This window comes from Mycobacterium sp. NGS50, from assembly GCF_059812545.1.
In genome coordinates, this window is the sequence record NZ_JCALCW010000013.1 from 1 (window position 1) to 57,671 (window position 57,671).

Below are 57,671 nucleotides of genomic sequence, written 5' to 3' on the forward strand. Positions count from 1 at the left end.
CGGCTGGGGCCGTCCCGGCGGTGTCTTAAAACCGATTCTCCGCCGCGACGGTGTCACGCAGGAGCCGCGAATCGACGGCGCCGTCATGAATTCTGCGCCGGCTGTCGATTTCGGCGGCGGTGCCGCGTCGGGATCTGTGCGAGGCTCGACAGGCGAGCCGCCAAACGAGGAGTACATGATGGCTGACTATCTGGTGATGATCTTCGCGCCGGAGGACGAAGCGCAGGCGGACTACGCCGAAGTGTCGACTGCGCATAGGGAGTTCATGCAGCGCAACGAATCGGCGCTGCGCGGCGGCAGCCGGCTGCGCCCGGCGCACACCGCCACCTCGATCCGCAGGGACAGCTCCGATGCGGTGACGGTGACCGACGGGCCGTTCTACGAGACCAAAGAGGTGCTCGGCGGCTACTACCTGATCGAGGCAGAGGATCTGGACGCCGCGATCGCGATCGCCAAGCAGGTGCCGACCCGAGGGGGCGTGGAGGTGCGGCCGATCTGGCCGGTCGGCGAGGAATGACCGGCGGCCACGCGCCGGTGGCAGCGACGCTGGCCGACGCGCATCGGCGCGAGTGGGCATTCGTGCTCGCCGCGACGGTGCGCGTCACCCGCGATCTCGACCTGGCCGAGGAGTGCGTGCAGGAGGCCTACGCCAGCGCCCTGTCGAGCTGGGAGACGTCGGGAGTGCCGCGCAATCCGGCCGCATGGCTGACCACCGCGGCCCGTAATCGCGCACTCGATCTCTTACGGCGCACACAGACGGCGCGGCGGGCGCTGCCGCTGCTGGTGATCGACCGGGACCCGGAAGAACCGCCCGAGCCGGACGCGATCGGAGACGACCGGCTGCGGTTGATCTTCACCTGCTGCCACCCGGCGCTGGCCGAGCCGTTGCAGGTGGCGCTCACACTGCGCCTGGTGTGCGGATTGACCACCGACGAGGTGGCCCGGGCGTTTCTGGTCAGCACCTCCACCATGGCCGCCCGGATCACCCGGGCGAAGAAAAAGATCGCGCAGGCGCGTATTCCCTATCGGGTGCCGTCGGTGGATCAGCTCCCGGAGCGGATCGACGCCGTGATCAACGTCGTGCACCTGCTGTTCACGACGGGGCACACCGCGCAGTCGGGCGACCGGTTGGTGCGGCACGACCTGCTGGAGCGCTCGCTGGACTTGGCCAGGATGCTGCACGCGTTGCTGCCGCAGGACGCTGCGGTCGCCGGGCTGCTGGCGTTGGTCCTGTTCGGGCATGCGCGTCGCGATACCCGGGTCGGCGCCGACGGCCGCCTGGTTCTGCTGCACGAGCAGGACCGCGACGCCTGGGACCGGCAAGCGATCGATGAGGGGATGCTGCTGGTTCGCGACGCGCTGCGGAACCGGCCCCCGCCCAGGTTCGCGCTGATGGCGGCCATCGCCGCAGTGCACGTGTCCGCCCCGAGCCGGGCAGCCACCGACTGGCGTGAGCTGGTCGGGTTATACGACCTGCTGGTCGAGATCTGGCCGTCGCCGGTGGTGGCGCTGAACCGCGCGGTCGCGGTCGGCGAGGCGTACGGGCCGCGGGCCGGCCTGGCCGAACTGGAACCGCTTGCCGACGAGCCGCAGCTGGCCGGCTATCACTACCTGCCGATGGCCCGGGCGGAGATGTCGCGCCGGCTGGGCCGCATCGCAGACGCCCGCCTGGCCTACCAGGAGGCCGCGCTGCTGGCACAGAATTCGGTCGAACGCGAATTCATCGTGGGCAAGCTCCGCGAACTCGACGCCCCTGATGGCAGCTGAGCGCTCGCGCCCCCGGGCCGCGCGGCTGAAAGGTGAACTGATAGAAAACTATAACGGTTTTACTTCTTCGTTAACTTACGACCGCGTAAGGTGCTGGCGGTATCAGAGTGAGACGCGTGACGGCCGGGGTCCATCGGGGGTCGCCGGGGATGAGGAGAGTATTGATGACGGCGCAGCCGATGAATCGTTCCCAGATGCGCATCGCGCTCACCGCGCTGTGCGCCGGAGTTTTGGCCGTCGCGCCGATGCACCCGGCCGCACCGGCGCTGCCCGAGGTGCACATCTCCGCGATCGACCTCACCGCTGCCCCGGTGCCGGACCCCGCCGATTTTCCGGCGTTCCCGGATCCGGTGAGCCTGAGCTACACCGACTACATCGACACCGTGAACCAGGCGTTCGCGGACTTCTCCGGCCATGTGCAGACCACCTTGAGCTGGCTCTACGACCAGTGGGGCAACGTCTGGACCGACTTCACCAGCACCATGGCCGGCGGGCTGGGCGCGTGGAATGACGCGTTCACCGACCTGGGCACCGACCTGAGTTACTGGACGACCGAGATCATGGACCCGACGATCCGGAATCTGCTCGAGACGATGAACCCGTCGGTGGGCGCGGTCAGCCTGTGCAACGTGCTGACCTTCGCCGTGGAAGGCCTGCAGGCCCAGTTCGACGCGCTGTCCCCCGAGTTGGCGGCCATGACCGCGTCCTACAGCCAGCAGATCATCGACGGCATGAACGACTTCTTCGATATGTGGACCGCGCTGTAGCGACCGCTTAGGCGAACGCCTCCACCGGCGGGCACGAGCAGACCAGGTTGCGGTCGCCGTAGGCGCCGTCGATGCGGCGCACCGGCGGCCACACCTTGGGCCGGTAGTCCCGGCCCAGCGGGTAGGCGGCCTGTTCCCGGGTGTAGGGGTGCTCCCACTTGTCGGCCAGCAGGCATTCGGCGGTGTGGGGGGCGCCGCGCAGCGGGTTGTCCTCGACCGGCCACTCCCCGGCCGCGACCCGGTCGATCTCGCCGCGGATCGCGATCATCGCCGCGCAGAACGCGTCGACCTCGGCCAGGCCTTCGCTTTCGGTGGGCTCCACCATCAGGGTGCCGGCCACCGGGAAGCTCATGGTGGGTGCGTGGAATCCGTAGTCGGCCAATCGCTTCGCCACGTCGTCGACACTCACCCCGGTGGCTTTGGTGATCGGTCGCAGGTCCAGGATGCACTCGTGGGCGACCATGCCGTTTTCGCCGGTGTAGAGCACCGGGTAGTGCTCGTCGAGCCGGCGGGCGATGTAGTTGGCCGACGCGATCGCGGTCAGTGACGCCGCGCGCAGCCCGGTCGCCCCCATCATCCGGATGTAGGCCCAGGTGATCGGCAGAATGGACGCCGAGCCGTAGGGCGCCGCCGACACCGGATGCCCGCCGGGCAGCTCGGCGGCCAGCGGATGGCCGGGCAGGAACTCGGCCAGGTGCGAGCGGACCGCCACCGGGCCGACGCCGGGGCCGCCGCCGCCGTGCGGGATGCAGAACGTCTTGTGCAGGTTGAGGTGGCTGACGTCGCCGCCGAACCGCCCCGGCCGGGCCAACCCGACCAGGGCGTTCAGGTTGGCGCCGTCGACGTAGACCTGGCCGCCGGCGTCGTGCACGGCCGCGCAGATCTCGGCGATGTCGTGCTCGTAGACCCCGTGCGTCGACGGATAGGTGATCATCAGCGACGACAGCTGTTCGGCGTGCTGAGCGACCTTGGCGCGCAGGTCGTCGAGATCGACGTCGCCGTTCTCGCGGCAGCCGACCACCACCACCCGCATCCCGGCCAGCGCCGCCGACGCGGCGTTGGTGCCGTGTGCGCTCGACGGGATCAGGCAGATGTCGCGGTGGGATTCACCGCGACTGGCGTGATAGTCGTGGATGGCCAGCAGGCCGGCATACTCGCCCTGCGATCCGGCGTTGGGCTGCAGCGACACCGCGTCATAGCCGGTGATGTGCGCCAGCCACGTCTCCAGGTCGGCGATCAGCCGGCGCAGGCCGGCGGCGTCAGCGGCCGGTGCGAACGGGTGCTGGCGGGCGAACTCCGGCCAGGTGATCGGTTCCATCTCGGCGGCGGCGTTGAGCTTCATCGTGCACGATCCCAGCGGAATCATGCTGCGGTCCAACGCGATGTCCTTGTCGGCCAACATCCGCAGATAGCGCATCATCGCGGTTTCGGTGCGGTAGCGGGTGAACGCCGGGTGGGTCAAGAACTCCGAGGTCCGGGTCGCCCACCGCTGGGTGGCCGTCGGCTGCGCGGCGGCCACCCCGACGGCCTGCAGCACCGCGGCAACATGGGCCTCGGTGGTGGCCTCGTCGCAGGCGATCGACACGTGATCGTCGTCGACCCGCCACAGGTTGATCCCGCCGGCCTTGGCGGCGGCGACGATCTCGTCGGCCCGGCCCGGCACCCGGGCCAGCACGGTGTCGAAGTAGGTGTCGTGCACCAACGCATCGCCGAGCGCGGCGGCGATCGCCGCGGCGCGGCCATGCACCCGGCGCGCGATCGCGGTCAGGCCGTCCGCACCGTGGTAGCTGGCGTACATAGCGGCCATCACCGCCAGCAGCACCTGTGCGGTGCAGATGTTCGATGTCGCCTTGTCGCGGCGGATGTGCTGTTCACGGGTCTGCAGCGCGAGGCGGAGACCCGGCCTACCATCTCTGTCCAGCGACACACCGACCAGCCGGCCGGGCAGCTGGCGGGCATGCTTGGCGTGCACGGCCAGGTACCCGGCGTGGGGTCCGCCGAACCCCATCGGCACCCCGAACCGCTGGGTGCTGCCGAACGCGACGTCGGCGCCGATCTCACCGGGCGGGGCGATCAAGGTGAGGGCGAGCAGGTCCGCGCCGAGGGCCACCAGTGCGCCGCGCTCGTGGGCCTGGGTGATCAGGTCCGCCCAGTCGCTGACCCGGCCACTGGCACCGGGCAGCTGGGCGATGACCCCGAAGAACTCGCCGTCGGGAAGCCCCGCACGCAGGTCGGCGGTGACGATCTCGATACCCAGCGGTTGGGCGCGGGTCGCCAGCACGGCCGCGGTCTGGGCGAACACGTCGACGTCGACGGCCAACCGGTTGGCCGTGTTTTTCGCGCGCGGCGCCGCACGAAGCATCAGGGTCATGGCCTCGGCGGCGGCGGTGCCCTCGTCGAGCATGGAGGCGTTGGCGATCTCCAGGCCGGTCAGGTCGGTGACCATGGTCTGGAAGTTCAGCAGCGCCTCGAGTCGGCCTTGGCTGATCTCCGGCTGGTACGGCGTGTAGGCGGTGTACCAGGCCGGGTTCTCCAGGATGTTGCGGCGCAGCACCGGCGGGGTGAGGGTGTCGTAGTAGCCCTGCCCGATCATCGACACCGCGACGGTGCTGGCGTCGGCCATCGCCCGCAGCTCGGCCAGCGCCTCGAACTCGGTGGCCGGCGCCGGCAACGCGTCCAGACCGGGGGCCGCACCCGCGGGAGTCAGGGCGTCGAGGATGCCGGCCGGCAGCGCCTTGGCGGCCAGTTCCTCGAGCGATGCGACACCGACGACGCCGAGCATGGTGGCGATCTCGGCGTTGTCCGGACCGATGTGGCGGTCGGCGAAGTCGTCGGACATGGGGACTCCTTGGCACTAGACGACAGAACTGCGGGTCCTCTCCCTCTGTCGTCTGCCCGGACCGGGCGCCTGAGAGATTCGGCACCGAACCCGGCGCCTTTCCCCATCGGCGGGTGGCCTGCCGCCACCGCTTTCCAGAGGCATCGATGCCCGCGCGGTCCGGGTGCCTGAGAGGTTGACGGAGAGGTGTTGCTCCTTCGGCGCCCGTGACTGGCTGTCACGAGACTCTCCCGCGCGAGGCGATGCGCGGACCAGTCTACCCAGGCACCGTTCCCCGGTGCGAACCTGCGCAGTTGCGCCACCCAAGGCGGGGTGGACGGTTCAACCCGGCACCCGCGGGGAGCGGTGCAGGGAACGTCAACCGATCTTGCGGTCGCGGTGCTTGCGGCGGGAGGCCAGTTCGTCCTCGGGCGCCGGGATCGCCTCGCCACCGTCGGCGCGCTCGCTGGGGAAGTCGGCGATCACCCCGGTCAGTTCGCGCATCGCACCGGAGACCGCGATACCGAACACGCCCTGCCCGCCCTGCAGCAAGTCGACGACCTCTTCGGCGGAGGTGCACTCATACACCGTGGTCCCGTCGGAGAACAGGGTGATGTTGGCCAGGTCGTGGACGCCGCGCTGACGCAGATGATCGACCGCAACCCGGATGTTGTGCAGCGAGATGCCGGTGTCGAGCAGCCGCTTGACGATCTTGAGGACCAGGATGTCCTTGAACGAGTACAGCCGTTGGCTGCCGGATCCCGCGGCACCCCGAATCGACGGCACGACCAGCGAGGTTCGCGCCCAGTAGTCGAGCTGACGGTAGGTGATGCCGGCGATCTGGCAGGCGCTGGGCCCGCGGTAGCCGACCAGCTCGTCGGGCACCGAGTCGTCGGGGAACAGCCCTGCCTGCACTGGCTCGCGCACTCCGGCGTCGGCGCCCTCGGAGCTGGATGCGTCACCTAGGTCCAGCTCTTCCTGGCGTGGCTGCTCGCCCACGGTGCTTCCTCTCGCCGATCGCGCTCTTGCAACTAGCAGTACCACTGGCTGGCCAGCGGCCGCGTGTGCTCAAGCCCGAGTGGTTGTGAGCATACGCTTTTCGACGGGGCCGTTGCGGCCGTTGACGCCGACTGGACCCGTCGAGTTCTGATCAAAGTATGGCCGTCGAAGCGGTCCGGCGACGCGACCGGCCGGGCGTGTCGAGGTTGTCGGACCAGTTGAGACGGATCCGTGATATTCAGGTTGCCTTGAAGTCATCCGGCGACACGCTGTCCAGGAACTCCTTGAACTTCTCCAGTTCGTCCTCGCGGACTTCGTCGTTCTTGTCCGGGATCAGCATGCCCGCCTCGGCCAGCACCGCTTCCTCCACATAGATCGGCACCCCCACCCGCAGCGCGATCGCCACCGAGTCCGAGGGCCGTGCCGACACGGTGATCTCCCGGTCGAAGATCAGGTCCGCGTAGTAGGTGCCCTCCCGCAGATCCACGATCCGGACCTCTTTGAGGGAATGCCCCAGTGCGCCAATCAGATCGCGGATCAAATCGTGGGTCAGCGGCCGCGGCGACTCGATGCCCTGCTGTTGCTGGGCGATCGCAGTGGCCTCGGTGGAGCCGATCCAGATAGGCAGGTACCGGTCGCCATCGGTCTCCTGGAGCAACAGCACTGGCTGATTCTGCGGTTGCTCGATCTGGATGCCGACCACACGAACTTCACCCATCTGTGCCCGCCCTCCGTATGTGACGCCCGTAGAAGAACCAGCCCGGCTGCAACACCAAGCCGTCGAGAAAAAAGTCTAGCCCTCAGCGGTGCAACACGTCGCGCACCGCCGACTTCACCAACGACGTGTGCAGGGTGAGCGCCAGGGCAGCGACTTCGCGGGCCAGGTCGTCGGCGCGGTCGCGGGCACCGGCCTTCCCGGCCTTGACCACCGGCCCGGCGATCTGCGCGATCAGATCGGATTGGCGGTCGGCGGCGGAACGAAACGCGCGAAGGTGGCGCGGTTCGACGCCGTATTCGGCCAGCGCCCGCGCGCATTGCAGGATGACCACCGCGTGCTCGTCGAAGAACCCGGCCGGTCCGGGGGTGATCACGCCCGCTTTGAGCAGCGCCGTCAACAGGTCGTCGTCCACACCGGAGCGGTCCAGCAGGTCCTCACGGGACAGCCGGACCCGGGTGGGCGCCACCGCCGCCGCGGTGTCGGATCCGGCGCCGGCGTCGGCCACCAGCCGGGGCACACCGTACGGCGATCCGGTCAGCGGCAGCTCCCCGTCGGGTTGGGCGTCCAGCTGCGCCTTGATCACCTTCAGCGGCAGGTACTGGTCCCGCTGCGCGGTGAGGATGAAACGCAATCGTGCACAGTCGTACGCGGTGAATCTGCGGTACCCCGAGGCAGCGCGCTGCGGCGTGACCAGTCCTTCGGCCTCCAGGAATCGAATCTTGGAGATCGTGACGTCGGGAAAATCCCCTCGGAGCAGATCCAGCACCGCCCCGATCGACATCCCGGCCAGCGCGGGCGTGTCGGGCGCAGTCACTAGCTGCCCGGCCCGCCCTCAGCGTCGCCGCCCTTGGGGCCGGTCAGGAAAACCAGGCGGAACTTGCCGATCTGGACTTCGTCACCGTTGGCCAGCACCGCGGAATCGACCGGCTCCCGGTTGACGTAGGTGCCGTTGAGGCTGCCCACGTCGACGACCTGGAACTCGCTGCCCTCCAGCCGGAACTCTGCGTGGCGACGGCTGACGGTGACATCGTCGAGGAAAATGTCGCTGTCGGGGTGCCGTCCGGCCGAGGTGGTGGGCTGGTCCAGCAGGAAGCGGGATCCGGCGTTCGGCCCCCGCTTGACGACCAGCAACGCCGAACCGGCCGGCAGCCCCTCGACCCCGGACACCGTGCTCTCGCCGCCCACCTGGGCCGGCGCGTCCAGTTCGTTGAGGAATTCCGCACGAAAGACCGATGTCGTCTCCACACTGACGTCGTCAGTGGTTTGGTCGTTGTCCTTCTCCGTCACCCGCTGCTCCTCACTGGCCGCTGTGGCGTTCTCTGATCAGGCCCGTTCGGGCCGTCCCGCCGACGATGCTGCTGCCGTATTGACCGTACCGCGCAACGGTCCACAATGTGCCCACGACCGGATGATCGTGAACCCGATGGGCCGCCGCGCGTTGGCAGGAACCTTAACAACTCTCACTCGCTGAGCGTTCCGCGGTAGGCATCGGCATCCAGCAGCGTCGCGATCGCCGTCTGCAACCCGGCGGCGTCGGCTTCCTCGACCTGCAAGTCCAGCAACCATCCCGCGCCGTAGGGGTCGGAGTTGACCAATTCCGGGTTGGTCGCCAGATCCTGGTTGACGGCAACTACTTTCGCGCTCACCGGGGCGAACAGGTCCGACACCGACTTGGTCGACTCCACCTCGCCGAAGGACTCCCCCGCCGTGACGGCGGCGCCGGCATCGGGCAACTGCACGAACACCACGTCGCCCAGCGCCGACTGGGCGAAGTCGGTGATGCCCACCCGCACCGTGTTCTCGCCGGTTCGGCGAACCCATTCATGATCGGCGGTGTAATGCAGGTCGGCTGGTACATCACTCACGGGGCTCACGGTTCCTTGTTCTCTCGGGTGTTCATTTGACGGGCTGAGCGTATTGCCGGGATTTCGGTTGCCGCAAGGCGGTCACCTCAACGTGGTCGTCCTGCTGGACCGACATGCTCCCGCCGACCCGCTTGACGCTGTCGACCGCGCCGCCGGGGATGTTCATCGCGGCGGCGAGTGTCGGTGAATCACCAATGGCCAAAACCGAATACGGTGGGCTGAAGGCGACCGCATCGATCTCCAGCGCGCCGGGAGCCCCGACCACCCAGGTGCTGACCCCGACACGCATCGTGTGGTGTCCGTCGCCGATCTCCATCGCCTCGGCGCCCGCTGCCCGCAGCTCGTTGATCACATCCAGCATGGTCTCGGGTGCCACCCCGCCCCGCGGATCCTCGATGCTGATGCGGACACCGGGCCCGCTGGCCGCCACGGTGCCGCTGAGAATGGCCAGTGCGGCCAGCCGCGCCTGCGCGTTCTCGATCGCGGCCTGGTCGTTGCTGCCGGATTGCTGCAGCGTGGCCAGGGTCTGTTGCAGATCGCTCACCTCGGTGTTCAGCGCGGCCTCGCGCTGGCGCAGCGAGTCCAGCAGCACCAGCAGGTCCGCGGGCCGGGCCGACTCCAGGGAGTCCCCGGAATCGTTCTGGCGCACCTGGGTCACGATGGCCACCCCGAGCACCAGACACAGCAGGATCGCCAGCACCGCGAACGCCGGGCGCGACCGGGTCCGACGCTGGCGCGGTCCCTCGTGGCGGCCGTGCGCGGGCTCTGGCTTCTCGGTCACCTCACGCCCCGAACAATCGGCGGCGCAGCGCGGCGGCATTGCCGAAGATGCGGATACCGAGCACCACGATGATCGCGGTGGACAGCTGCGTCCCCACCCCGAGCTGGTCACCGACGTAGACGATGAGCGCCGCGACCAGAACGTTGAACACGAACGACACCACGAACACCTTCGGGTCGAAGATCTTCTCCAGGTAGGCCCGCAGCCCGCCGAATACGGCGTCGAGCGCGGCGACCACCGCGATGGGCAGATACGGTTGCACCACCTCCGGCACGCTGGGATGCAGCACCAGCCCCAACACGATGCCGACGACAAGCGCCGCAATACCGATCATCGGTGTCTGCTCCCCATTCGGCTAGGCCCTCTGTTTGGCGAATTTGACGTCCCGGACCGCGCCTGCCGGCAACACCAGACCGTCTCCGGAGCTGACCGCCACGCCCACACCGTAGGACACCTCGAGCAGCCGCAGCCGGTACAGGCCGGCGCTGCGCTCGAAGGCGTCGCGCATGTCGTGCGGGACGCCGATCGCGACGATGTTGTAGGGGCTGCTGATCGGATTGTTGTCGACCAGGATCGCCCCACCGGCTTGGCGGATGGTGACGTTCGGACCGATGCGCACCCCGCCGACCGCGATCGCTTCGGCGTCGCTGGACCACAGCGAGTTGACGACCAGCTGCAGGTCACGGTCCAGAATGATCTGCTGGCTGCCGGCCACCCGCTGTTTGGAGACATCGGACAGGTTCCGGCTGACGCCGGGGTCGGTGATCGTCACCGTCAGCCCGGGCCCGATCACCTGGGTGTTGGCGGCGGCCAGACTGAGCTGGTCGAGGCCGGCCAGCAGCTTGCGGCCCTGGACGTCGTGGTTGAGCTGGCGCCGCTGCAGCTCGTCGACGTTCCGGCTGAGCGTGTCGCGGCGTGCGGCCAGGTCGTCGGTGGAGGCCTTGGCCGAGCGCACACTGCTGGCCAATACCTGTTGCGCGGCGTGCACACCGGGCTCCAGCGAACGCGCCTGCGCCACCGCCGCGGCGAACACGGTCGCCACCAGCAGGGCCGCAGCCGCCTGCCAACCCCAGCGGGACGGCCGGGACCGGCGGTCGCGTTGCGCCGCCGCGGCGTAGCCGGGGTCCAGGTGATCGGAGAGCAGCGAGCGCAGCAGCGAGGGCACCGGGATCAGCTCCGGCTGTCCGGCCGCGTGCGCCGGGCGCCCGGCGCCCGGCTCGTAGCCGCCCAACGCATAGCCGGGCAGCACCGGCTCCCGTTCAGCCATGCGCAGCCTTGGGCAACTGCTGGACCACCAGCACCACCTGCACCAGGTACACCACGAACGACCACAGATACATGGCCATGCCCCAGATCAGGAACGCCCAGCCCACCGCCAGCACCACCCGGCTCCACAGCGCGTCCCACTGGCCGAGCAGGATCAGCGGGAACGCCGACATCAGCGCGAACGTCGCCGCCTTGCCCAGATAGGTGACCGGCAGCGCCGACAGCCCGCGGCTGCGCAGCACCGGCAACGTCGCCGCCAGCAGCACGTCGCGCGCCAGCAGTACGGCGATCACCCACCACGCCACGATGCCGGCCAGTCCGAAGGAGATCGGGACCACCAGCATGTAGAGCCGGTCCACGGCCGGGTCGAGCAGCATGCCCAGCCGCGACGACTGGTTCATCAACCGGGCGATCTTGCCGTCCGCCCAGTCGGAGGCACCGCTGAACATCAGAATCGCCACCGCCCAGCCGTTCTGGTGGGCGACCAGCAGCACATAGAGGAACACCCCGATGAGGACCAGGCGGACCAGGCTCAACACGTTGGGCACGGTCAGCACCCGGTCGGTGGTGTCCCCGGGCTTCATGGGAGGGCTAACGGAAGACGCCGGGCAGGCTCAGCGCGGCAATGGTGTCGTCGGCGAGCGGGTTGTCGTGCACCATGTAGGTCCACGTCGATGTCGGCCGGGCCAGTTTGGACAGGTCGATGCCGGGTTCCTCCTCGATGGCGGCCGAGGTTTCGAACGTCTGCTGGGCGGCCTCGATGGCGTCGGCGGCCAGCGACGCGAACGCGTCGATCGCCATCCGGTGGAATTCGTCGAGCGGGTTCTGCCGGCCCAGGGCCCGCAGGTGGATGCTTTCCCGGACGTCGGCCAGGTAGGCCAGGTGATCGGCCCATCCGCGGTCGAGGTGGTACAGCATGATCAGCCGGCAGATCTTCTCCAGCTGGTCCTCGGAGAGTTTCTCGGAGTACTCCTGATAGCGCTTCGGGGCGAGCTCGGCCAGTTCCTGGCGGGCGGCGGACGTGGACAGCAAGGTGTTGCGGCGCTCGACGATGATCGCCCGCTGCTGGGCGGTCAATTCGTTGTAGCGCCAGGTATTGGCGTGGACGTCGAGCAGCCGGCCCTCGGCGACCCGCTGCGCGTGGTTGAGCAGCGGCCCGGCTTTGGCGCTGAGGATCTTGCCGTCTTCGTCGCAGGCCTCGGGCAGCTTGTCGGAATCCAGGTGCTCGCTGATCACGTCGTCTTCCCAGCTGGAGAAGAACACCGTCGATCCCGGGTCGCCCTGGCGGCCGGCGCGGCCGCGCAGCTGGTTGTCCAGCCGCTCGGTGCGGTGTCGACCGGTGCCGACCACGTGCAGCCCGCCGAGGTCGGCGACCGCCTGCTTCTCCGGCGCCGCATCCCCGATGTCGGAGCCGCCCAGCCGGATGTCGGTGCCGCGGCCGGCCATCTGGGTGGACACGGTCACCGCGCCCAGCTTGCCGGCCTCGGCGATGATCGATGCCTCTTCGGCGTCGTTCTTGGCGTTGAGCACCACCGCCGGCACACCGGCCTTGACCAGCCGCTCGTGCAGTTCCTCGGATTCGGCGACGTCGCGGGTGCCGACCAGGACCGGCTGGCCGCTGCGGTGCACCTCGGCGATGTGCTCGACGATCGCGTCGGCCTTGGCGGCTGCGGTGATGTACACCCGGTCGGCCTCGTCCTCGCGGATGTTCGGGGTGTTCGGCGGGATCTGCGACACGCCCAGCTGATAGAACTGCCGCAGCTGCTCGCCGGCGGCCAGCGCGGTGCCGGTCATGCCGCACACCGTCGGATACCGGTTCACCAGTGCCTGCACCGTGATGGTGTCCAGCACCTCCCCGGTCTCGGTGGTCTCGATACCCTCCTTGGCTTCGACGGCGGCCTGCAGACCGTCCGGCCAGCGCTGCAGCTGGGCGATCCGGCCGCGCGAGGAGTTGATCAGGTGCACCGCGTTGTCGCGGACGATGTAGTGCACGTCGCGCTGCAGCAGCACATGCGCGTGCAGGGCGACGTTGACCTCGGTGAGGGTGGTGCCGACGTGCTCTTCGGAGTACAGGTCGATGCCGCCGAGTTTTGCCTCCAGCTTCTTGGCGCCGGCCTCGGTCAAATGCACGTTGCGGCTGTCGCTGTCGGTGTCGAAATCGGTGCCGGCCCGCAGTTCACCGACCAGCCGGATGATCTCCACTCGGGGCTGCTCGCGGTGGGTGGTACCGGCCAGCACCAGCGGCACCAGGGCCTCGTCGACCAGCACGGAGTCCGCCTCATCGATGAGGGCTACGTCGGGATTCGGCGACACCAGATCGTCGACGTCGGTGACCAATTGGTCGCGCAGCACGTCGAAGCCGATCTCGTTGACCGACGCGTAGGTGACGTCGCATTTGTAGGCTGCCCGCCGCTCCTCGGCGCTGGCGTCGGCCGAGACCCAGCCGACTGTCAGGCCTAGCGCCTCCAACAGCGGACCCATCCACTCCGCGTCGCGGCGGGCCAGATAGTCGTTGATGGTGATCACGTGCACGTGCCGGCCGGCCAGTGCATAGCCGGCCGCCGCGATGGCACCGGACAGGGTTTTACCTTCGCCGGTGGCCATCTCGACCACATCGCCGGCCAGCATCCGCAACGCCCCGAGTAGCTGTACGTCGAACGGGCGCAGCCCGGTGGAGCGCTCGGCGGCTTCGCGGGCGATGGCGAGAAACTGGGGGATGTCGGCCGAATTGGCCAGATCCTCGAGGTTGAGCAGTTTGGCGGCCTGGCTGAGTTTCTCGTCGCTGAGACCGGACGCCTTGTCGGCGTATTCCGCCGATGTGCTCACCTCGGCCAGGGAACGACTCTGGTTCTTCTCGGCGCTGGCGCCGAGCAGCTTCCAGAACTTGCCGCTGAGCCGGCCCGGCTTGGTGCTGGTCGATTTGGCCACACGCTTACGGTACGCGACCCCGGCCACGCCTCTGGCGAGCGTGCGTGTCTCCGGCCGACGCGCCGAGGCACATCCCGGATCTGTGCCCATTCGCCGGTGGCGCGCGGTGCGGTAGCTTCGCCGCAGACAGCGCCGAGGCCGCGGCAGCGAGGAGGAGTCACCGGTGAAACCCTTCCAGCCGTCCAGGGACTGGGCGCATGAGCTGCCCGCGTCGCTGGTGTGGATCGGGCAGGCCTGGTCGATCAGCGCAGTGTGCCTATTGCTGGTGCTGGTCGTGCTGCGCTACACCACCCGGTGGGGCCGCCAGTACTGGCGGATCACCGGCGACTACTTCACCGGCCGCCACGGTATCCGGGCGTGGCTGATGTCGGGTGTGCTGCTGTTGTCGGTGGTGACCGCGGTGCGGCTGAACGTGCTGTTCAGCTACCAGGGCAAAGACCTGTACAACGGTCTGCAGAAGGCGCTGGAAGGTCTGGGCGCCCACAATGACGCGATCGCGCAGTCCGGCAAGCACGGGTTTTGGCTCTCGCTCGCCATCTTCAGCCTGATGGCGGTGCTGCACGTGGTGCGCACCATGCTCGACATCTATCTGACGCAGCACTTCATCATCGGCTGGCGGGTATGGCTCACCGACCGCCTCACCGGCGACTGGCTGGACGGTCGGGCCTACTACCGGGGGCGGTTCATCGACGCCACCATCGACAACCCGGATCAGCGCATCCAGCAGGACATCGACGTCTTCACCACCGGGGCCGGGGCGACACCCAACGTCCCGTCCAACGGCACCGTCGACATCCTGCTGCTCGGCGCGGTGCAAGCGGTGTTGTCGGTGGTGTCGTTCGCGGCGATCCTGTGGAATCTGTCGGGTCCGCTGACCCTGGCCGGCCTGACCCTGCCCCGCGCGATGTTCTGGATCGTCATCGTCTACGTGCTGGCCACCACGTTGATCGCGTTCTGGCTGGGACGGCCACTGATCCGGCTCAGCTTCCGCAACGAGCTCACCAACGCGGCCTTCCGTTACGCGCTGGTCCGATTGCGCGACGCCGCCGAAGCGGTCGGCTTCTACCGCGGCGAACGGGCCGAACGCCGCCAGTTGCGCCAGCGGTTCCGGGCGGTCATCGACAACTACCTACGGTTCGTGAACCGCACCGTCGTGTTCATGGGCTGGAATGTGTCGATGAATCAGGTCATCGTGCCGTTGCCCTGGGTGGTTCAGGCGCCGCGACTGTTCGCCGGGCAGATCGAGCTCGGCGACGTCGGGCAGACGGCGAGCGCGTTCGGCAGCATCCACGATTCGCTGTCCTTCTTCCGCAACCACTACGCCAATTTCACCAGCTACCGGGCCGCGATCATCCGCCTGTACGGCCTGGTCACGGCGGACGACGAAAGCCGGCGATTGCCAGAGCTATTGGCGGTCCCCAGCGAGGACGGCACGGTCGTCATCGAGGGCGTCGAGGTGCGTAGCCCGGCCGGCGAGCAGCTCATCGACGCCCTGGACCTTCAGCTGGTGCGCGGCGACGCCGTGGTGATCACCGGCGCGTCGGGCAGCGGAAAGACGACGCTGCTGCGCAGCCTGGCCCAGCTGTGGCCCTACGCGTCGGGCACATTTCGCCGCCCGGACGCCGACCACGAGACCATGTTCTTGTCCCAGCTGCCCTACGTGCCGCTGGGCGACCTGCGGGCGGTGGTGTGCTATCCCGCTTCCGCCGAAGACATTTCGGATCAGGCGCTGCGCGACGTGTTGGTCAAGGTCATGTTGCCGCATCTGGTTGACCGGCTCGATGAGCAGCAGGACTGGGCCAAGGTGCTCTCCCCGGGCGAACAACAACGGGTGGCGTTCGCCCGGGTGCTGTTGACCGGGCCGAAGGCGGTGTTCCTCGATGAGGCCAGCTCGGCTCTGGACGAGGGGCTGGAGCTGACGCTGTATAGCTTGCTGCGCAGCGAGTTACCCGACACCATCGTCGTCAGCGTCAGCCACCGTCCGACCGTGGAGCCCCACCACGATCAGCGCCTGGAGCTGCTGGGCGCCGGACGGTGGCGGCTCGGGCCGGTGGAGTCAGCATCCGTGTAGCCGCCTCGACCACGAGCGTGCACACAATGCCAGGTTTTGAGCCGTTTTGACGTACATTTGCGCACGCTCGCGCCGTTGGCTATCCGGCCCGCGCAGCCGCGTGGGCGCCGGCGCGGCGGCCGAAGAACGAGCCCTCCCCCAGCTGGGTGCCGCTGGCGTAGCCCTTACCGTCCTGGGCGATATTGGCCGCGCAGGCACCGGCGGCGTACAGCCCCGCGACGACGCTGCCGTCGCCGCGCATGACTTCACCGTCGACCGAGGTCCGCAGGCCGCCGATGGTGAACCCGGCGTACATCGCCTTGCCCAGCGACAGGTCGAAGGCACCCCACGGCCCGGTGTCCTGCGGTGCGAGGAATTCCGGTTGCTTGTGGAAGTCGGGGTCCTCACCGCGAGCGGCGTTCTCGTTGTAGCGATCCAAAGTGGCTACCAGGTTGCCGGCCGGAATCCCCAGCGCGGCTTCCATTTCGGCGACTGTCTCCCAGCCGTCGATCAACGGCACCAGCGGCACCTGTGGGTGCTTGAGGTGCTTCTCGTCGACGATCAGGAAGGCCGCGCTGTCCGCCTGATCCATCACGAAACCCGAAGTCCGGGAGTGATAGGAGTCCTCGGTGACGAACCGCTGCCCGTCCTTGTTGACGATGATGCCGGTCAGCAGAATCGACGGTGGGTACACCGGCGCGGTGATGAACACCTGGTCCATGTGTTTGGTCGCCCCGCCGGCGGAGATACCCAGCCGGATCCCGAGGCCGTCGTCGTAGGTGTTGCCCAGCACGAACGGCTTTTCGGCCAGCTTCGGGGTGTGCTCGGCGACCATCTCCGGGTTCATCACGAACCCGCCGGCGGCGACGATCACCGCCTTGGCCCGGATCGCGCCGGCTTCGGTGAACCGCTTCCACACCACGCCGCTCACCGCGCCGCCGGCGTCGAGCGCCAGGGCGCTCGCCCCGGTTTCGTAACGGATTTGCACGCCGAGTTGTTCGGCGCGCTTGAGCAGCAGGTCGATCACCAGCTTGGCACCCTCGGTGTCGCCGGGCACCGGAACCTTGTGTCCGCGCGGCGCCGGAATCGCCTGTTCCTTGAACGGCCAGACCTTCTCGTTGCCGGTGTACATCAGCCCCTCGGTGTTGGGCTGGATCACCGCCTTCTCCGGGTAATAGCTGCGTTCGAACTGGAAACCCAAGTCCTCCAACCAATTGAAGTGCTCGACGCTGCCGTCGCAGTAGGCCCGGATCTTGTCATGTTCGGGTTCGCGCGACACCGCCACCAGGTACTTGTACATCTCGTCGGCAGAGTCGTCGTGGCCGGTGGCCTGCTGGACGGCGGTTCCGCCGCCGAGGTAGAAGTGCCCGCCGGCCATGGCGGTGGTGCCGCCGGCCGCGGCAGCGCGTTCGAGCACCAGTACCCGGGCACCGGCGGCCGCCGCGCTGACTGCCGCGCAGCCGCCGGCGATGCCGAAACCGACCACCACCACGTCGACGTCGTCCGACCACTCGGACACGTCGTCAGCCGCGACTGTTGCTGGGATCTCGGTACTCATCGGTGCCACTCCTCCTCATCGCTGCGCTCTGCATCGTCGCCGGCACGGCTCATCGGTGCCACTCCTCCTCATCGCTGCGCTCTGCATCGTCGCCGGCACGGCTCATCGGTGCCGCATCGGCTATTGCTGCTGCTGTTTGATGTATTCGAAGAAGGCCCGGATTTCCGGGCCGATGCGGGCGAACTCCACGAACGGCACCGCGGCGTCGGCGGCGGAGACGTAGGCGAACTCCATGCCGCCGGTCATCACACCGCGCTGGACCTCCACGGCGCCCTGCGCGGCCGCCGCGTCGACCGCGGCGCCGACATCGTCGACCTCGATGCAGATGTGGTGCAGCCCCGAGCTGCCGTCGCGAAGAAAGTCACTATAGATATTCTCGCCGCGGACCGGCTGGATCAGCTCCAACTGCATGTCGCCGAGGTAGCTCAAGGAGATGCTGGCCACGAAGTCGGCGGGCGCGCCACGGTAGGTGCAGCTGTCCGGGTCGAAATGGACCTCCGGCATGCGCACCCACTTTTTGATGCCGAACAGACCGGTGAGAGCGTTTTCAGTGGCGTCCAGGTCAGGCGTGACCCACGCGATCTGGACAGGTGTCCGGGCAGAAGAACTCATTGCCTGGCAGGATAGCGCAGCCCGCGCTCGGGCAGAAGATGGTTGCCCGACTGATGGGACAATCGCAGTTCAGTAGCAGATGAACACGTTCTACTTTCAGTGCCCGAGCTCAGGCCACCGGCGCGGGATTGCTGACGTCTTCGCGCACCTGCTGGGTGATGGCCTGCCAGGACACCGCGGCCGGGTACGCCCCCCAGGTGCTGTTGAACAGGCCGACGATCCGGGCCGGCCCGCCGGCGCCGACCACATAGACCGGCCCGCCCGAGTCGCCCTTCTGGCTGGTGACACCGTGGCTCATGGTGAACCACCCGTTGTTGACGCTCTCGACGGTCCCGCAGCTCTCCCCGGTGACGACCCCGAAATGGCAGACCGCATCGCCGGGGTGCACCGCCAGCCCGGGTTCGGATTCCAGCGGCCGGCCACTGGGCAGGATGTTGTTGAGCGCCACATCATCGTCCAACACGATCGCCTCGTAGTCGGCGATCTGCTGGTCGGTGTTGACGGTGGCCCCGTTGGGGGTGTTGTCCCGAAACGTGGCCAGTTTGCCGATCACGCGGCGGTCTTTGTCGGTGACGGCTCCGCCCCCACGGCAGTGGCCGGCGGTGAAGGCCACCCGCAACATGGGGTCGACGTAGCCCAGCGTGCACAGATGGTTGTCCTGGTCGATCTGCATGCCCGGAAACACCAACACCGGGTCGGCGTGCACCCGCGGCGCCGGCAGCACGACCGCCGGGACGGCAGCGGCCACCACCGCCGCCAGCACTTGCCTAACCAACCTGTGCACCGCCGCCCCCGATCCGTCAGTGGCTGCCCAGGCTACCGGCACATCGCCGGCTCGTGGTGGCGATCGAGCAAAAAATGCCGCGGCGACCCAGATTATTAGCTGGGCCGCCGCGGAATCTGTCGATCTGATCAGGGAATCGTCAGCACCTGGCCGGGTTGGATCAGGTCAGGGTTCGGGATGCCGCTGGCGTCAGCGATCTGCTGGTATTTGCTGCCGTCGCCGTAGAACCGCTCGGCGATGGCCCACAGCGTATCCCCGGAGACGACGGTGTAGGTGCGGACCTCGGGTTCGGCCGGCGCGGGCTCGGGCTCGGGTTCGGGCGCAGCTGCTTCCTCGGCTTGCTCGGCAACGGGCTCCGGCGGCGGCGGGGCGTCGGTCTCGGTCTTGGTCGACCACGCCGCATTGTCACCGGAGTACAGCACCAGGTTGCGGTCGTCCTGCAGGACCAGCTTGACGTTCTTCTTGCCCTGGGTGTCGGTGTGCCACACCGGCTTGTCCGACGTGTACAGCACGAAGTTCCCGTCCTGCTGCACCTCGGCCCGCACCACGTTGTGTCCGTTGGTCCCGGTCGCCCAGATGGCCTTGCCCCGCACCGCCAACACCAGGTTGCCGTCGTCCTGCAGCGTCAGCGTGTAGGCCCCGTTGTTCGAGGTCAAGGATTCACCCTTGATGAGCTTCTTGCCTTCGGTGAGCGTGTCTCCCACGTCATAACCCTTCCGGTCAGTCCGGCTGGCGAGTTCCAGCCGGGCGCAGATCCAACGACGGCGAGCTTACCCAGACCGGTCAGCGGCATGCAGGGTTAGCCGCAGCCGGAATTCAAACTCACGGCTAATCCTTGGCTAAGGCACGGGGCTGCCAGCCCGGCGGCCCGAAGATGAACCCGAGCCTCTCCCGAAGCCCGGTCGCCGACCGCACATCGCGTGCGATTGCACGGTATTCGTGCACCTGCAGCGTCCAGATGTTGAACGTGTCGACCTGGGTGGTGAGCCCGTAGTGCGGGCGGAACGACTCGGGCTCAAACGTCCCGAACATCCGGTCCCAGATGATCAGGATCCCGCCGTAGTTCTTGTCCAGGTATTCGCGGTCCATACCGTGATGCACCCGGTGGTGTGATGGCGTATTGAGAATGAACTCCAGCGGCCGGGGCAACTTGTCGATGCGCTCGGTGTGCACCCAGAACTGGTAAATCAGATTCACCGAGAAGCTGGCGAACACCATCCATGGCGGAATACCCAATAGCGGCAGTGGAATCCAGGCAAGTATCTCCCCGCTGTTGTTCCACTTCTGGCGCAGTGCGGTGGACAAGTTGAAGTACTGGCTGGAGTGGTGCGCCTGATGCGTGGCCCAGATCAGCCGCACCCGGTGCCCGGTGCGGTGATAGAGGTAGTACAGCAGGTCCACCCCGAGCAGCGCGATCACCCACGTGTACCACCGCGTCGCCGGCAGCTGCCAGGGCGCCAGATAGGTGTAGATCGCGGAATAGCCGAGCAGCGCGACGAACTTCCAGCCTGCGGTGGTGGCTACCGAGACGAGCCCCATCGAGATGCTGGTGCGCGCATCGGGGCCGAAGTAGGCGCCCACCGCGGGCCGGTTCGCGCCACCGGCCCGCTCGAGGCGTTCGAGTTTGCGGGCCGCCATCCACTCCAGGGTCAGCAGCAACAGGAAGAACGGGATCGCGAACAGCACCGGATCCCGCATCTGCTCGGGCAGCACGGACAGAAAATCCGTGGTGGCATCCATACCGGGCAGCCTAATCGCTGGTGGCATCGGGGCGTCGTGGGCTACGGTTCACCGTGTCCCGCCAGCACGTCCTCGTGATCGGCTCCGGTTTTGCCGGGCTGTGGGCCGCGCTCGGGGCCGCCCGCCGGCTCGACGAACTCGGGGTCCGGCCGGGCTCCGTGCGGCTGACCATGTTGAGCCGCGCGCCATTTCATGACATTCGCGTACGCAACTACGAGGCGGATCTGCGTGCCTGCCGTATCCCGCTGGCCGACCTGCTCGAACCGGCCGGCGTCGGCCACATCGCCGACCCGGTATGCGGCATCGACACCGACGCCCGCACCGTCACCACCGCCGGCGGCGTCGTGCACGGTTATGACCGGCTGGTGCTGGCCGCGGGCAGCCAGGTGGTCAAACCCGACATTCCGGGCCTGCAGGAATTCGGCTTCGACGTCGACAGCTATGACGGCGCCGTGGCGCTGGACCGCCACCTGCGTGCCCTGGCCGCCACCTCGTCATCCCCGGGTGCGACGACGGCCGTGGTGGTGGGGGCCGGGCTGACCGGAATCGAGGTCGCGTGTGAGCTGCCGAGCAGGATGCCCGGTTGTCGGGTGGTGCTCATCGACCACAACTTTGTCGGGTCCGATATGGGCGTCGAGGCCCGACCGGTGATCGAAGCGGCGTTGGCGGACAACGGTGTTGCGACCCGCACCGGAATCGGCGTCGAGTCGATCACCGGCCACGCCGTGACGCTGTCGACAGGCGAGGTGCTGCCCGCGGCCACGGTGATCTGGTGCGCGGGGATGCGCGCCAGCCCGTTGACCGGCCAGCTGCCGGTGACGCCGGATCGGCTCGGCCGCGTCCCGGTTGACGACTACCTGCGGGTGCGTGGGGTACCGGCGCTGTTCGCGGCCGGTGACGTTGCCGCGGCAGCACTCGACGGACCGCACCTGTCGGTGATGTCGTGCCAGCACGCTCGACCGATGGGACGCTACGCCGGGTACAACGTGATCAGCGATCTGTTGGGTGAGCCGATGCTGGCGCTTCGGATTCCCTGGTACGTAACGGTTCTCGATCTGGGCCCGGCCGGCGCGGTGTACACCGAAGGCTGGGATCGCCGGGTGCTGGCCGACGGCGCCGCCGCCAAGGACACCAAACGCGTCATCAACACCGAGCGCATCTATCCGCCGCTGAGCCGCGACCGCTCCGAGTTGCTGGCTGCCGCCGCCGCGCAGCTACAGCTCCGGCCCGCCCTCGGTCAGTGACCGCGGCGGCATTGGGATGGGGCTGGGCTGGTCATCGGAATACCAGTGCACCGCATACACCCCGGGCTGCAGCGACAGTTCGGCCACCAGGCGTTCCAGCCGCTCGGCGGCCCGGCCGTCCATCAGCAGATACGCGGTCAGGGCGATGCTGTCGTTGTCGGCACGCCCGGTGTGAAAGCCCCGCAGGGTGATGTCGTTCGTGCTGGCGTTCTGCACGATCTGGGCCCGCGCGTACTTCTCGGACTTGGGGCGGCAGATCACCTGCAGGTGATAGGGCTGCTGCGGCTCGTCCTCTTCGACGTGGTGGTCGCGGTCGATGAGCCGGCCCAGTGGCCGACCCAGCAGGTGGGTGCCGACGATGGTGACGGTGCCGATGAGGGCGAACAGCAGCTGGCCGCCGCCGGCCAGGACGCCGACGGCCGCCGAGCACCACAGCGTGGCCGCGGTGTTGAGGCCGCGCACGTTGAACCCTTCCCGCAGGATGACGCCACCGCCGAGAAACCCGACGCCCGACACCACATAGGACGCCACCCGGGTGGGGCTGCCCACGTCGTTGGCGGTCACCGCGTACAGCACGAACAAGGTGGCGCCGGCAGCGACCAGGGCGTTGGTGCGCAGCCCGGCCATCCGCGCCCGCCATTGCCGTTCCAGCCCGATCAGGGCACCGCAGCCCAATCCGACGGCCAGGCGCATCGTGAAATCCACGAGGCTCAAGGCTTGCATCCGACAACCCTCTCGTCGCTGAATCAGAACCTGTCCCAGTCTGGACGACGACGCGGCCGCTGTCGCGCCGGGCACGAACCGGATGGGAAAATCCGCTACAGCGGTTGCGGGCCCGGCGGCGTCATCCGGGGCTTGTCGCCCTTGGCCACGTGCACCGCGTGGATGCCCGGCTTCTGCTGCAGTTCGGCCAGCAGCGCGTCGAGGTGCTCGGAGTCGGTGTGCCAATGCTGCACGCTGTCCGGCTTCTCCGCCATCTCGGCCACGATGCGTTGCAGGGTCGGCGAGGACTCCCGGTCTTGGAGGTCTTTGACCGCCTTCAGATCCTTGCCGGCCACCGTGCGGCCCTTGACGGCACCACCCGTCAGGGTGCGCGTCGCCGCGGTGCCGGCCGCGCCGGCGGCCATACCGGCCAGTGCCATTCCACTGAAGAGGCCGCCCTCGCTGACCGCGACGGCGGGAACCGCATTGCCTGCCGAGGACAGCACGGCGGCGACCGTCCGGATCGCGGGAGTGGCCGCGGCCCAGCTCGGAGGTGTCGCCAGCGCACCGACCATGCCGGCCTGGCCCACGCCGGCCGACACCGCGGCCGCGGGCACCGCCCCGATCGGCGGGCCGGCCGCCGAGCCGGCTGCGGCTCCGCCGGCGGCGACGGCGACATCCGAGAGTGCCCGCCCACCGATCACGATCCCCATGATGATGCTGATCAGGACGTCGTTGGCCGGCAGAACCAGCTTCGGCAGCAGTTCCAGGTCGGCGGCCAGCGGCGCCAGCGGAGAGGAATTGATCGCGTTCAACAAATCGGTCAGCCAGGTGATCGGGTCGGTGGCGGCCAGCGGTGACGCCAGGTTCTGCAACGCGGTCGGCGTCGCCGACGTCAGCTGCGACAGCACTGAGGCGGTGTTGGATGCCGCGGAGTTCCCCACCGTGGTCGCCACCGCGGCGGCCTGATTGGCGCCACCGGCCGGATTGGTGTTCTGCGCCGGCGCGGCAAACGGTGTCACCGCGGCAGCGGCCGCGGACTGACCGGCGTAGCCGTACATCGCCGCGGCATCCTGGGCCCACATGCTCGCGTACTGGGCTTCGTTGGCCGCGATCGCAACGGTGTTCTGACCGAACAGATTGGTGGCGGTCAGGGAGGCCAGCGCCGCGCGATTCGCTGCGATGACCGGTGGCGGGACCATGGCGGCGAACGCGGTTTCGTAGGCGGCCATCGCCGCTCGGGCCTGGCCGGCGGTCTGCTCGGCTTGCGCCGCGGTGCCGGCCAGCCAGGTCACAAACGGGGCGACGGCGGCCGCCATGCTCGCCGACGACGGACCGGTCCAGGTAGTGGTCAGCCCCGAGATGACCGAGGAGTAGGCGTCCGCGGCGCTGCGCAGATCAGCCGCCAGCCCGTCCCAGGCCGCCGCGGCGGCCTGCAGTGATGTCGGCCCCGGCCCGGCATACATCCGGGCGGAGTTGATCTCCGGAGGCAGTGTTGCGAAATCCATGGCTAGGCTCCTCGATCGCCGCGCAACGCCATCAGTCGGCCTCGTGAATCACGAAGATGTTCGCGGTGCTGGCGAACTCCTTGCTGCCGGGCGGGCTCGCGGCGGTCACCGACCGCGCAGCGGTGCCGCCGGTCCCGACCATGCCGCGTCCCGCGAGGCTGGACACGGCCATGTTGTTCAACAGGCCGGACTCGCTGTCCGCCGCGAAAGCCATCGGCGCCGCGCTGAAATTGCTTTCGGGCAGCATCGCGGCGGCCGTCTTGATTGCCGGGGCAGCCGCGGCCCAGCCTTGCGGCACCGACATTCCCGCGATCCGGCCGGCCCCGCCGATCCCCGCCGAAACCTCGCTCGCGGCGGTTGCGGCCGCTCCGCTCGGGGTCATGCCGAGGATGCCGGCCAGCGGTTCCCCGACCGCCTCGGCCGGCAGCGTCGACACCTTGGCTGCCGCGCTGGTGAGGTTGGCGGCGGCTTGGGGAAGCAGGTAGCTCTGGATGCCCAACAGGAACGGGACGCCACCCACGGTGAACAGCGACAGCGGCGACAGCGGGCCGGCGATGAACGAGTTGAACGCGGTGAACAAGGCGGCCAGGTCACCCGCCGCTGCCGGCGACGCGGCCGCCGAAACCGGTGCGGCCAGGCTCTGCAGCGACTGCGGCAACGCCGACAGCAGCTGCGGCAACGACTGCGTCGGAGAGGCGGCCGAGGTTGCGGCGGCCTGGGCGACGGAGGCTGCCTGATTGGCGGCGCCCGACGGGTTGGTGGTCTGCGGCGGCTCGTTGAAGGGCGCCACCTGCGCAGCGGCGGCCGCGGCCCCCGCGTAGCTGTACATCGCCGCCGCGTCCTGGGCCCACATCTCGACGTAGTGGGCTTCGGTGGCCGCGATCGCCGCGGTGTTCTGCCCCAGAATGTTGCTGGCGACCAGGGTCGCCAGCAGGCTGCGGTTGGCCGCGATCACCGGCGGGGGAACCGTCGCGGTGAACGCCGCCTCATAGGCGGTGGCCGCGGCCCTGGCGCCCGCGGCGGCTTGCCCGGCCTGGACGGCGGTGCCCGACATCCACGTGACGTAGGGGGCGGCCGCGGCGGCCATCGAGTTCGAGGATGGGCCCGTCCACTCCCCGGTCAGCCCGGACACCACCGAGTCATATGCCGATGCCGTCGAGCTGAGCTCTGCCGCCAGTGCGTCCCAGGCCGCCGCTGCCGCCAGCATCGGCCCCGACCCGGGGCCGGAGTACATCCGCCCGGAATTGACTTCGGGTGGCAATGCTCCAAAATCCATGTGTTCCGCTTTCCGTTCGGCATCGACGGTGGCCGGCTACCTGCCCAGTTGTCGCGCTATAGACACCCGCCCCATCGGTGGTCGTTACCGGCGATCACACGCAGAATTGGTGATCACCGTAGCGCCACCCAGGACTCAGACGGCCGCAAACGCTACGATCCGCGGCAACGCCATTGCCGATGCCGGCGGCGTTGCACGCAGCCCACCGCGACCACACTCGCGTCGGTGCCGCGAGGTGTCTGCGGGTGCGGGTCAGGGCCGATCAGCGACATCGCTGTCCAGGTCACCAGACCGGAAGGTCGTCGTCATGGCACTCCTAACGTCTCCATACGGTACGCAACCGGACCGTAATGCCACAGCTGCGCAACTGTGAGTTGCCTGCGAGGCAGCTGCACACTACGAGCCGCCACCGTGCGGGGCCCCGGCCCACCCGGCCCGGGGTCCCGCCCGCCGGCGGCTATCCGGCGACAACCGGCCGGGCCATCACGGTCGGCTTGAAACCGTAACGGGGAACAGCCATACCGAAGCTGCGGTTGTTGGAACCGGTCATCCCCATCCCGGGCATACCGGGTGCTCCCCCGGCCTGCACCGCCGGTGCGGCATTGGTCCAGCCCGCCCCGGGAAGGGAACCCGAGGCGGTGTTGCCTGCCGGGAGAGCCGCGGCCCAGGTCTGCGGCACCGACAGGCCACCGACGGGGGCGGCCTGGCCGACACCCGCCATGACGGCCCCGCTCAGGTGAGCCGGCGCCACCGCGCTCACTCCCATGCCGGGAATCGCGCCCAAGCCGCCCATCCCCATACCGGGCAGGTCGATGGCACCCAGGCCCAGCGGGTCGGCGGCGCTGATGGCGGCACCGCGCACGACCGCCAGGTCCGCCGCCACCTGGGTGATGCCGGCCACGCCCATCGGGCTGAGCGAACTGCTCATCAGGTTGGTGATTCCGTTCGTGAAATCACCCGGGACCAAACCGGTATCGGCCGCGGGTGCCGCCAGGCTCTGCAGCGTCGACGGAACAGCGGAGGTGAACTGCGACAATGCCGATTGCACGTTCGAGCTCGCGGCGGTCCCCGTCGCCTGGGCCACCGCACCGGCCTGCTGCGCCGCACCGGTCGCGCTGGTGGTCGGTGCCGGGGACGTGAACGGCGACACCTGGGACGCGGCAGCCGAGTTGCCGGCGTAGCCGTACATGGCCGCCGCGTCCTGCGCCCACATTTCGCCGTAGAGGGCCTCGTTGAGCGCGATCGCCGGGGTGTTCTGGCCGATTACGTTGGTCGCGACCAGCGCCGCCGTCTGCGTCCGGTTGGCGGCGACCACCGCCGGCGGCACCGTCATCGCGAACGCGGCATCGTAGGCCGCGGCCGCCGCGTTGGCCTGGCTGGCGGTCTGCTCGGCCTGCGCAGCGGTTGCGGCCATCCACGTCATGTAGGGGGCTACCGCTGCGGCCATCGAAGTCGAGGCCGGGCCCACCCATTCCTCGCTGACCAGACTCGAAATCACGGACTGGTACGACGTCGCCATCGAGTTCAGCTCCGCGGCAAGGCTCCGCCAGGCCGAGGCGGCAGCCATCAGCGGTGCCGAACCGGGGCCCGCGTACATGCGCGTCGAGTTGATCTCTGGTGTCAGTGCTCCGAAATCCATTGCAATCCCCTCCCTTAACCTGCAGCCACTGCGTTGGCGGCTTCGGTGGCCGCGTACGAGCTGGCGCTGGCCGCCAGGGTGGCTACGAACATCTGGTGAATCGCCGAGGCCTGCGCGCTGACCACCTGGTACAGCTGGGCGTGTGCGGCGAACTGTGTTGCGGTCAGCGCCGAGACTTCGTCGGCGGCAGCCGGAATCAGTGCGGTGGTAGGAGTGGCCGCGGCCGCGCTGCGAGCGGATAGCGCGGCACCGATGCCCTCCAGGTTGACGGCTGCCTCCGACAGCATCTCGGGTTGGGTCGTCACAAAACTCATCGGAACTCTCCTCATATGCAGGACGGGATTCGCGTTACCGCGGGGGTTTTCGGGCACGGCGAATACGCGCACTGATCCACGATGCAGATCAGTGCTGGTCAGATCTCTGGTGCGGGCCGAATCAGACGGCGGCGACGCCGGGGCCGGATTCGAACGAAACGGTCAGCGGTCTGTAACACGGACAGTCACCAGGACTCAAGTCGCTCTCACCTCCTCACGGCCGGGGCACACGGGGGTGCCAGCGCGGTGCACAACGGGATGAGGCAACCCGGCGGACCGCCGGGCGCACCACCTCTCTCGTCTGAGCTTTGGCACTGCAGGGCGTATCCGGCTGAAGCCGGAAGCCACTTGGGCTCAACCCTTAAGCCGGGAAGAGCTGTCCTGACCCTGGGCGTCTTTCGACGTTCGAGGTCAGTGGCCTATATCCGTACAGACGCCTCACCTAGCGAGGTGCTTGCAGTCAGCCATGCTTGCACCCCGATCGATGCTCGTCAACCCGAGTTTTCCGCCCTGAATACCAGGTAGAGCACGGTCGGATACCCGCCCGTATCCGCCGGTTGGCGCAACGGGGCGATGGCCCTCAGCCTGACCTGCGAGGTTTGCCCGGTGCCGACCATCCGGAGCGCCATGACACCCCGCGGAACGCACCTACTGTAGGGTACGTGTGAGTTACCTAACTACTTACTGTGAACGGCATCGACCCGGTGTCGAATCTGCTTGCCGGATCGATCGTTTCATATCCGTCAGTCGGTTTTCTTCTCGGCCACCGCCGCGCTGAGCCCTTCGGCGAGGTCGGCGCGAGTCAGTTCCTTGAAGCGGCGCAGCTGGTCCGCGCTGAATTCGTCGAAATCACCGGCCAGTACCGCGTCCAGGTCTTCGTCGTCCAGGCGGAAACTACGGTGGTCGCGGGCCTTCTCGACCACGTTGCGGACGAATCCGGCGTTGCCCAGGGTGTCGATTCCCCGGATCAGGTCCCCTTCGGCCGAGATGTTCTCGTCGTTGTAGAACTTGGTGTACGAGGGCAACAGCACCTCGACCGCCTCGTCGGTGATCAGGTCCTCGTTCTCGGTTCCCATCAGCTGGGTCAGCGCGACCAACTCCGGCGGGGTGTAGCTGTAAAACTCGATCACCGTCGAAAACCGCCGCCGCAGGCCCTGATTCACCTCGAGCATGCGCTCCATCGCCTTGGCGTACCCTGCCCCGAACACCACCAGTTCGTCGCGATGGTTCTCCATGTAGAGCAGCAGCGTGTTGATGATCGCGTTACCGTAGGCGTCGCCTTGGGAATAGCCCGCCTCATGCAGATTGTGCATCTCGTCAAAGAAGACCGCCCCGCCGAGCGCTTGTTCGAGCATCTCTTCGGTGTTCTTCTCCGCGTCGGCCATGAAGCGGCCCAACAGCTTGGCTCGGCTGGTTTCGACCACCAATGGCTTGCGCAGCACCGTCAGCCCGCACAACTGCTTGGTGAACGCCCGTGCGACGGTGGTCTTCCCGGTACCGGGTGGCCCCAGCAGCAACGTGTGCCGAGACGAGACCGGAACCGGCAGGCCCATTTTGGCGCGGGCCAGATTCACCTTCGTCGTCGACTTGATCAGTTTGATCTCGCGCTTGGCGGCCTCCATGCCCAACATGGCGTTGAGCTCGGCGTCACCTTCGGCCAAGTACGTCTTGGCTTCCTCGGCATGACGCGATGCTTCAGCCTCGGCCCGGGTGGGCGCACTGTCCGCGTCCCACGGATCGGTGCGCGCCTCGATGGTCTCCGGGTCGGTGAGCACCAGGCGGAAGTCGGCGTTGTCCAGCGCCTCGCGGGCCGGAGTGAACTTGGAATCTCGCGAATACACCTGGCGCAGCAGCTCTGTGGCCTCGTCTTCACGGCCCAGATGCCGCAGGCACATGCCCTGGGTGTACAGCGCGACATTGGTGGCGGCCGGCACCCGATCGACCTCGGTGACCTCCTGGGCCCGCCGACACGCCTCCTCGAAAACCCCCAGCGAGGCCAGGGCGGTGGTCGCCATGGCGGCGGCTGCGGCCTTCAACTCGGGGAAACGCCACTGGGTCGCCGCCGGGAATTGGGTCAGCACATCGGGCCAGCGGCCAGTCCGGAAGTACAGCACGCCACGCACGTAGCGCAGTATCTCGGCGTCGAACGCCTGTCGCGGCTCGACACCGTCGAGCAGTGCCGCAGCCTGTCCGTAGCGCTTCTCCTCGATCAGCGCGGCGGCATATCCGGCCGCCAGGGTGTCCACGCTGGTGATCGCCAGCCGCAGGAACAATCCGTCGGAGGCTTCCGGGCGAAATTCGGCGTCGGTGAGCCCCAACCGGCGTATCTCCCACCCGAAGGTGCGCACCGCGGCCCACGCCCCGGCCAGGACATCGACGCCCTGTTCACCCGCCAGGATCCGCGCCAGCCAGGCGTCACACATCTCCGGATCGATCGTGGTGGCGGTGGCGAACATCTGCTTTGCCACTTGCGGATTGCGGCTCGGCTGCAGACCTTTGACCGAGATCCCGGAGGCCAGCAGACCGGCCACCATCGCGTTGCGGGCATCTGAACCGGTCTGCGCAGCTGTCACCGATGCGCTCCCACCGGGACTGCGAGGTCCTCGTCTTCGCCGAGCACCCGCCCCGGCACGACCAGCGGCGAACGCGCCACCGGGTTCGGCAGACTCGCGCACACCGCGGCCACCTGGCGGCCGGTCAGCCGGTTCAGCCCGTTCCAGATGTTCTTCGGCAGCCGCTTGTCGCTGTGGTAGCGCACCCATGCCGACACCTCGGCGGCGCCGCCGCGCGGTATCAGCCGCACCGTCACCGCCGCGGAATTGGTATCGCAATCCCACAGTTGCTCCAGCGTCTCCGCGGTGATGTCCTGCGGCGACACCCAGAAGCTGGTGATGGACTCGCGGGGGCCCTCCGGTTGCTTCTGCTTGATGCGGCGCCGGTTGGGTCGGACCTTCTCCGGATGCAACCCCGCCAGCACCGCGGCATCAACGTCGGCGATCTCGGTAGCCGTCAGAGCTTGTGCGAGGCAACGTGTCCCGTCGAGATCCTGAGCAAGGCGTTCGGTGACCGCGGCCAGCGTGGAGGCGACCGAATCCCGGGTTGCCACCGCCGCGACATTGCGCTGCGGGTCCATCCGCAGGATCAGCCAGGTGCCGGTGGCGGCGGGCTCATTGTCTTGGGAGTCTTGGTCATCCGCCGCCGTCGGCCCCGCCACCGAGACGATGTCGATGGCGTCCAACCGCACATCGAACTGCCGCAGCGCGGCGACGATCGTCCCGACCGGCAGTGTGGCCGACCCCCCGCCGTTGTGGTGCCGTCCCGAGGATGCGTCCTGCAACCCTGCGACGGCGATCACCGAGACGAGCCGACCCTCGTGCTCCCGAATCCCGATGGCCTGGTGGCTGAATCGGCGGGTGTGATCGAAGGGAGGTGTGCACCCGGCGGTCAGCATTGTCTGCGGGTCGACGAAGCGATCCAGCAGGCGCGCGGCCAGCGTGGAGGCCAGCGGCCGCTGTCGATACGTCACCACACCGGCGATCAGCACCAGCACCGCGACCCCGATGCCTGCCCACCAGGCATACCTGGCGGTCTGCGCCCCACCGGGCCAATGCCGGGCCAGCGCCAGCACCCCGACGTCGATCAGGAAGATCGTAGTCAGACGGGGCCACGACAGGTCGAGTCCGATTCGGCGCTGTGCCTTCATGATTCCCTCGATGATCGGCGCAGGATCTTCGCTGCGGCTAGGGCGATCGCCGCCGCACACAACGCCGCGGCCAGGCCCGCCGCGGCCACCCAGACCGGTGTCATGTTGCGGTCGGGCACCGGTGGCGGAAGCTCCAGCGGAGACGACAGTTGTTCGGGCGGTGTTGCGGGTCCGTCGGGCACATCCCAGGTCAGCGCGGCCACCGGATCGACGATGCCGTGCCCCACCTGGTTGTCCACCCCGCGGGCCGGCGGTCGCGCGGTCTGCATCAAACGGTTGCGGACCTGGTAGGCCGACAACTCCGGGTATTTGGCTCGCACCAGGGCGGCCACTCCGGAGACCAGGGCCGCCGCGAACGCGGTGCCCTGCGGGTGCAGCAGCGAATTCTCCGGTCCGTCAACGGCGTTCATCAGGCCGTCGTCGCGAGGCGACAGCCCCTCGATTTCGGTGCCCGGCGCGGCGATCGACACCCACGGGCCGGCCACGCTGGACTTGTCCAGCGGCGCGCCGTTGGAATCCACCGCGCCCACGGTCAGGACGAACTCGTCGAACCAGGACGGCGTCACCACGGTGTTCACCCCGCCCCAGTCGCGGGGGTCGTCGGGTCGCATCGGATTGTGCGTCGGGTTCTGCTTGCAGTCGCGCTGCATGGTGTCGCCCGCCGCGGCCACGATGACGGCGTTCTTCTCCACGGCGGCGTAGCGCACTGCCGCACCCAGATCGGGGTCGGGTATCCGGGTGCGCACATTCATGCACACCACCTGGGAAATGTTGATCACCTGAGCGCCCATGTCGGCGGCGTGCACGATGGCGCGAGCCATGGTGCGGATATTGTCGGCCTTCTGCCGGGTCTGCGGATCGCCCTCATCGACGAACGGATCCTTGGGGCCGAACGCCTGGCTGGACTGCCGGATCGAGATCACTTCCACATCCGGTGCCACACCGGAGAAGGCATCGGGGGCCGGCGGCGGCGGTGCCGCCGGGGGCGGCGCGGCCGGACGCGGGTACTTCGCGCCGACCACCCGCGGCGCACCGCCGGAATAGTTCGGCGCGGTGACGGTGCCGTGCGTCCCGTGGGCGGCGGCGGGTGCCTGGCCGGGCCCCGGCGCGGCACCCTGTCCGGGTGCCGGAGCGGGCCCCTGGGCGGGCGGTCCCACCGGGACCGGGCCGGCGCCCGGTTCGCCCTCGTTCGGTATCGGCATCGGAGGCGGTGCGATGACCGTCGGCGAAATGATGATCGTGGTCTGCGGGGTGGGCGGGGTCGGCGTCGGCTCGGTGGTCGGCACCGACGGTGGTTTACGGGTTTGCCGCGGCGGCGGCAGCGGTGCGCCGTTGGCGGGTGCGGCGGCGATCAGCGAAGCGACCAGGGTGCCGTGGGCGTCGCAATCGGACAATCCGTCGCCGCCGGCCATCACGTAGTCGCCGCCGCCGGCCAGATTCGGCAGCCGCGGGTGCGGCGTCACCCCGGTGTCGATGACCGCCACCTTCACCCCGCCGCCGCGACCGAACCGCCACGCCTCATCGAGGTTGAGCATGTCCAGAAACTTCGGCCGCACCCGGAAGTCGGTTCCGGGCAGGACCCCGACCTCGGTGCAGTACGAGGTTTGCCGCATCGGCTGCTCCGGGCCGGGCGGGCCGTCCCCGGGAGCGGCACCGGGATCTACCCCGGGCGGATCAACCGCCGCGGCGTAGGGCAGCCCGGCGAACGTGCCGGCGACCACCATCACTGCGGCGGCACTCACCCCGGCTGCGCGCTTGTACCGCGCCCAGCCGTTACCGGTACCGGATTGCTTCATAGGTATTCATCAACCACAAGACCAGCGGGAACAGCGGCATCAGGCACAGGTACTCCACCCACTCGACGAGTTTGCGGAACATCGGGCTGTAGATGGTGTTGGGCACCACCGCGGCGGCGATCAGGCCGGCCGCCGGGAGCACCACCAGCACCGCCACCCCGACCGCCAGGGCGGCCGGGGTCCACAGCACCACCACGTAACGCACCACCACGACCGCCACGATGACGACGCCGGTGACCGTGACGGTGACCGCCTGCAACCGGTCCAGGAACGAACGCCCGCGCAGGATGAGGAACCCGGCGGTGAACCCGGCCACCAGCAGCCCGAGCACCGGCTTGTCGCCGTGCGGGTCGGCCATTCCGCCGGTGCAGGCGATGGTCAGCACCCCGAAGCCCACCAGCAGCCCGGTCAGGAAGGAGCGGGCGCGCTCGGCACGCAGCACCACCTCGCGCACCGACTCCGGACCTTCCAGCACCGGCGGCCCGCCTTCGGGACGCACCACGGTGGTGGGCAGGTCGGGACGTGCCTCGAACACCCAACGGCTGGTGGCCGACGGGAACACCGGCAACCGGATCCCGGACAACCAGCGCGACAGCGATGCGGCGGCGTGGTAGCCCAGCACACAGGCCAGCAGCAGGCAGCCCATCAGGGTCACCGCTCCGGTCACCGCCGCCATGCGCAGCACACCCACCAGCATCACCGCGACGCTGATGGTGATGATTGCGGTGTAAATCCCCAACCGCCGCCCGGTGAAGCGGAGCAGCAGCAGCGCCCCGACACCGGTCACCGCGAAGCCGAACGCGACGTGCGGCGCACCCACCGGTCCGGGCACCGCGGCCGCGGCTGCCACCGCCACCGACACCAGCCCGGTGAGCATCAGGATGTCCCCGACCTGGCGGTCCACCGGGGTGCTGGCGCGCATCAGGATCAGCGCTGCGGCCGCGAACACCGCCACCGCGATGACGCCGGCACAGCCGGCCGCCAGCCAGGTGTCGTGCCGGTAGCGCCAGGCGCCGAGCATTCCCACGGCCAGCAGCACCCCGATGGCCAGCATGCTGACACCGACCTGGATGGCGACCACCGGATTGATCGAGGTGAATCGCTTGGACAGGTTGACCGCGACGGCGGTCGAGATGTGCTCGATGACCTGGGAGCGGTGCTCGGGGTCGGCGAGGAAACGCAGCCACAGCCGGTCGCCGTCGTAGACCTCTTGCTCGGTGAGCGATTGCGCGGACCGCAACGCCGTGCCGTCGACCGTGCACAGCACCCATCGGCCGCGGCCGGTGGCCTCCAGGGTTGTCTCCCCCAGTTCGCGGAGCCGGCCGTTGATGACCTTGAGCAGCGGGTCGATCATCACCGACACCGGGGCGTCGGCGTCGAGCACCACGCCGATCTGCACGCCGGCACCGGCCATGATGCCGACCACCGCGGCACGCGGCGAGGAGACCGAGGCCTCACTGTCGGATTGCAGCGCCTCTATCATCGCGGTCACTGTCCCACCCCCATCGGTCCACCTGTCAACGTCCCGGCCGCGATCGGCGGACGGTTTCGCCCGACAATTCCTGAACTCATGCGTGCTGCCTCATATCCATTGTGGTGTCGCCCAATTCTAGGGGTATCCTGCCGTCTCCGCACGACGACAGCGCGACATACGTAAGTGCTTGATGCAGAACATATTTCGTGTCCGTAACTCACACTCTTCGGTGCGTTTTCCAGGCCCCGTACGGCAGCGTGTCCAAAACGGTCTTGACACCGACCTGGACCAGTTGCGGGGTTGCCGGGCAGATTGCCATCCACGCCTCGCCCGAACCCGCGGTCCGCGCCTGCTGGTACATCGCGATCCTGCCGCCGGACCCGTCCTTCAGTGACAGCACCGACGCGCTGGGCGCGCGGGCGTCGTCGCGGTACTGGCGCGCGTAGACCGCCGCCTCGGCTTCGGGGTCCGCCAGCGCCTGTCCCAGGGCGGCGATGGTCGCGGCGGACAGCCCCATCCGTCGTAGATCGCCGCCGGAGAAGACGTTGAACCCGGATTCCTGCCAGCTCTGGGTCACCTCGAGCATTTCCTCGAGCGGCACGTTGACCGCGGTGATCTGCGCCGGGTCGGCGTGGTGAATCGATTCCAGGCCGTCCAGTACCAGCGCCGCGATCGAGGATGCGTCGGTGACCGACACGTCGTCAACGGTGATGTCGGTGCCCACCCGCACCGCCGACACCCAGTGCTCGCCTCGGCGCGCCAGCAAGACCCGGAATTCGTTGTCCGGGATGTCGCGTGATCCCGGCGGCGCGTCCTCTTCCTCGAGGACGCCGTAGCGCAGCTTGCCGCGCGACAGCAACGCGACCACCTCCAGGTCGGGTGCGGCGAGCACCCTGAGCCGCTCGGCGATCTGCTCGGTGACGGTGTCGCCATCGACGATGCCGCTTTCGCGCATCACCTTCATGCCGGGATGTTCGGCCAGCCAGTCGGTGGAATCGGTCGAGACGTAGGGCCGGCACCGCAACTCGGGAGCGACATGGCGGATGTCAAGCAGGGCCTGCAACATCCAGAAGCCCTCGACATTGACGGTGATGTCGGTACGGGCGCTCGGATCCATCGCTACTCTCCTCCCCGGCCTGGCCGGCCGGCCAACCTCGATACTGCCAGCACAGCGACGGCACACCGGTAACCGGTGTGCCGTCGCTGTTTAGTCAACTGTGAGCGCGCCGCGTGCGCTGGGTGGACGCCCCAGTCGACACTCGATGCGCAATCCGCGTCAGGCCCAGCTGGAGCTGACGGCGGAGTCGGTGTTGGCCATGTTGTTGCCGGCGGACTGCACCTTGGTGCCGTGGCTGGCGGCCTGCTCGTAGATGACCTGGAAGTTGCGGCCCAGCTGGGTGATGAACTCCTGGCAGGCCACCGACCCCGCACCACCCCAGAAGTCCCCGGCAGCCAACACATCAGAGACGATCGCCTGATGCTCAGCCTCCAACGAGGCGGCCTGGGCTTTGATCAGCGCACCGTGGGCGTCCACGTCACCGAACTGGTAATTGATAGACATAGCTCGACTCCCTTCTAGCTGGACAGGATGGTTTGTGAGGCAGCTTCTTGCTGCTCGTAGTTGTTGGCGTCACGCACCAGGCCATCGCGCACCCCGTGCAACATCGTCACGATGTTGCGAAACGCGGTCTGCATCTGACCCATGGTGTCGTACGAGGTCCGCTCGGCCAGCCCACCCCAGCCGGCACCGGAAATATTGGTCGAGGACGCCCACATCCGGCGGGCCTCATCCTCAACCGTCTGCGCGTGGGTGTCGAAACGCCCCGCCATCGCCCGCATCGCATGCGGATCGGTCATAAAACGCGCTGTCATGATCCTGTCTCCCTATCTCGAAGTCATCTAGTTGGTCGTTGTAGAGCAGGCTACGCCGGGGTCTAGCCGGCCGCTGCCGCGTTGGCGGCCTCGGTGGCCGCGTAGGAACCCGCACTGGTATTGATCGTGGCCACGAACATGTCGTGGATCGCCTGGGCCTGCGCGCTGACCTGCTGGTACAGGGTGGCGTGGGCGGCGAACTGGGCCGCGGTCAGCGCCGAGACCTCGTCGGCGGCGGCGGGAATGACGCCGGTGGTGGGACCGGCGGCGGCCGCGTTCTGCGCGCTCAGCGCCGAGCCCAGGCCGCTCAGCGTGGCAGCCGCTGATGTCAGTGCCTCCGGCTGGGTGGTCACGAACGACATTGGGATCTCCTCCTCCAGTTATCCTCAGCAATCGCTCCGCCCTCGACAGTAGAGGGACACACCGGGTCACGCCTGCCGAGAAGCGGCATATTCCGAAGTGTTCACCAACCAGCACCAAATGTTCACGATGGGCGACCGGCGACACCAGGGTTGACCAGCGGCGGCGCGATCCACGCAGGTTGATGGGGTCAGGACGCTGGGCGCCCGGCGGCCGCCGTCCTCCCCCGCGGGGCCCCTCCGCACGGCGGGCAGGCGCGCGGCGGCCCGCTGACGACATAAAATCTGGCTGCTCGGAAGGCTCAGCGGATCCGTAGCGGCAGGGTGGTGAGCGCGAACGTCATCGACGGAAACGCGATGTCCGGCCGGTAGCCCTCGGGCAACTCGAACTCGGGGATTCGACGCAACCATTCGTCGACGATCACGGTCAGTTCCAGCCGCGCCAGGTGGGAGCCGAGGCAGCGGTGCGGTCCGCCCCCGAATCCCCAGTGCCGGTGCACCTTGCCGTCCAGCACCAGCTCGTCGGTGGAGATGTCGTCGGTGCCGTCGCGGTTGACCGCGGCCATGCACAGTCGCACCGGGGTGCCCGCGGGCAGCGTCATTCCCCCGATCGTGACCATCTCGGTGGTGACCCGGGGCGCTACCGGGGCCGACGGCTCCAACCGGACGATTTCCTCGATGAAAGCCCTGGTCTGTTTGGGGTCGTCGCGCAGGGCGGTGCGCAGCTGCGGCCGACGTGCGAGTTCGTACAGCGAGAACCCGATCGCGGCGGTCACCGTGTCCAGTCCCGCCAGGATCAGCAAGTGGCTCATGCCCAGCAATTCGAGGTCGGTGAACTCACCGTCCCCGGTCATCACCTTCGACAGCATGTCGGTGCCCGGGTTCTGCCGGCGCTGGGCGATCGCGTCGGCCAGGTACTCGAACAGCTCGCGGCCCGCGGCCAGGTCTGCGTCGGTGCGGTAGGGCTTGTCGGCGGTGACGGCGTCTTTCCAGGCGATCAGCCGGTCGCGATCCTGCAACGGGAAGCTGTAGAGGTCGATGAACACCTGAAACGGGTACAGGTTCGCCAGATCGGCCATGGCATCGCATTCGCCCCGGTCGGCGATGGCTCCGATCATGTCGGCGGCGTGCCGGCGCAGCACCGGCAGCGACGCGCTCAGGGCATGCGGACTGAAGTAGGGCATCAGGATCTTGCGGTACCGGGTGTGTTCGGGCGGGTCGAACGCCAGCGGGACCACCGGCAGCGGGCTGTCCGGGGGCTGCAGCGCCAACCGCGAGGAGAACACCTTCGGATTGCGCAGCGCCGCCAGCACGTCGTCACGGCGGGTCAGGTAGTAGGCGCCGTTCATGAACACCACCGGCCCGGCATCCCGCAACGCCTTCCATCCGACACCCCGGTCGGCGGCCATCGGCAGCGACGCGTAGTCGAGCCGCGGCAAGTGAAACGCACCCGGCTGGTAGGCGTCGTAGGTGCTCATGGCCGTAGTTTCCGGTGTCCGTTTCTCGTGTTTCGCGGTCGCGCGGCAGTCGATATCGTAGCCGTCGGCCACCTGAGCACCCCGAGGAAGGGAACACGCCATGAGGGTTCGCCTCGAACAATCAAAATGCGTGGGGCATGCGCAGTGCTACGCCGTCGACCCCGATCTGTTCCCGATCGACGAGTCCGGTTACTCCATCCTCGAGGAGCACGAAGTGCAGCCCGAAGACGCGCAGCTCACGCGTGACGGTGTCGCCGCCTGCCCGGAAATGGCGCTGGTCCTCGACGAGGATTGAGCCGCGGCGGGTTTAGCCCGCGAACGGCGGGCGCGTCATCACGGTCGGGCGGAACCCGTATTTGGGCGCGGCGCCATTTGCGCCGGCGCCGACGCCGGCCAGCGGCATGCCACCCAACAGGTTCCCGGCACCGGCTGCGTCCGGGACGGCGCTGACGGAGCTGACCGGCACCGGGGGGGCCGGGAACGCCGACGACGACAGCGGGGTCGATCCCAGCCAGCTCGGCGGCACCACCAGGCGACCGACCCCGGTGGCATTGCCCAGGCCGGCGGCCACCGGCGCGGCCCCGAGCCCGCCACCGAGACCCGCAGCGCCCGCGGCACCCGCACCCGCGGCACCCGCCGCCTCGGCTGCACCCTTGGCGGCGGCCGGTGCGGCCGCGTTGAGCAGGCCCAGCGTCTTGGCCGTCTGCACGAAGTTGTTGCCCATACCGATGCTGAAGTACGGCAGCCCCTCGGTGTTGTAGAGCAGACCGGCGTACGGGCTGTAGCCGCTGACCACGTCGGCGAATGATTTCGGCAGCGAGGTCTGACCGGTCAACAACGTCCACAGACTGGTCAGGCCGTCGGTGCTCGACGTCGTCGCCACCGGTGAGGCCAGGCTCTGCAGGGTGTTGGGCAGCGACGAGATGGCCTGAGACACGTTCTGGGAGCCGGAGGCGGCCGCGGTGGACGCGGCCTGGGTGACAGCCGCCGATTGTAGGCCCTGACCGGCGGCGTTGGTGGTCTGCGCCGGCGAGGCGAACGGTGTCACCTTGGTGGCGGCCGCCGACTGGCCGACGTAGCCGTACATCGCGGCGGCGTCCTGCGCCCACATCTGCCCGTATTGCGCCTCGAGTTGGGCGATCAGCTGGGTGTTTTGACCCATGATGTTCGTCGTGGTCAGCTGTGCGACCTGGGCCCGGTTGGCGGCGACCAACGGCGGGGGAACCGTCGCGGCGAACGCGGCCTCGTAGGCAGCAGCGGCCGACCGGGCCTGGTTGGCGGTGTGCTCGGCCTGGGTGGCGGCGGTGCTCATCCACGCCACGTACGGCGCGGCGGCCTGCGCCATCGCCGCCGATCCCGGACCTGCCCACTCCTCGCTGGTGAGCTGGGCGAGCACCTTCTGGTAGCCGAGGGCGGCCGAGTTCAGCTCAGCGGCCAGCGCGTTCCACGCCGACGCGGCGGCCACCAGCGGCGTCGAGCCGGGCCCGGCGTAGATGCGCGCGGAGGTGACCTCCGGCGGTATTGCCCCGAAGTCGAGCACTTTCTCCCCTAACCGGCTGCGGCCGCGTTGGCGGCCTCGGTGGCCTGGTAGGAACCAGCGCTGGTCCCCAAGGTGTTGACGAACATCTCGTGAATCGCCGCGGCCTGGGCGCTGACCTCCTGGTACAGCTGCGCGTGGGCGGCGAACTGGGCGGCCGTCAGCGCCGAGACCTCATCGGCCGCGGCCGGCACGACACCGGTGGTCGGGGCGGCCGCAGCCGCGTTCTGGGCGGAAACCGTCGATCCGATCCCCTGCAGGGTGCCTGCGGCAGCCGACAGCGCTTCGGGCTGTGTGGTCACGAACGACACGTGATCTCCTCCTCGTCAATCTCGCTATTCAAAAGGCTAACGGGCTTGCCCACGGCCACCCGTCCTCCACGCCAACTATTCATTCCCTCATCGCCACTGTTCACCGGCCGGAACTCGCTGTTCACCCGCAGTTGGGGTGCGCGACGTTTTGCACGGCGCTACCCGGCCGACGGGGGTCGGGGCATCACGCTGTACCGGAACCCGTACCGGTGGGTGAACCCGCCGCTGGCACGCCGCCCGACGCCGCTCAGCGGCATCCCGCGCAGCAGGCCCTGCGATCCGGCGGCCTGGGAGGCCTCGCTGAGGCTCAGCGGCGTGCCGAACGATGTCGGGTTGACTCCCGGAGTCCCGGCAGCCCAGCTCGCCGGCACCGACAACCGGCCGATCGAGTTGGCGCTGGCGGCGGTGGCCGACACCGGGCTGCTGATGGGGTAGCTGCCCAGCGCGGGCAGCCCCGCCCCGGGCAGCGGCGCACTGCCGGACGCGCCGGCCCCGCCCGCCGCACCCGGGAACATCTGCTGACCGATCGAGGCGCCGAACTGTCCCATCCCCAACGCGAAGTAGGCCTGCAGCGCCTGCCGGATCGCGGTGAAGTTGCTGGGGGTCAGCCAGCCCGACGATCCGGTCGTCGTCGATCCGGTGGTCGTGCCGGCGGTCGTCGAAACCTGGTGCACGACTTGCGTTGCCGACGTTGCGGTGACCGTTTGCGATGTCGTCGAGGTAGTGGTCGACGTTGCGGTCGTCTGCGTCGCGGTCTGCGCCGCCGATTGGGCCGCGGACTGCGCGGTGGTGCCCGCCTGGGTGCCGGTGGCCTTGGCGACCGCGGCGGCCTGCGCGGGCACCCCGGAGGAGTTGGTGGTGTCGGCCGGCTTGGTGAACGGTGTCACGGTCGACGCCGTCGCCGACGATCCGGCGTAGCCGAACATCGCGACCGCATCCTGCGCCCACATCTCGGCGTAGTGGATCTCGGTGGCGGCGATCGCCGGCGTGTTCTGGCCGAAGAAGTTCGTGGCCACCAGCGTCATCAGCTGCACCCGGTTGGCGGCGATCACCGGCGGCGGGACGGTCATCGCAAAGGCCGCCTCGTAGGCCGCGACCGCGGCCCGCGCCTGCGCCGCGGTCTCCTCGGCCTGCAACGCGGTGGCGTGCATCCAGGCCACGTACGGCGCGGCCGCGGCGGTCATCGACTCGGCCCCCGGGCCGGACCATGCCTGGCCGCTGAGCTCCCCGACCACCGAACCGTAGCCGGTCGCGGCGATATGCAATTCCGCTGCCAGTGCGTCCCATGCCTGCGCCGCGGCCAACAACGGCCCCGGTCCGGGCCCCGCATACATACGGCCCGAGTTGATCTCCGGCGGCAACGCCCCGAAATCCACTCCAACCCCTCCTAGCCGGACACCAGCGCGGCGGCGGCCGGATCGGCCGCCCCGAGCTCAGCGCCGACACGCATCACGGTCATGGTCGCTACGGCCGCTGAAGGCCTTGCGGTCACGCGAACTGAATGTGCGGTCACAGATGTAAGAGCACTTTCTTTTCTCGGTCACCCTCAGCGTTAAGACTGTCGAGATCGATCACTCGCCTATGAACGATCGCTCGTTTCAGAGGCTAATCGGGCGCCCCGCGAAACGCCGCGCCCAAAACCAACAATTCACGACTGGACAACGACTGTTCACCCACGTACGACGGCCGTTCATCCGCTGTTTAAAACGGGGCGAACCCGCAGGTGATCGGGGTCACGCCGGCGACCCTGCCGGCCGCGGGATCACGGTGTCGACAATGCGCTCAGGGCGGGAACTCGGTGGAGTTCCCGCCCTGGATGCACACTCAACGGCAGCTGCCGCCTACCGGCGCACCGGGGTGTCGGCGACCTGCACGAACACCCCGGTGTCCTCGGCCATCAGCAGGCCGCGACCGCGGGGCAGCGGTCCGCCCTTCATCTTGCCGCGGATGAACCCTTCGTCGGGGTCGGCGTCCATCACCAGCAGCGGCGAGTTGGCCTGGTGCAGCGCCCGCAGCAGCGGATCGCTGCCCGCCGACGACCATCCGCCGAAGGTGCGGGTGACGATGACGTGCAGGCCGACGTCGGCCGCGCGGGTCACCCAGGGGGCGGCCTTGTGCATCGGCGAGTCGAACCCGGGTGGGAACTGCTGCACATCGTCGATGATCAGGAAGATCTCCGGCCCGCTCCACCAGGAATGCGCCAGCAACTCCTCCGCCGACAAGCCGGGCGGCGGCTCGCGCCGCGCCAGGGTGGCCGCCAACTCGTCGATCAGCGCCACGACGCCGTCGAGGTTGTAGGCGAACTTCTCCACGTACTCGGAGCCCAGCGTGGTCAGCAACTGCCGGCGCGGGTCGACCAGCCACACCTGCGCCGATGGTTGCGTGGTCGGCGGCGCCGAGCTGGAGCCCGGCGCGTACACCCGGCCGATCTCGGACATGATGGTGGCCAGCGTGGTGGTCCGTCCGCATTCGCGTCGCCCGGTCACCATCAGGTGAGAGTTCTCGGCGAAGTTGAGGTAGACCGGCTGCAAATCCAATTCCGATACCGCCCAGGCGATTCCACCCGCACCGACGCCTTCGCGGCGGTCCACGGCGGCGGCGGCACGCACGTCCTCGAGACCGAACCGTGCCGGTAGCCTGCGCACCGGACGGGCCCGGCCGACGGCGATCTGGCTGACCGCGGCGACCACACTGTCGGACTCGAACACGCTGTCTGCCGTGTCGGCCAACGCCGGTCGAGCCACCAGGGTGTGCAGGCCCGATTGCGGGTCGCTGTCGAGGCGGACGTAGTTCACCGCGACCATGCCGCGGCCCGGCTTGACCGGAACGTCCTTGGCGAACCGGGAGCGCACCAGCTTGGCGTCCTCCACGGCGGCCAGCCGCAGCTCCACCCGGGATCCGAAGCCGCTGCGCACCGGGGGCCGCAGCTCCGATTCCCGGTCCGCGGTGACGATCACGTGCACACCGAACGACGGACCCTGGTTGATGATCTGGTTCACCTGCTCGATGAGCACCTCGTTTTCCTCAGCGAGGGCCCGGTAGTTGTCGATCACCAGGTAGACGTCACCGAAGCCGTCATCGGGCACCGCGCCGGGCGCGCTACCGAACTTGCGGCGCCGGAAGACCTCCATGCCGGCCACGTCGTATTCCAGGAAGCTGCGTTTCCGGCCGCGCATCAGCGCCAGCAGCTCGGCGACCGTGCGGCGCACGCCGTCGGGATCGGTCGGCCCGGCCACCGAGCCCACATGCGGCAGGCCGGCCACCGTGGTCAACGCGGTGCCGCTGTAGGCCAGGCAGTAGAACTGGACCTGCTCGGGGGTGTGGGTCATGGCGGCGGCCGAGATCAGCGTCTGCAGCGCCGTCGTCTTACCCGACCCGCCGGCGCCCAGAATCAGCACGTTGGAGCCCGGGCCCGAGGTGTCCACGGTCCACGGCGGCTGGTCGTGCTTGAACGGGCGGTCGATGATCCCGATCGGGAACACCAGGTTGCGCGCGGTGCCGTACTCCTGCTGCCACGGCCGGCCCAGGAACCGGTTCACCAGCTCGTCGACGGCCACCGGCTGGTCCAGCGGCGGCTGCCACAACCGGTACGGCTCGAAGTCGATGCGGCGCAACTGGTCGATGATCGTGGTGCCGACCTTGGGCGTCCGGAAGCCTTCGTCCTCCTCGGCGACCTCCACCGCGGTTTCCGGGGTCGACCCGTCGGTGAGTTGCGGGACGTCGTCGGGGAAGTCCTCGATCTCGGTCCCGCTGACCGCCACCTCCAACGGCGCGAAGGCGGTGGTGAACAGCTGCGGGCGGATGTAGTCGACGGCATGCACCAGCGGTGCCTGCTCCTCGGCGAAGATCGTGCCGCGGCGGTAGTCGCGCCACAGGAACTCGGCCTGGAACCGGATGATGTCCTCGCCGCTCTTGCGGAAGTATCCCAGCCCGGCCTTGGCGGGCAGGTTCACCGCGTTGGGCACCCCGGCCGCCTGGGCCGCACCGGCGGTCTGCGCCTTCAGCACCAACCGGTAGCCCATGTTCTCCATCAGCTTCTCGGCCCGGCTCTCGATGGTCTGCGAGGCCATCATCAGGTGCACCCAGTAGGCACGGCCCTGACGGCCGATCGAGTCGAGCACCTCCACCGCGGTCGGCATGATGCGGAACCACTCGTAGAACTCGTCGATGACGACCACCAGCATCGGCAGCGGCGGCATGTCCTGCCCGTGTGCCCGCATCCGGGACCGGATCTCGTTGTACTCCTTGGCGCCGTCGACACCGGCGCTGTCGCACATGGTCTTGCGGCGGGCGATCTCGCCCCACATGGCTTCCAGGAAGCGCTCCATCAGGGCCTGGTCGTCTTCCAGGTCGGTGATGATGCGCGAGACGTGCGGAACCCCGGAGAACGGCTTGACCGCGGAACCACCCTTGAGGTCGGCCAGCACGAACTGCAGCTCGTCGGGCGGGTGTCCGAGCATCAGCGACTCGATGACGGTCCGCACCAGCGTCGACTTACCCGAACCGGTGGTTCCCGACATGACGCCGTGCGGCCCGTCGCCACCCTCGTCGAGGGACTTCATGTCCAAGAACAGCAGCTCGCCGTTGTCGGCACGGTTACCGAACGGCACCCGCAGCCGCGACCGGCTGGTCGCGTCGCGGCGGCCGGCCCACAGCGCGGCGAAGTCGATCGACCCCGGGTCCTCGACACCGTAGTAGGACAGGATGTCGCGCGAACCGATGTGGGTGACCCGTTGCCCGATCTCCTCGTAGGCTTCGGCCAGTCGCCACTGCGCCATCCGCTGGGCGAACTGTTCGGCGTCGGACGCCGACACCTGGTCGGCCAGCGCGAAGAACCAGGCGTTGTCGTCGATCACCATCCAGGTGTCGCGGTCGCGGGGCAGCGTCTCGATCACGCCGTTCTCGTCGGTGAACCGCAGCACCCGCTGCGGGGCCGCACCGGCCACCGCCGAGGCGCCGCACAGGTCGAAGAACGTCACGCCGTCCACACCTTCAGCGGCGAACACGTACTCCCACTGCGGGTCGTCGGCGTCGGCGATGATCACGTGGTGCGGCGTGGGCATCTCCGCCGACGAGCTGGGGTGGCGCGGCATGAACGATCCACGCCCGGAGAACAGATCTCCGTGCTCGGCGGCGAACTCCCGCACCGAGCTGTACACCATGCGGGCCTGGCCGGCGGCGTCTTGACGTCGCACGTCACCGAAGTGCGGCAGCCATTTCACCCAATCCCACTGCCCCACATCGGAACTGACCACGACCATCCGCAGGTGGTCGGGTCCGTGCGAGAAGGCCAGTTGGCAGATGATGGCACGCATCAGGCCCAGCGCCTGCTCACGCTCCCCCTCCAGCGCGTACCAGGGCTCCACCAGCAGCGACACCATCTTGGGCAGGTTGTAGACGACGCTTTGGTAGCGCCCGAACTCCTGCAGCGCCTTACCGGTCACCGGCTCCAACTCGATGTCGGTGGGCATGTTCTGCGGTTCGCCCCAGGTCACCTCGGGCCGTGTCATCCCTACCCCGACCCGTACGGTGCCGAAGTTGAGGTCCTTGCCGTCGGGTTTGCGTTCCCACATCCGCGGCGAGCCGATGGCGGCGGTCAACGTCGCCGGTGACGGGTGGAACCAGCGGTAGTTGGCGTCCATGCTGTCGGCGGATTCCGACGCGGTCTCCCGCAGCCGGTCGAGCATCAACATGAACTGGGCGCGCATCGCATCCAGCTTCGGGCGGCTCAATTGCTGGGCGCCGCCGCCGAATCGGCCGCCGAACATCATCATCGCGATGCCGCCGACCATGAAGATCGGGAAGATGGCGCCGGCACCGAGGAACATCCGCGATCCGCTGGCCACGGTCATCGCGACCATGCCGGCCACCAGGCCGACGACCAGCACCCCGACCACCACCAGCCACCACGGCTTGCCTTCCGGCGGCGGGACACTCAGCGGTGTCGGCAGCACGATGTTTTCCGGCTTGACCGCCGGCGCCCGCTCGGGTGTGGGCCGCGCAAAGCCTCGTTTCACTTGGGCACCACCAATTCTCCTGGCGTCATGTCTTTGGGCAGGGTGTCGTGACGCACCAGCGCGTCGGCGCGCGACAGCGTCGGGCCCGGGGCCAGCAGCCGCAGCGCCACCCACGGCGCCTGGCTCGGCTCGTCGCCCAACCCGAGGGCGCCACGCGAGTCGCGGGAGTCTTCCACCCCGAACCGCACACCGGATTCCGAAAGCCACCACAATGATTCGGTTGTCGTGGCACCCGGGTCGTTGCCGGTGACGGCGACGAAGTTCGCCGAGCTCGGCCCGAAGTACACCCGGTCGGCCTCGCGGCCGGTGTCGTCGGCCTTCACCAGCGACACCACCCGGTCAATTCTGTCCTGCGGAACAGGAATCGTCGGGCCGGAGATCACCTGCACGCGGGCCCGTCCCTCACCGGCGGTCTTCTCCCACCACCAGCAGGTTGCCGGGTTCTCCCGCATGTCGATCACATGCAGCGGGGTTTCCGGGTAGGCGGACAGATCCAACCCGGTCACCAGCGGCATCTTGGCCAACACGGCCGGCTGCACGGTTTTGGCGGTCGCCCCCGCGTTCTGCAGAATGCGGGCCACCACCTCGGTGATGGTCTGCACGCCGTCGGCAAGCAGCACCGAATACTGTTGCGGCCCACTGATCTGCGGCGTCACGAACACCGTGCCCACCGGCGCGGGTGCGCTGCCGAAGTGCGCGGGGCTGCCCGCTTCGGGCACCGAGGGCACCGACAGTTCAGGCCCCTCGGGCAATGCGTCATACAGCGCCCGGCTCATCGGCTTGGCCTGGCTGACTTCCTCGGGCGTGATACCCAGCGGCGTCAGCACCGAGCGGTCGACCGCGTCGATGCGCGAGCGGCGGCCGTCGCGGATCACCCAGGAGTCACTGCCGTACCGCAACACCACCGCGTCGGACCCGCTGAGCACCCGGCGGTGATCCGACAGGCTGGGGCTGCCGTCGATCACCGTGACGGTGACCGGCGACACCGCACCGATACCCGACGTCGGGGCCACCGAGTCGCAGATCAGCCAGGACGACGACGTCGGGGTGGTCGGCGAGAACTCCGACGGGGCGCCCGGGATACCCACCATCGGGCCGTGCGGCTGCTCGGCGATCTGACTCGACCGCACCTTGTGCGGGTTGTCCGGACGCCCGGCGATCAGCCGCGCCGAGGCCAGGTTCAGCGCCGGGTACAAGGTGTCCCCCACCCGCACGTACAGCGCGCCGGAATCACGGTCGGCGATGATCGGTGAATCGCCGATCTGGCCCGACGGGCTCAGGAACGACCACAGCAGCGCCCCCAGGCAAACCATCAACGCCGCGGACACCGACGCCACCACCGCCAACGATTGCCGCCGGCTCGGCTCGACTTCCATCCGGACCCGCCACCGCGTCAATGCCAGGGCGGTGCGACGCGCTAGGAATTGATGGCCCGTGACCTGCGTCCGGGTGGAGAGTCCCAGCCCGTAGCCGGACCCCCGCTCATGTTCAGCCATTGCTTGTCATCTGCCCCTGGATGGATTCGCCTGTATTGCTCACACGGCATGCTAGCGACCTGCCGCACTATCCGCTCGTCGAGCGGGCGTGAGGCACGATGGACCGAGTGAGATCGGCGGGAGGACCTGCATGACGGAGCCGGCACCGTCCCTGGCCGAACTGGCCGAACTGTTCGGCATCGCCACCAATTACCAGGACTGGGCCGGTGCGCGGGTCGAGGTCCCCGAGGCCACCCTGATCGCCGTTCTCGCCGCATTGGAGGTGCCCGCCGGCACCGCGCCGCAGCGCCGCGCGGCGCTGGCCGGCCGGGACCGCGCCTACTGGGCCCGCCCCCTGCCGGCCACCATCGTGGCCCGCGCCGGAGCCGATATCCCGTTGTGGGTGCACGTCACCCACGGCCACCCGGCACGGATCTGGGTGCAGACCGAGGACGGCAGCAGCCGGGACGCGGCGCGCCAGCTCGACAACTTCACCCCGCCGTTCGATCTGGAGGGCCGCCTGATCGGGGAGGCCAGCTTCGTGCTGCCCGGGGATCTGCCGCCCGGCTATCACCGGGTGTGGCTGGCCTCGGGCGACCAGCGGGTCAGTACCGCCTTGATCGTCACCCCGGCTCGGCTGGGCCTGCCACCGCGGCTGGGTGCGCGCCGCGCCTGGGGTCTGGCCACGCAGTTGTACAGCCTGCGCTCGCAACGGTCCTGGGGCGTCGGCGACCTGTCCGACCTCACCGATCTGGCGGTGTGGTCGGCGTCCCGGCACGGCGCGGACTACCTGTTGGTGAACCCGCTGCACGCGGCCGCACCGACCGCCCCGATGGAGCCCTCGCCCTATCTGCCGACGTCACGGCGCTACGTCAACCCGCTGTATCTGCGGGTCGAGGCGATCGAGGAGTTCGCCTACCTACCTGATCGGCAACTACGGCGGGTCCGTGCGCTGGCCGGGTTGCCCGCCGAAGCCGACACCATCGACCGGGACAGCGCCTGGACGGCCAAGCGGGCGGCGCTGGAACGGGTGTATCGGGTGCCGCGGACACCCGGGCGCGAGCTGGCGTTCGCGGCGTTCTGCGCCCGCGAGGGCACCGCCCTGGACGGCTTCGCCACCTGGTGTGCCCTCGCCGAGCAGTACGGCGCGGACTGGCATCACTGGCCGGCGTCCCTGCAGCATCCGGCCGGTCCCGAAGTCGCCGACTTCGCCGCCGCCCAGCACACCACCGTCGATTTTCACCGCTGGCTGCAATGGCAGCTCGACGAGCAGCTCACCGCCACCCAGACCCGGGCGCTGGGGGCCGGGATGCGGCTGGGCATCATCGGGGACCTGGCGGTCGGGGTGCACCCGGACGGGGCCGACGCGTGGGCCTTGCAGGACGTCCTGGCACCCGGTGTCACGGCCGGCGCTCCTCCGGACGCGTTCAATCAGCGCGGTCAGGACTGGTCGCAGCCGCCGTGGCGACCCGACCGGCTCGCCGAGCAGGAATATCGGCCGTTTCGTGCCCTGATCGCCGCGATGCTGCGGCACGCCGGCGGGGTGCGTATCGACCACATCATCGGGCTGTTCCGGTTGTGGTGGATTCCCGACGGCGCACCGCCCACCGCGGGCACCTACGTCCAGTACGACCACGAAGCGCTGGTGGGCATCGTCGCGCTCGAAGCGCACCGGGCCGGGGCGCTGGTGGTGGGTGAGGACCTGGGCACCGTGGAGCCCTGGGTGCGTGACTACCTGGCCGACCGCGGCATCCTGGGCACCTCGATCCTGTGGTTCGAGCGTGACGCCGCCGGGCGGCCGCTGCCCGCGGAACGTTGGCGCGAATACTGCCTGTCGTCGGTCACCACCCACGACCTGCCGCCGACGGCGGGGTATCTGGCGGGCGACCATGTCCGCCTCCGCGCCGCGTTGGGCCTGCTCACCCGCTCCGTCGAGGACGAACTCGCGGCGGATCGGGGTGAACGGGAGGCGTGGCTGGCCGAATTGCACCGCGTCGGGCTGCTCCCCGGCGACGAACCCCGCGGTTCAGCGAGGCTCGCGGCAGGCGAGGCGGAACCGGGACCGCCGCAGGAACCCGCCGGCGGTGCGCAGGCCATCGTCGCGCTGCACCGCTACCTGGGTCGCACCCCGTCGCGGTTGCTGGCGGTGGCGCTGACCGACGCGGTCGGTGACCGGCGCACCCAGAATCAGCCCGGCACCATCGACGAATATCCCAACTGGCGGGTGCCGCTGGCCGGCCCCGACGGCGTCCCCCTGCTGCTAGAGGACGTGTTCAGTGACAGCCGGGCGGCCACGCTGGCGGAGGTGGTCCGCGGCTGCGTCGACTCCGCCGCGCCCGCCCGATCTGACGACCCAAGGTCACACAGCTAATTCACAAGGAGTTGTGACCAACCTCACCGGATGCTCGACCGGGGGTGCCGTGCGGTCGACCGTGCCTGAAATAATCGCAGACGCGGATTATTTGTCATCTTTATTCCGCAGACACGGATGCCGAGTAGGGCTATCGACTCACCGGGCCCCTGGTGAAAGAATGTGCTGGCCAGTGCGAGTCGCCGACCGCGACACAGCCCCACCCGTGACCGCGATTCGCATTTTATACAGGCTGATTCGTGTAAATTATGGTCGTCTGCCGGGCGCCGAAGGAGGCATGAAGGTGAGCCTTGATCGCAAGGACATTGCAGCATCGGATCGGTCACCGGGGACGGCTACCGGTACCCCGGTGATCGACCCGGGGTACCGCCATGAGATCCACGATGCCCACGACGAAATCGACGTGGCCGGCTACGGCGGCGGTTTCGACCTCACCCGGCGCGCGACCGCTCCCCGGCTGCGGGTGGGTAAGGACAAGTGGTTCAACCTGCTGTGGCTGCTGCCGATCGGTTTCGTCGGGATGCTGGCGGCGGTGGCCGTCGGCAAGGGCCTCTACAACATGCCCGAGATCCAGAGCTTCATCGCGAAGTACCCCGGTAGCAGCGCATCCACCGAGGTCCCCGGGGGCATCCCGGCGTGGGCCGGCTGGACGCACTTCTTCAACCTGTTCCTGATGATGTTCATCATCCGGTCCGGGGTCCAGATCCTCTGCGACCATCCGCGGCTGTACTTCAGCCGCAACTCCACCCCCGGCAAAGACGAGTGGCTGCGGGTGGGACCGCCGGTGCCCGAGGGGTATTGGACCGCCAACGACGACACCGTCGCCCTGCCCCCGCAGCTCGGGCTGCCCGGATTCCGGCACTCGATCGGGCTGGCCCGCTGGTGGCATCTGGGCGCCGACGTGTTCTGGCTGCTCAACGGCATTGTCTTCTACGTGCTGCTGTTCAGCACCGGCCAGTGGCGGCGCATCGTGCCGACCAGTTGGGACGTCTTCCCGCACGCCGCCTCGGTCGGCATCCAGTACCTGGCGCTGCAGTGGCCCGACGACCACACCTGGACCAACTACAACGCGATGCAGTTGCTGTCCTACTTCGTCACCGTGTTCATCGCCGCACCCGCGGCGCTGATCACCGCGCTGGGGATGTCACCGGCGTTGTCGATGCGGTTCACCTTCATCAGCAAGCGGCTGAACCTGCAGCACGCCCGTTCGCTGCACTTCTTGGTGCTGGTGTACTTCCTGATGTTCATCATGGTGCACGTCACGATGGTGTTCGCCACCGATGCGTTGGACAACCTCAACCACATGTTCGCCGCGCGCGGCTGTTCACCGGGCCCGACGTGTGGCTCCGGCGGGCACAGCTGGGTCGGCTTCGGCGTGTTCTGCGTGGCCATGGCGGTGGTGGCCATCGCCTGGGTGTGGGCGACGCCGTTCACCATCAAGCACCCCCGCGTCGTGCAGCGGGTCGGCTACGCGCTGGTCGGCCCGTTCCAGAAGATGCTCGAGGTCGCCAACCCCAAGGCCGGCGCCTTCACCGAGAAGGACATCTCGCCGTACTTCTGGCACAACGGCCGGCTGCCGGAGACCGTGGAGTACAAGGAGCTGGAGAAGAACGACTTCACCGACTGGCGACTGACGGTCTACGGCCTGGTCGAGAACCCGACGGAGTTCTCGCTGGAAGACCTCAAGGCGCTGCCGTACCACGAGCAGATCACCCAGCACATGTGCATTCAGGCCTGGTCGGGTGTGGCGAAATGGGGCGGCGTGTCCATGCAGTCGATCATGGACGTCGTCAAGCCCAAGCCGGAAGCCAAGTGGGTGGCGTTCTATTCGATGGGATTCGGCGCAACCGGCGGGATCTACTACAACGTGCACCCGCTCAAGCAGATGGGTCACCACCTGACGATGCTGGCCTACAGCATGAACGACGAGCCGCTGAGCTACGGCCACGGCAAGCCGCTGCGGTTGCGCAACGAGCTGCAGCACGGTTTCAAGCAGGTCAAGTGGATCAAGGGCATCGAGTTCCTGGAAAGCTACGACGAACTCGGTAGCGGCTACGGCGGCTACAGCGAAGACCACAAGTACTTCGGTCGTCACCAGACCATCTGATCGATCGGCGCGTTTCCCGCACCCGGGTGCGGGTAACCCCCTGCTGTATGCGCGGTGCCCGGTGGGCACCGCGGAACGAGCAGAGGAGACACCATGGGCGACACCGCTTCCGATCCCGTCGACCATCACCGCACGACCCGCCCGCACGCCGGCGAGTCGATGAAGGACCCGGCGCGCATGCCCGGCCTGATCCTCATCGCGATCGCCATCGCCGCGGTCATGTTCGGCATTGCCGGGTTCGCCGCCGGACAGGTCAGCTGGGGCGTGGTGGCCGCCGTCGTCGCACTGGTGGCGGTCGTGTGCGGGTTGGTGTGGACCGTCGCGGAACGCCGCCGGGCCCACGCCCGCCCGCAGCAGCCGCCGCCCCCGGCCCCTTAGATGCCGGTCCAGGCGGAGTCGAGTTGCTCGGCCACGTCGATGGTCTGGGCCGCCTGGGATTGCGGCTTGTCGATCTCATCGGCGACGTGCTTGGCGATGAAGCGCCGGATCTCCCCGTCCACACCGCCGATGATCCGCAGGATCTCGCCCCGGATGGACGACGAGGACACCTGCACGGTGATGTCGGATGGCCGCGGCTTGGCCACGTCGATGATCAGCAGCAGCGGCTCGGCGGCGCGGGCCGTCGCCCGCAACGAGATGTCACCGGCGACGGTGAACCGCTGCTTGTCCACCCACAGGTCGACCAGCAGGTCGATGGTCAGCGGGATGTGGATGGCGAACGTGATCTGCTCACCGAGGTTGCGGGTCACCTGGGGCTGCTGAATCTGAACGTCGGCGCTGATCTTGGCGATCCGGCCCGGGCCCTGCGCGATCGGGGGCATGCTGAACTCGTCGCCGGCGATGCTGGCGAAGGCGTCGGCAACTCGCTCCTCGGTGACCGCGACCTCGAAAAACCGTCGGCCGAACTCTTCGTAGGTCAGGGACTCGCGCTGCATAAGTCCCAGATTCTCACGTCCGTCCGGCGAACACCGGTTGATCCGGCTCGATCCGGCGACGCGTGTCCGACACGTGCCTACAGGCGCCCGTCGACACGTAACTGCGGGTGCACCCAGTCCGGCGACCGCCGTTCCTTGAACGCCCGAAAACCCTCGACCGCCTCGGGTGCGCCCAGGCTGGTGCTCATTGCGATCCGGTCGAACAGCCCCAAATACGCGTCCAGGCTGGACTTCACCACCGCGCGGGCCCCCGGCGCCGTCCGGCAGCACTGTGCCAACACCTCACGCGCGGTGTCCAGCAGGTCCTCGTGGGCGACCACCCGGGTCACCATCCCCCATTCCAGTGCTTCCTGCGCGCTGAGCACCCGACCGGTGAACATCAGATCCCGGGTGCGCACCGGCCCGATCAGACGGGCCAGCATCTGGCTGTAGTAGGTGTCGGCGATGCCGCGGAACAGTTCGGGCACCCGGAACGTCGCCCGATCGCTGACCACGGAAACGTCACTGCACAAGGCGATCTGCAGGCCACCACCTTGGCAGAGCCCGTTGACGGCCGACACCACCGGTTTGACCGAACTGCGCAGCGCGTCGAACGGGGTGATGTCCATGCCCAGCCCGGAACCGAAGCTGATCCAGTCGTCAGCGCCGCCCCCGCCCATGTCGCCGCCGGGCGCGAAAACGTCACCGCTGCCGGTGATCAGCAGCCCGGCCAGCTCGGCGTCCTCGTTGACCCGGCCCACCGCGTACCGGATGCCGAAGTACATCGCCGGGGTCATCGCGTTGCGCGCCTCCGGACGGTCCAAGGTGCACACCGCGATCGGGCCTTCGCGCCGAAACGACAGGTAGGGCGTGCCCAGCCAATCACCGTCCGGCGGTTTCGGGGTGTTCGGCGGCTCAGCACTCACGGGGCGACGCTACAGTAAGCACTTCAGTATGGTCAACGGAGCCGATGCGCTCCGACGCGCAGGTAAGGATCGACGATGGCAGAAGCCGAGGACTGGGCCGAAACGCTCGCCGATCTCGACCGTCGCCGTCAGCAGACCCGGGCGATGGGCGGCGAGCAGCGGCTGGCCAAGCACCGCGGCACCGGCAAGCTGGACGCCCGTGCCCGCATTGACGGGCTGCTGGACCCGGGCACGTTCCGCGAGCTGGGCACCCTGGTCGGTGGGGAGATCGCCGCCGACGGGATCGTCGTCGGGGCAGGGCGCATCCTCGGCGCCCCGGTGATGGTGGGCGCCGAGGACTTCACCACGCTGGCGGGCAGCATCGGTCCGGGCGGCAACGCCAAACGGCACCGCATCGCCGAACTGGCGCTGCGCGATCGAGTTCCGTTGGTGATGCTGCTGGAGGGAGCCGGATTCCGGGCCAGCGGCGGGCATTACGGGCGCAGCCCGACCGACCTGCTGGCCCAGGCCCGCTGTTCTGGCCGGGTCCCAACGGTTGCCGCGGTGCTGGGGCCCTCGGCCGGCCACGGCGCGCTGGTCGCCCCGGTGTGCGACTTTCGGATCATGAGCGCCCAGGGCGCCATCTTCACCGCGGGCCCGCCGGTGGTCAAGGAAGCCACCGGCGAAGACATCTCCAAAGAAGAGCTCGGTGGTCCGGAGGTGGCGCTGCCCAGCGGGGTGATCCACAATGTGGGCGCCGACGACGCGGCGGTCCTCGCCGATATCCGCCGCTACCTGTCCTACTTCCCGGCCAGTGCCTGGTCGTACCCGGCGGCGCTGCCCGCCGACACCCACACCGGGTCGCGGCCCACCCCCGAGTTGCTCGACATCGTGTCCCGCGACAACCGCCGCATCTACGACATGCGCGCGGTGCTCGACGTGGTCTTCGACCGGCCCGACTGGTTCGAGGTGCAACCCCGGTTCGGGCGCGCAATCATCTGTGCCCTGGCCCATCTGGGCGGACATCCGGTCGCGGTGGTGGCCAACCAACCGCGGGTGCTGGCCGGATCCATCGACGCCGATTCGGCCGACAAGGCGGCGCGGTTCATCACGGTGGCCGACTCGTTTCATCTGCCCATCGTCTTCCTCGCCGACAACCCGGGCATGCTGCCCGGCAGTCGCTCCGAGCGCAGCGGCGTGCTGCGCGCCGGAGCCCGGATGTTCGCCGCCCAGACCATGGCGAGCACGGTCAAGCTGCATCTGACGCTGCGCAAGGCCTACGGTTTCGGGTCGATGGTGATGTCGCTGCTCGGGTTCGACGACCAGTCGGCCACCTTCGCGTTTCCGGGCGCGACCATGGGGGCGATGAGTGCGGCCGCATTGAGCCGGGCCTCGCATGCCGGCGAGGATCTGTCCGCCAAGCTGCGCGACGCCGAGTTGCAGGCGTCCTACCGCTCCGCCGAGCATCTCGGCTTCGACGAGCTCATCGACCCCCGCGAAACCCGCGACGCCCTGCTGTCGGCGCTGCAGCGTGGCCTGTGCAGCCGGCAGGCCGCACCCGAGCCGGTCAGCCGGATCGGCATCATGCCGTGAAAGAACCGCAGCCACAGGATATTCGCGAGCTGACCAGCGATCCCGACGCCTACGCCGCCGAGTTGCGGCGCCGGTGGGGCGGGTTGTTGAGCTACCGCTACATCGGCCGCCGCTATGCCGCCATGGACCTGGGGCCCGTCGACGACACCGTCACGGTGCGCCGCGACATGCGCAACCCGACCGGCGGACTGCTGCTGTCGGTGCTGGGCATCGCCTCCCCCGAGGGCGGCGGCATGTCGGATCTGGAGGCGGTGCCCAATCCGGTGATCCACTCCTGCCAGATCCTGGATCCCGGCCGCGATGTGCGACGCATCGAGATCGTGTCGGCGACCCTCAAACGAGGGCGTCAGCTGGGCTACAGCCGCTCAACGATCGTCGATGCCGATAACCCGGACCGGGTGCTCGCCCTGACCGAGGGGCAGGGCATCAGCATCGGTGTACCGCCCGACGGTTTGCAGAAGATGCCGGCGAACCCGCTGGACATCGTCGACTCCCCCGACCTTCCCCCGCTGTGGCGGGTGTTCGGCGGGCACCGTCGCAACGGGTGTTGGGTGCTGCCGGAACTCGCGACGCAGCTGGCGTCGCCGGACGCCGCGCTGCATATCGGGCCGCAGTTCGTCATTCTGGAGACGGCCGCGATGGACGCGGCGGCCACCGGCACCGGAACGGATCGGCTGCAGGGGATGTCGTCGCACGTGATGTTCATGGCCCGCGGCAAGGCCGGGCCGTTTCGGGCCGAAGGCGAACTGCTGCCCGGCGCCGACGGTGCGGTGGCGGTGCGGGTGATGCTGTACGACGAGGGCGCCGACGACAAACCCATCACCGCTGCGAGCTACCTGTTCACCTCCCGCGAGCGTGCGTAGTTGTACACGACACGCCGGGTTCGCCTGGCATTCTGCGCACCCTCGGCAGGAGATCAGGACTCGCGGTAGGCGCTGACGATCGGCTCCAGCTCATCCGGCGTCGCGCCGTGCAGGATCACCGCGTCGGCGCCGTAGTCGAACTCGCGGCGGATCCGCTCGACACACTGCTGGGCCGAGCCGGTCGCCGACGGCTCCAGCCATTCATCCGGGATCAGTGTGGCGATGTGCTCGATCTGGTCCGCGGTCGCCTTGTGGTCGATACCACCGGGGATCGACGTCACCACCGCATCGGCCCGGAACCGTTGCAGCACCGCCGGATCCCAGCCGTTGGTCTTCACCAGCAGGTCACCGTAGCCCTGCAGATACGTCGCCAACCGGGCCACCGTCTTCTTCAGCCGCAGCTGCTCGGGCAGATGATCGCCCACGGTGGCGAAACACGACCACACCCGCACCGCGTCGGGGTCGCGGCCGGCCCGCTCGGCGGCATCCTTGACCGTTTTCACGCTGCGCGCCAGAGTTTCCGGGGTGAAGTAGGTGTGCAGCACGACATCGTCGAACAGCCGGCCGCCCAGCTCAAGCGTGTTGGGCCCGAACGCCATCAGCCCCAGCCGGATGTCCTCGCGGAAGTCCGGATCCAAGAACAGCACCTGGTACTGCCCCATCGGCCCGTCGTGGTTGAAGATGACCTCGCCGCGCCACAGCCGGCGCATCACCTGGGCGAAATCCTCCATCTGCGCGGTCGTGACCGACGGGATGCCGAACGCGGCGTACATGGCCGCCACGCCGCGCCCGATGCCCAGGGTGAAGCGTCCACCGGACAGCCGGTGCATGGTGGTTGCCCACGACCCGGTGATCAGCGGGTGGCGGGTGTTGTGGTTGGTTGCGGCAGTGGCGATCTGCATCCGGCTGGTGACCGCGCAGGCCGCACCGGCCAGCGATGACGCTTCTTTGACGTTCCAGCGCTCGGAGATGAACGCGGTGCCGAAACCCAGCTCCTCACCGCGACGCGCCTCGTCCATCAGCGAGGCGGGTCCCTCGCCGCCGGCACCGGCGAGCAGGTAGTAGCCCAGCTCGTCGAGTATGCGTTCGCTCACTGTCTCGTCCCTTCGCTGACCGCGGCCAGGAATCGTTGCGTCTGCGCGTGTACCTGCCGGGAGAATAGGTGCCCGACGTGGCTGCCGTCGTGCCAATACGCCGTACCGCCCCACCGCTGGTGCAAGACCTCCGCGGGATCGGGATAGGCCATCCGGTCGTGTCGCGCCGCCACGATCAGCCGACGCTCCGCGGGCGGGATCGGGTCGGTGCTCAACGGGTCGACGACCGATGTCAACGCCGTCGCGACCTCGGACTGCATCGCCTCGCTCACGTCGCGACCGGCCTCTCCCCACTGCCACAGGTGGCGGCCGATCATCGCGTTCAGCCCGCCGATCGGCGTGTACACCGCGACCGCATCGACCGCGGGTTCCAGATGCGACACCAGGGCCGCCACCGGGCTGCCCAGCGACAGACCCGATACCGTCACCGCGGTCGCCTGCGGGCGCAGCCAGCGCACCACGGCGC

Annotated in this window: 50 protein-coding genes, 1 pseudogene and 2 riboswitches (1 of these 53 running past the window's edge); of the genes and pseudogenes, 11 read left to right on the forward strand and 40 right to left on the reverse strand. The window is 68.7% G+C overall.

Annotated features, from left to right (window positions below; translation table 11 throughout):
• Positions 1-178: 178 nt before the first annotated feature.
• The 3 genes from AC5Y36_RS11220 (at position 179) to AC5Y36_RS11230 (ending at position 2,534) form a co-directional block, all read left to right on the forward strand.
• Positions 179-517, forward strand: a complete 339-nt coding sequence (locus AC5Y36_RS11220) for a YciI family protein (protein ID WP_500040973.1) — start codon at positions 179-181, stop codon at positions 515-517.
• The gene (locus AC5Y36_RS11225; protein ID WP_500040974.1) at positions 514-1,767 is read left to right on the forward strand and encodes an RNA polymerase sigma factor; all 1,254 of its coding nucleotides are present in this window, start codon (positions 514-516) and stop codon (positions 1,765-1,767) included. Before AC5Y36_RS11220 ends, AC5Y36_RS11225 begins: the two co-directional genes overlap by 4 nt.
• 164 nt (positions 1,768-1,931) lie before the next feature.
• Positions 1,932-2,534, forward strand: coding sequence for a hypothetical protein (locus AC5Y36_RS11230; RefSeq protein WP_500040975.1), 603 nt, complete (start codon positions 1,932-1,934; stop codon positions 2,532-2,534).
• A 7-nt stretch (positions 2,535-2,541) separates the two neighbouring features.
• On the opposite strand, the gene gcvP is transcribed toward AC5Y36_RS11230, so the two are convergent.
• From gcvP to secA2, 11 genes are all read right to left on the reverse strand, one after another.
• Positions 2,542-5,373, reverse strand: a complete 2,832-nt coding sequence (gene gcvP / locus AC5Y36_RS11235; protein WP_500040976.1) for an aminomethyl-transferring glycine dehydrogenase — start codon at positions 5,371-5,373, stop codon at positions 2,542-2,544.
• 145 nt (positions 5,374-5,518) lie between these two features.
• Positions 5,519-5,616: riboswitch (glycine riboswitch) on the reverse strand.
• A gap of 114 nt (positions 5,617-5,730) precedes the next feature.
• Positions 5,731-6,351, reverse strand: coding sequence for a MerR family transcriptional regulator (locus AC5Y36_RS11240; protein ID WP_500040977.1), 621 nt, complete (start codon positions 6,349-6,351; stop codon positions 5,731-5,733).
• A 238-nt stretch (positions 6,352-6,589) separates the two neighbouring features.
• Positions 6,590-7,069 carry a bifunctional nuclease family protein gene (locus AC5Y36_RS11245; RefSeq protein ID WP_500040978.1) on the reverse strand — a complete coding sequence of 160 codons (480 nt, stop codon included), beginning with the start codon at positions 7,067-7,069 and terminating at the stop codon, positions 6,590-6,592.
• A gap of 82 nt (positions 7,070-7,151) precedes the next feature.
• Positions 7,152-7,883: a transcriptional regulator FtsR gene (ftsR, locus tag AC5Y36_RS11250; protein WP_500040979.1), complete on the reverse strand. Its 732-nt coding sequence runs from the start codon at positions 7,881-7,883 to the stop codon at positions 7,152-7,154.
• The gene (gene garA / locus AC5Y36_RS11255) at positions 7,883-8,356 is read right to left on the reverse strand and encodes a glycogen accumulation regulator GarA (protein ID WP_500040980.1); all 474 of its coding nucleotides are present in this window, start codon (positions 8,354-8,356) and stop codon (positions 7,883-7,885) included. Before garA ends, ftsR begins: the two co-directional genes overlap by 1 nt.
• A 173-nt stretch (positions 8,357-8,529) precedes the next feature.
• Positions 8,530-8,934: a glycine cleavage system protein GcvH gene (gene gcvH, locus AC5Y36_RS11260; RefSeq protein WP_500040981.1), complete on the reverse strand. Its 405-nt coding sequence runs from the start codon at positions 8,932-8,934 to the stop codon at positions 8,530-8,532.
• Positions 8,935-8,965: 31 nt separating this feature from the next.
• The gene (locus AC5Y36_RS11265) at positions 8,966-9,754 is read right to left on the reverse strand and encodes a DUF881 domain-containing protein (RefSeq protein ID WP_500040982.1); all 789 of its coding nucleotides are present in this window, start codon (positions 9,752-9,754) and stop codon (positions 8,966-8,968) included.
• On the reverse strand, positions 9,717-10,049 hold the full coding sequence (locus AC5Y36_RS11270; RefSeq protein WP_500040983.1) for a small basic family protein: 333 nt from the start codon (positions 10,047-10,049) through the stop codon (positions 9,717-9,719). Before AC5Y36_RS11270 ends, AC5Y36_RS11265 begins: the two co-directional genes overlap by 38 nt.
• A gap of 21 nt (positions 10,050-10,070) precedes the next feature.
• Positions 10,071-10,982: a DUF881 domain-containing protein gene (locus tag AC5Y36_RS11275; RefSeq protein WP_500040984.1), complete on the reverse strand. Its 912-nt coding sequence runs from the start codon at positions 10,980-10,982 to the stop codon at positions 10,071-10,073.
• The gene (locus AC5Y36_RS11280; protein ID WP_500040985.1) at positions 10,975-11,565 is read right to left on the reverse strand and encodes a CDP-alcohol phosphatidyltransferase family protein; all 591 of its coding nucleotides are present in this window, start codon (positions 11,563-11,565) and stop codon (positions 10,975-10,977) included. The genes AC5Y36_RS11275 and AC5Y36_RS11280 overlap by 8 nt, the downstream gene beginning before the upstream one ends.
• 7 nt (positions 11,566-11,572) lie before the next feature.
• Entirely contained in the window at positions 11,573-13,909 is a 2,337-nt protein-coding gene (gene secA2 / locus AC5Y36_RS11285) for an accessory Sec system translocase SecA2 (RefSeq protein ID WP_500040986.1), read from the reverse strand.
• 163 nt (positions 13,910-14,072) lie between these two features.
• Between secA2 and AC5Y36_RS11290 the strand changes: the two genes are divergently transcribed.
• Positions 14,073-15,980 (forward strand): ABC transporter ATP-binding protein/permease, encoded by a 1,908-nt coding sequence (locus AC5Y36_RS11290; RefSeq protein WP_500040987.1) that lies wholly within the window; start codon positions 14,073-14,075, stop codon positions 15,978-15,980.
• A gap of 79 nt (positions 15,981-16,059) precedes the next feature.
• Here the strand turns inward: AC5Y36_RS11290 and AC5Y36_RS11295 are convergent, their stop codons facing one another.
• The 6 genes and pseudogenes from AC5Y36_RS11295 to AC5Y36_RS11320 all read right to left on the reverse strand — a co-directional run bounded on the left by AC5Y36_RS11295 (position 16,060) and on the right by AC5Y36_RS11320 (position 20,653).
• Complete coding sequence (locus AC5Y36_RS11295) at positions 16,060-17,517, reverse strand: FAD-binding protein (RefSeq protein ID WP_500040988.1); 1,458 nt, start codon at positions 17,515-17,517, stop codon at positions 16,060-16,062.
• A 13-nt stretch (positions 17,518-17,530) separates the two neighbouring features.
• Positions 17,531-17,604 (reverse strand): annotated as a pseudogene (locus AC5Y36_RS11300) (hypothetical protein); the annotation flags it as partial.
• Positions 17,605-17,637: 33 nt separating this feature from the next.
• Positions 17,638-18,129 (reverse strand): VOC family protein, encoded by a 492-nt coding sequence (locus tag AC5Y36_RS11305; RefSeq protein WP_500040989.1) that lies wholly within the window; start codon positions 18,127-18,129, stop codon positions 17,638-17,640.
• 109 nt (positions 18,130-18,238) lie between these two features.
• Positions 18,239-18,913, reverse strand: a complete 675-nt coding sequence (locus AC5Y36_RS11310) for an Rv1815 family serine proteinase (protein ID WP_500040990.1) — start codon at positions 18,911-18,913, stop codon at positions 18,239-18,241.
• Between the two features lie 128 nt (positions 18,914-19,041).
• On the reverse strand, positions 19,042-19,617 hold the full coding sequence (locus AC5Y36_RS11315) for a LysM peptidoglycan-binding domain-containing protein (protein WP_500040991.1): 576 nt from the start codon (positions 19,615-19,617) through the stop codon (positions 19,042-19,044).
• A gap of 124 nt (positions 19,618-19,741) precedes the next feature.
• Positions 19,742-20,653 carry a sterol desaturase family protein gene (locus AC5Y36_RS11320; RefSeq protein WP_500040992.1) on the reverse strand — a complete coding sequence of 304 codons (912 nt, stop codon included), beginning with the start codon at positions 20,651-20,653 and terminating at the stop codon, positions 19,742-19,744.
• 53 nt (positions 20,654-20,706) lie between these two features.
• Here AC5Y36_RS11320 and AC5Y36_RS11325 point away from each other — a divergent pair, with 53 nt between their 5' ends.
• A complete protein-coding gene (locus tag AC5Y36_RS11325) occupies positions 20,707-21,897 on the forward strand; it encodes an NAD(P)/FAD-dependent oxidoreductase (protein WP_500041091.1) in 1,191 nt (396 codons plus the stop codon).
• Here AC5Y36_RS11325 and AC5Y36_RS11330 read toward each other — a convergent pair.
• The 14 genes from AC5Y36_RS11330 to AC5Y36_RS11395 all read right to left on the reverse strand — a co-directional run bounded on the left by AC5Y36_RS11330 (position 21,868) and on the right by AC5Y36_RS11395 (position 38,018).
• The gene (locus AC5Y36_RS11330; protein WP_500040993.1) at positions 21,868-22,620 is read right to left on the reverse strand and encodes an MgtC/SapB family protein; all 753 of its coding nucleotides are present in this window, start codon (positions 22,618-22,620) and stop codon (positions 21,868-21,870) included. The genes AC5Y36_RS11325 and AC5Y36_RS11330 overlap by 30 nt on opposite strands.
• Positions 22,621-22,715: 95 nt before the next feature.
• Positions 22,716-24,107, reverse strand: coding sequence for a PPE family protein (locus tag AC5Y36_RS11335; RefSeq protein ID WP_500040994.1), 1,392 nt, complete (start codon positions 24,105-24,107; stop codon positions 22,716-22,718).
• A 31-nt stretch (positions 24,108-24,138) separates the two neighbouring features.
• The gene (locus tag AC5Y36_RS11340) at positions 24,139-25,383 is read right to left on the reverse strand and encodes a PPE family protein (RefSeq protein ID WP_500040995.1); all 1,245 of its coding nucleotides are present in this window, start codon (positions 25,381-25,383) and stop codon (positions 24,139-24,141) included.
• 457 nt (positions 25,384-25,840) lie between these two features.
• Positions 25,841-27,022, reverse strand: a complete 1,182-nt coding sequence (locus AC5Y36_RS11345; protein ID WP_500040996.1) for a PPE family protein — start codon at positions 27,020-27,022, stop codon at positions 25,841-25,843.
• A 14-nt stretch (positions 27,023-27,036) separates the two neighbouring features.
• The gene (locus AC5Y36_RS11350; RefSeq protein WP_500040997.1) at positions 27,037-27,336 is read right to left on the reverse strand and encodes a PE family protein; all 300 of its coding nucleotides are present in this window, start codon (positions 27,334-27,336) and stop codon (positions 27,037-27,039) included.
• 285 nt (positions 27,337-27,621) lie between these two features.
• Positions 27,622-27,793: riboswitch (M-box (ykoK) riboswitch) on the reverse strand.
• Between the two features lie 286 nt (positions 27,794-28,079).
• Positions 28,080-29,870 (reverse strand): type VII secretion AAA-ATPase EccA, encoded by a 1,791-nt coding sequence (gene eccA / locus AC5Y36_RS11355; RefSeq protein WP_500041092.1) that lies wholly within the window; start codon positions 29,868-29,870, stop codon positions 28,080-28,082.
• Positions 29,871-29,905: 35 nt separating this feature from the next.
• The gene (gene eccE, locus AC5Y36_RS11360) at positions 29,906-31,039 is read right to left on the reverse strand and encodes a type VII secretion protein EccE (RefSeq protein WP_500040998.1); all 1,134 of its coding nucleotides are present in this window, start codon (positions 31,037-31,039) and stop codon (positions 29,906-29,908) included.
• Positions 31,036-32,835: a type VII secretion-associated serine protease mycosin gene (gene mycP / locus AC5Y36_RS11365; RefSeq protein WP_500040999.1), complete on the reverse strand. Its 1,800-nt coding sequence runs from the start codon at positions 32,833-32,835 to the stop codon at positions 31,036-31,038. Before mycP ends, eccE begins: the two co-directional genes overlap by 4 nt.
• The gene (gene eccD / locus AC5Y36_RS11370; protein ID WP_500041000.1) at positions 32,813-34,327 is read right to left on the reverse strand and encodes a type VII secretion integral membrane protein EccD; all 1,515 of its coding nucleotides are present in this window, start codon (positions 34,325-34,327) and stop codon (positions 32,813-32,815) included. Before eccD ends, mycP begins: the two co-directional genes overlap by 23 nt.
• Before the next feature lie 199 nt (positions 34,328-34,526).
• Complete coding sequence (locus AC5Y36_RS11375) at positions 34,527-35,426, reverse strand: ESX secretion-associated protein EspG (protein ID WP_500041001.1); 900 nt, start codon at positions 35,424-35,426, stop codon at positions 34,527-34,529.
• 159 nt (positions 35,427-35,585) lie between these two features.
• Entirely contained in the window at positions 35,586-35,870 is a 285-nt protein-coding gene (locus AC5Y36_RS11380; RefSeq protein WP_500041002.1) for a WXG100 family type VII secretion target, read from the reverse strand.
• A 14-nt stretch (positions 35,871-35,884) separates the two neighbouring features.
• A complete protein-coding gene (locus tag AC5Y36_RS11385) occupies positions 35,885-36,181 on the reverse strand; it encodes a WXG100 family type VII secretion target (protein WP_500041003.1) in 297 nt (98 codons plus the stop codon).
• A 62-nt stretch (positions 36,182-36,243) separates the two neighbouring features.
• On the reverse strand, positions 36,244-36,543 hold the full coding sequence (locus tag AC5Y36_RS11390; RefSeq protein ID WP_500041004.1) for a PE family protein: 300 nt from the start codon (positions 36,541-36,543) through the stop codon (positions 36,244-36,246).
• 299 nt (positions 36,544-36,842) lie between these two features.
• Complete coding sequence (locus AC5Y36_RS11395) at positions 36,843-38,018, reverse strand: cytochrome P450 (protein ID WP_500041005.1); 1,176 nt, start codon at positions 38,016-38,018, stop codon at positions 36,843-36,845.
• A 100-nt stretch (positions 38,019-38,118) separates the two neighbouring features.
• On the opposite strand from AC5Y36_RS11395, the gene fdxE reads away from it, so the two are divergent.
• Positions 38,119-38,313 carry a ferredoxin FdxE gene (gene fdxE / locus AC5Y36_RS11400; RefSeq protein WP_500041006.1) on the forward strand — a complete coding sequence of 65 codons (195 nt, stop codon included), beginning with the start codon at positions 38,119-38,121 and terminating at the stop codon, positions 38,311-38,313.
• Positions 38,314-38,325: 12 nt separating this feature from the next.
• Here the strand turns inward: fdxE and AC5Y36_RS11405 are convergent, their stop codons facing one another.
• From AC5Y36_RS11405 to eccB, 5 genes are all read right to left on the reverse strand, one after another.
• A complete protein-coding gene (locus AC5Y36_RS11405) occupies positions 38,326-39,558 on the reverse strand; it encodes a PPE family protein (RefSeq protein ID WP_500041007.1) in 1,233 nt (410 codons plus the stop codon).
• Positions 39,559-39,566: 8 nt separating this feature from the next.
• Positions 39,567-39,866 carry a PE family protein gene (locus AC5Y36_RS11410; RefSeq protein WP_500041008.1) on the reverse strand — a complete coding sequence of 100 codons (300 nt, stop codon included), beginning with the start codon at positions 39,864-39,866 and terminating at the stop codon, positions 39,567-39,569.
• 158 nt (positions 39,867-40,024) lie between these two features.
• Complete coding sequence (locus AC5Y36_RS11415) at positions 40,025-41,242, reverse strand: PPE family protein (protein ID WP_500041009.1); 1,218 nt, start codon at positions 41,240-41,242, stop codon at positions 40,025-40,027.
• Between the two features lie 465 nt (positions 41,243-41,707).
• Complete coding sequence (gene eccCa, locus AC5Y36_RS11420) at positions 41,708-45,883, reverse strand: type VII secretion protein EccCa (RefSeq protein WP_500041010.1); 4,176 nt, start codon at positions 45,881-45,883, stop codon at positions 41,708-41,710.
• On the reverse strand, positions 45,880-47,379 hold the full coding sequence (gene eccB, locus AC5Y36_RS11425) for a type VII secretion protein EccB (RefSeq protein WP_500041011.1): 1,500 nt from the start codon (positions 47,377-47,379) through the stop codon (positions 45,880-45,882). The genes eccCa and eccB overlap by 4 nt, the downstream gene beginning before the upstream one ends.
• A gap of 130 nt (positions 47,380-47,509) precedes the next feature.
• Here eccB and malQ point away from each other — a divergent pair, with 130 nt between their 5' ends.
• The 3 genes from malQ to AC5Y36_RS11440 all read left to right on the forward strand — a co-directional run bounded on the left by malQ (position 47,510) and on the right by AC5Y36_RS11440 (position 52,214).
• Positions 47,510-49,729, forward strand: coding sequence for a 4-alpha-glucanotransferase (gene malQ, locus AC5Y36_RS11430; protein ID WP_500041012.1), 2,220 nt, complete (start codon positions 47,510-47,512; stop codon positions 49,727-49,729).
• Between the two features lie 283 nt (positions 49,730-50,012).
• Positions 50,013-51,836 (forward strand): molybdopterin-dependent oxidoreductase, encoded by a 1,824-nt coding sequence (locus AC5Y36_RS11435; protein WP_500041013.1) that lies wholly within the window; start codon positions 50,013-50,015, stop codon positions 51,834-51,836.
• A 93-nt stretch (positions 51,837-51,929) separates the two neighbouring features.
• Positions 51,930-52,214, forward strand: a complete 285-nt coding sequence (locus AC5Y36_RS11440) for a protein UsfY (protein WP_500041014.1) — start codon at positions 51,930-51,932, stop codon at positions 52,212-52,214.
• Here AC5Y36_RS11440 and AC5Y36_RS11445 read toward each other — a convergent pair.
• Together AC5Y36_RS11445 and AC5Y36_RS11450 are read right to left on the reverse strand one after the other, a co-directional pair.
• Entirely contained in the window at positions 52,211-52,771 is a 561-nt protein-coding gene (locus AC5Y36_RS11445; protein WP_500041015.1) for a hypothetical protein, read from the reverse strand. The genes AC5Y36_RS11440 and AC5Y36_RS11445 overlap by 4 nt on opposite strands.
• 77 nt (positions 52,772-52,848) lie before the next feature.
• On the reverse strand, positions 52,849-53,676 hold the full coding sequence (locus AC5Y36_RS11450; RefSeq protein WP_500041016.1) for an enoyl-CoA hydratase/isomerase family protein: 828 nt from the start codon (positions 53,674-53,676) through the stop codon (positions 52,849-52,851).
• Between the two features lie 75 nt (positions 53,677-53,751).
• Between AC5Y36_RS11450 and AC5Y36_RS11455 the strand changes: the two genes are divergently transcribed.
• A complete protein-coding gene (locus AC5Y36_RS11455) occupies positions 53,752-55,248 on the forward strand; it encodes an acyl-CoA carboxylase subunit beta (protein WP_500041017.1) in 1,497 nt (498 codons plus the stop codon).
• Positions 55,245-56,111 (forward strand): hypothetical protein, encoded by an 867-nt coding sequence (locus tag AC5Y36_RS11460; RefSeq protein ID WP_500041018.1) that lies wholly within the window; start codon positions 55,245-55,247, stop codon positions 56,109-56,111. The genes AC5Y36_RS11455 and AC5Y36_RS11460 overlap by 4 nt, the downstream gene beginning before the upstream one ends.
• Positions 56,112-56,164: 53 nt before the next feature.
• Here the strand turns inward: AC5Y36_RS11460 and AC5Y36_RS11465 are convergent, their stop codons facing one another.
• Positions 56,165-57,205, reverse strand: a complete 1,041-nt coding sequence (locus AC5Y36_RS11465; protein ID WP_500041019.1) for a TIGR03857 family LLM class F420-dependent oxidoreductase — start codon at positions 57,203-57,205, stop codon at positions 56,165-56,167.
• On the reverse strand, positions 57,202-57,671 hold the 3' portion of the coding sequence (locus AC5Y36_RS11470) for an alpha/beta hydrolase (RefSeq protein ID WP_500041020.1). It continues 637 nt past the right edge of the window; the window shows 470 of its 1,107 coding nt (coding positions 638-1,107); its start codon lies off the right edge, out of view; it ends in the stop codon at positions 57,202-57,204. Before AC5Y36_RS11470 ends, AC5Y36_RS11465 begins: the two co-directional genes overlap by 4 nt.

Excerpts from the sequence above, each read along its gene's own strand:
- AC5Y36_RS11220 (WP_500040973.1), top strand. The coding sequence starts at position 179 with ATGGCTGACTATCTGGTGATGATCTTCGCGCCGGAGGACGAAGCGCAG.
- AC5Y36_RS11225 (WP_500040974.1), top strand. The coding sequence starts at position 514 with ATGACCGGCGGCCACGCGCCGGTGGCAGCGACGCTGGCCGACGCGCAT.
- AC5Y36_RS11230 (WP_500040975.1), top strand. The coding sequence starts at position 1,932 with ATGACGGCGCAGCCGATGAATCGTTCCCAGATGCGCATCGCGCTCACC.
- gcvP (WP_500040976.1), bottom strand. The coding sequence starts at position 5,373 with ATGTCCGACGACTTCGCCGACCGCCACATCGGTCCGGACAACGCCGAG.
- AC5Y36_RS11245 (WP_500040978.1), bottom strand. The coding sequence starts at position 7,069 with ATGGGTGAAGTTCGTGTGGTCGGCATCCAGATCGAGCAACCGCAGAAT.
- AC5Y36_RS11265 (WP_500040982.1), bottom strand. The coding sequence starts at position 9,754 with ATGCCGCCGCGCTGCGCCGCCGATTGTTCGGGGCGTGAGGTGACCGAG.
- AC5Y36_RS11270 (WP_500040983.1), bottom strand. The coding sequence starts at position 10,049 with ATGATCGGTATTGCGGCGCTTGTCGTCGGCATCGTGTTGGGGCTGGTG.
- AC5Y36_RS11275 (WP_500040984.1), bottom strand. The coding sequence starts at position 10,982 with ATGGCTGAACGGGAGCCGGTGCTGCCCGGCTATGCGTTGGGCGGCTAC.
- AC5Y36_RS11280 (WP_500040985.1), bottom strand. The coding sequence starts at position 11,565 with ATGAAGCCCGGGGACACCACCGACCGGGTGCTGACCGTGCCCAACGTG.
- AC5Y36_RS11295 (WP_500040988.1), bottom strand. The coding sequence starts at position 17,517 with ATGAGTACCGAGATCCCAGCAACAGTCGCGGCTGACGACGTGTCCGAG.
- AC5Y36_RS11305 (WP_500040989.1), bottom strand. The coding sequence starts at position 18,129 with ATGAGTTCTTCTGCCCGGACACCTGTCCAGATCGCGTGGGTCACGCCT.
- AC5Y36_RS11320 (WP_500040992.1), bottom strand. The coding sequence starts at position 20,653 with ATGGATGCCACCACGGATTTTCTGTCCGTGCTGCCCGAGCAGATGCGG.
- AC5Y36_RS11330 (WP_500040993.1), bottom strand. The coding sequence starts at position 22,620 with ATGCAAGCCTTGAGCCTCGTGGATTTCACGATGCGCCTGGCCGTCGGA.
- AC5Y36_RS11335 (WP_500040994.1), bottom strand. The coding sequence starts at position 24,107 with ATGGATTTCGCAACACTGCCTCCGGAGATCAACTCCGCCCGGATGTAT.
- AC5Y36_RS11340 (WP_500040995.1), bottom strand. The coding sequence starts at position 25,383 with ATGGATTTTGGAGCATTGCCACCCGAAGTCAATTCCGGGCGGATGTAC.
- AC5Y36_RS11345 (WP_500040996.1), bottom strand. The coding sequence starts at position 27,022 with ATGGATTTCGGAGCACTGACACCAGAGATCAACTCGACGCGCATGTAC.
- AC5Y36_RS11350 (WP_500040997.1), bottom strand. The coding sequence starts at position 27,336 with ATGAGTTTTGTGACGACCCAACCCGAGATGCTGTCGGAGGCAGCCGTC.
- eccA (WP_500041092.1), bottom strand. The coding sequence starts at position 29,870 with ATGGTGGCCGGTCTGCTGGCCTCCGGGATCTCGGTCAAAGGTCTGCAG.
- eccE (WP_500040998.1), bottom strand. The coding sequence starts at position 31,039 with ATGAAGGCACAGCGCCGAATCGGACTCGACCTGTCGTGGCCCCGTCTG.
- mycP (WP_500040999.1), bottom strand. The coding sequence starts at position 32,835 with ATGAAGCAATCCGGTACCGGTAACGGCTGGGCGCGGTACAAGCGCGCA.
- AC5Y36_RS11375 (WP_500041001.1), bottom strand. The coding sequence starts at position 35,426 with ATGGATCCGAGCGCCCGTACCGACATCACCGTCAATGTCGAGGGCTTC.
- AC5Y36_RS11380 (WP_500041002.1), bottom strand. The coding sequence starts at position 35,870 with ATGTCTATCAATTACCAGTTCGGTGACGTGGACGCCCACGGTGCGCTG.
- AC5Y36_RS11385 (WP_500041003.1), bottom strand. The coding sequence starts at position 36,181 with ATGACAGCGCGTTTTATGACCGATCCGCATGCGATGCGGGCGATGGCG.
- AC5Y36_RS11390 (WP_500041004.1), bottom strand. The coding sequence starts at position 36,543 with ATGTCGTTCGTGACCACCCAGCCGGAGGCACTGACATCAGCGGCTGCC.
- AC5Y36_RS11395 (WP_500041005.1), bottom strand. The coding sequence starts at position 38,018 with ATGAGCACCTACGACGCCTACCAGCCGGGTGCGTTTCACTTGCCGCGG.
- fdxE (WP_500041006.1), top strand. The coding sequence starts at position 38,119 with ATGAGGGTTCGCCTCGAACAATCAAAATGCGTGGGGCATGCGCAGTGC.
- eccB (WP_500041011.1), bottom strand. The coding sequence starts at position 47,379 with ATGGCTGAACATGAGCGGGGGTCCGGCTACGGGCTGGGACTCTCCACC.
- malQ (WP_500041012.1), top strand. The coding sequence starts at position 47,510 with ATGACGGAGCCGGCACCGTCCCTGGCCGAACTGGCCGAACTGTTCGGC.
- AC5Y36_RS11440 (WP_500041014.1), top strand. The coding sequence starts at position 51,930 with ATGGGCGACACCGCTTCCGATCCCGTCGACCATCACCGCACGACCCGC.
- AC5Y36_RS11445 (WP_500041015.1), bottom strand. The coding sequence starts at position 52,771 with ATGCAGCGCGAGTCCCTGACCTACGAAGAGTTCGGCCGACGGTTTTTC.
- AC5Y36_RS11455 (WP_500041017.1), top strand. The coding sequence starts at position 53,752 with ATGGCAGAAGCCGAGGACTGGGCCGAAACGCTCGCCGATCTCGACCGT.